This window comes from Aeromonas sp. Y289-2, from assembly GCF_027705925.1.
In the GTDB taxonomy this organism is placed as follows: domain Bacteria; phylum Pseudomonadota; class Gammaproteobacteria; order Enterobacterales; family Aeromonadaceae; genus Aeromonas; species Aeromonas veronii.
In genome coordinates this window covers 1-56417 of sequence record NZ_JAPDCH010000004.1, presented here as the reverse complement: position 1 = coordinate 56417, position 56417 = coordinate 1, and the positions used below count along the sequence as shown (strand labels likewise).

Sequence of the window (56417 nt, the reverse complement as noted above, 5' to 3'; positions counted from 1 at the left end):
GGGAATACCGAAAATGCTCTGACTCTCTTTATATTCCGCGAAAATACGGGTCAGCAGGTTCTTGAACGGAACGGGTCGCATAATATCGCCCATGGTTATCTCCTTGCAGCTGTTCTGCCCATTGGCAGCATGAATAAATGGGATATCCCGCACGGGCATTATCCCTTTGCAAGGAGAAGAGCAACAATCAGGCCACTACAGTTACAAAACTATTTTTTAGGGTGAAAGCGTGAGACAGCTCCAATTAATGATGAGAATTTACGATGCCACCATTATGGGTATTGCGAGTAGTTATCAATTACTCTGGAATTTACTTAATGAGCAATTCAAAAAGAACTCACTCTATCAGATCAAGTGCGAGAAATATCACTTTGATACGCCATTTATCTCCCCATTATCTTTTTAAAACAGGGTTATTTCGTGGGCTAACTCTCATTTTCAAGAATGCCATCCAGCAGCGCCTGATAGCGCTCCGGGGTATCCACATCAAACAGGATAGCGGGGCTGTCAACTGGCACCATACGGTGCGGATGCCCTTGCAACCAGCGCCGTACCGACGACTGCACCGGGGCCGCTGCCAACTCGCGGGCAAGGGATTTTGGCAGCAACACCGGATGGCCCGCCTCCCCCTGCCAGGTAGGGAAAAGAGCCTCACAGCCCCGTGCCTGCCAGAGCTGTTGATAGACCTCGCGCGGGATACAGGGGAGATCCCCGTGGCTGATAAAGAGGTAGTCAGCGTCACTGGCCGCCAGGGCGCAGCGGATGGAGCTACCCAGTCCCTGCCGATAGTCTGGGTTGTGGACGACAACAATATCCGGCCGTGATCCGTAGCGGGCTTCAAGCTCCTCGCCACGATGGCCCACCACCAGAATAACCCGCTGACAAAAGGCCAAGGCATTTTTGAGACTTGCATCAAGCATTGTCCCCTGGCAATAAGGTAGCATCATTTTCCAGGTACCCATTCGGGAAGATAAACCCGCCGCCGTTATTATACAGTCACACTGCACTTGTTCCTGGTAACGTTGTTTTCCACTCCCTTCGATATTTATTTTGGTCGTCATTATGTCGCTACCACACGTTGTTGCTGTCGCATTTCCAGATATAGATCCACTATTAAACCCGTTCACCCAAAATATTGATAGCCATACCACCTTAATTAGCCTCTGCGGCGCCGGTGGAAAAACCAGCACCCTGTTCTGGCTGGCGGAATATTTTTATCAACAGGGTAAAAGGGTGCTAATTACCACCACCACCAGGATGTTTCTGCCTGCCCCGTCACACTATCGGGAATTGATTATCGAGACGGATCCCGTTCGTCAACTTACCCGCTGTCAGGCGCTCCCGGATGGCCCGGCGCTGGTTGCCCTGTTCAACCATCTCGACGAGCGCACCGGAAAGGTGGCGGGCCCCACGCCCCAGCAGATTGATCTTATCAAGGGGCAGCAGCGCTTCGATCTGATCCTGGTCGAAGCGGATGGCGCACATCACAAGTTATTGAAAGTGCCCGCTTTGCACGAACCTTGCATTCCTCAGCACAGTGATTGGGTGATCGCCCTGACGGGCGGCGCCATGGTGGGGGCCAAGGCCGACCCGCAGCAGATCCACCGCTGGGCAGAGCTTCAGGCCCTGTGCGGGATAGAGGCCGGTGACCCCCTCGACTGGGCGCTGTTTCACCAGCTGCTCTCCCACCCCGAGGGGCTGTTCAAGGGCACCCCGGCCAGGGCGCGCCGGATCTGGTTTATCAATGGGGATTATCAAAATGAGGCGTCGTGGCTCGATGAATTGATAAAGCTGCATAGCCGCCACCCCGAGATCTATGCCATCTGGCAGGGGGCGGTTCGCGAGCCACAGCCCATTCGCCACGCACTCGGTTACTTCGCTCAGGATGAGGCTCAGCCGCCTCGCCCATGATGGTTTAAGGATAAGAAGAGGTACCTTATGAATCTGTTTGCACACGCAGCCCGACTGGAACAGGAGAACATTCCCTTTGCCATGGCCCAGATCATCGAGAGCCGTGGCTCCACCCCCCGCCATCAGGCCCAGATGCTGGTAATGGCCGATGGCCAGATCCTCGGCACCATCGGCGGCGGCATGATCGAGCGGCTGGTGATCGAGGAAGCGATGGCCGCCATTGCCGAGCGCAAGCCGCGTATCTTCCACGGCCGGATGGCCCGCAACGGCGAACATGCGGTCGGGTCGGATTGTGGCGGCGCCATGTCGGTCTATATCGATGTCTATGGTCTGCGACCACGGCTGGTACTGATCGGTGCCGGCCACGTCAACCGGGCGCTGGCCCATGCTGCGGCGCCACTGGGTTTTGATATCCATGTGGGCGACTGTTTTGAAGGGAGCCTCAATCCCGATCACTTCCCCGTCGGCACCCATCTCAAACAGGCCGATACCATCAGCGCGGTGATCGAAGCACTGGCCATCGAGCCCGCCAACTTCGTTATCATCGCCACCAATCATCAGGACAAGGAGGCGCTGGATCGGCTCATCAGCCGTCCCCTCGCCTATCTGGGGCTGCTCGCCAGCAAGCGCAAGGCGCAGACCTTCACCCAGGCGCTGCGCCAGCAAGGGGTGGGTAAGGAGCAGTTGCAGCGGCTGCACGCCCCCATCGGCTACAACATAGGTGCCGAGACCCCCGAGGAGATCGCCATCAGCATCCTCGCCGAGCTACTGCAGGTGAAAAACGGCAAATCGGGTGGGCTGATGCAGGATGACGTGCGCCTCAAGCGGGATCAACTGGTGGTGATGCGCGGCTCCGGCGATATCGCCACCGGAGTGGCGTTGCGCCTGCACAATGCCGGCTTCAAGGTGGTGATGCTGGATCTCGACAAGCCCACGGTGATCCGTCGCACCGTCGCCTTCGCGCAAGGGATGTTTGACGGCGAAACCAGTGTCGAGGGTGTGCGCGCCAAGCGGGTCGAGAGCGTTGAGCAAGCGTTCGAGCAGCTGGAGCGGGGCGTCATTCCGCTGCTGGTCGACCCCGACTGTGCCACCCTCGCCGAGCTCAAGCCCCGCTATCTGGTGGATGCCATCCTCGCCAAGCAGAACCTCGGCACCCACAAGGAGATGGCCCCCATTACGGTCGCCCTTGGCCCGGGCTTTGAGGCGGGGCGCGACTGCGATGCGGTGATCGAGACCAACCGTGGCCACCATCTGGGCCGGGTCATCTATCAGGGCCCCGCCCAGCCCAATACCGGCATTCCCGGGGTGATCGAGGGGCACTCCGCCCGCCGGGTGGTGCGCGCCCCCGCCCCCGGGGTGATGAAGAGCCTGATCAAGCTCGGCGATCTGGTGCAGGAGGGAGATGTGATCGCCCATGTAGGTGATACCCCCATTATCGCGCCCCTCTCCGGCATGGTGCGGGGGCTGCTCAGCGATGGCATCGAAGTGCCGGTCGGCTTCAAGATTGGCGATATCGACCCGCGCGGCGAGCGCGCCGATGCCACCACCGTCTCTGACAAGGCTCGCGCCATCGGCGGCGCCGTGCTGGAAGCCATGATGCATCTGGCCAAGCGCAGATAAGAGAGTGTTCTTAAAACCAGAAGGGCCCGCCATGATGGCGGGCCCTTTTTATCTCTTCGCTGGCAATCGGCTCAGCCGTGCTTGATACGGGTCTCCCCCGCCACCGATACCACGGAGCGCTTGCCCTTGCGGCTAATCACCAACAACGCCAGTACGATAAGGGCGATGCCGCTCCCCTCCACCGGCCCCGGATTTTCCCCAAGCAGCCACCAGGAGAGCAGCACGCCGGTTACCGGCACCGCCAGGGTGCTGAGGCTGGCAATACCCGCCGGCAGCTTTTTCAGCACAAACAGCCAGAGACTCCAGGCGATGGCGGTGGCGAAGATGGCGCTATAGGCCAGCGCGCCCATCACGTAGGGCTGCCAGTCGATGGGGCGCTCCGGCACCAGCGCCGCCACCAGCGTCATCACCAGGGTGGCGTAGATCATCTGCCAGGTGGTGAGGGACATCAGATCCACCCCGGGATGGCGGGCATACATCCGCTTGGCGATGATGGCGCTGATCCCCCAGCAGATGCCGGAGAGTATCGCCAAGAGCGCACTCTTGAGAGATTCAAGATGCAGCAGCCAGGGCTGGATCACCAACAGCAACCCGCAGGCCGCCACCCCGACCGCCAGATAGTGCAGCTTGCGCATCCGCTCGCCGAGAAAGAGCGCCGCGAAGATCACCACCCAGAACGGCATGGTGTAACTCAAAATGGCCACCTTGCCCGCCCCGCCGCTGATAAGGGCCCATTGTGCCAACCCCACCATGCCGCAGGTCTGGAACAGGGCGATGGCTAATGTATAGCGAAACGGGGTGGGTTTGAGGTAACGGCGGCCACGCAGGGCCAGCACCAGCAACAACACCAATGAACCGCACAAGCAGCGCAGGGCGGTGAACTCGAACGCCCCCGCGTAGAGCATTACCTGCTTCATCACGATCCAGCTGTAACTCCAGATTGCGGTGAGCAGGACCAGTCCCCCCAACGCCGCCATATTGATCTTTGTGCTCATTACTCTGCCTTTTTGGCGCCTGTACGCCTGCATGCCGGGCTAACCAGCCCCTAAAAGGACCATCTTACTCTTGTGGGGGCCGACAGCCCAAACGTGCACGCCCCCTGAAGAGGGGCGTTGACGAAGAACCTTGCCAAGGTGGGCCTCGAACGACCAACACGCTATATACCTCCCTTATGTGACCCCTGGTAAAATCGATTGCCATCATCAAACGCAAATGCTAATACTTCTCACCCCAAAATCCGTTCAAGGTTTTCACAAGATGTTTCGTCACCCCCTGGCAAAGTTGCTGCTGCTCGGTCAGCTCGCCCTGATGAGCTGGATGGCGCAGGCAAATCCCATGGTTGAAGTAGAAGATGTGATGGGCCGCAAGGTCTCCCTCAGCCTGCCGGCCAGCCGTATCGTGCTCGGTTTCTATCCCGAGGATTATCTGGCCGTGGCCGGTGAAGGCGGCGCCGATCGGCTGGTGGGCATGTCCCGTGGCTGGTTCGTCAAGTCCCGCCCCGCCATCTGGTCGCTGTATGTGGCCAGCCTGCCGCAACTGGCCAAGGTGCCTGACCTTGGCAATGTGCAGGATCAGAGCTTCTCCATCGAGAAGACCCTGGCGGTCAAGCCCGATTTGCTGATCCTGGCGAAGTGGCAATATGAGGCTCTCGGCCCGGATCTGCCACGCTTCGAACAGGCTGGGATCCCGGTGGTGGTCATCGACTACAACGCCCAGACCCTGGAGCGCCACATGGCGAGCACCTTGCTGCTGGGCAAGGTGACAGGTCAGGAAGCTCGTGCCCAACAGATGGCCGACGAATACAAGACCAAGATTGACATCATCACCTCCCGCGTTGCCAACGCGAAGCGCCAGCCCCCTCGGGTCTATATCGAGCTGGGCGACAAGGGACCTGCCGAATACAGCTACACCTATGGCAAGGACATGTGGGGCGCGATGGCCCTGCTGGCCGGGGGTGACAACGTCGCGGCTCCCTTCGTCGAGCGCTGGGGTCCCATCCATCCTGAGCAACTGCTGGCGAGCAAACCCGAGGTCATCCTGATGGCGGGCTACGAGAGCGTGAGCAGCGCAGAGGCGATGCAGGTCGGCCAGGATGTGTCGGCCGAGACGGTGCGCCAGCGCCTGCAGGGCTTTGCCGCCCGCCCGGGCTGGAGCGAGTTGCCCGCCGTACAGCAGGGGCGCCTCTATGCGGTCTATCACGGCGCAACCCGCAGCATCATGGATGCCGCGCTCATCGAGTTCATGGCCAAGGCCCTCTACCCGGATCTGTTCCAGGATCTCGATCCACTGGCCACCTATCAGGGCTTCTACCAGCGCTATCTGCCCATCCGCCCCCAGGGCACCTTTATGCTGGGCATCAAGCAGGGTGACGCAAACTGAATCCGGTCGTTCGGGCTTTGCCTATCTAGGCAAAGCCCTCTTCATCCCTCTTTCACCCTTGTGGGCGCCTCTCATGGCGCCCGTTTCAGGATTGTCATCATGAATGATTTGGCTGCTCTGCAGCAGACCCTCGCCCGCCAGCGGCAACGGGAGCGCCGTCGCGGGCACTGGCTCCTGCTGCTCACCCTGGTACTGTGCATTAGCCTGGTGCTCGACATCGCCACCGGCCCCTCTCTGCTGCCACTTGGCGAAGTGGTCGATGCCCTGCTCGCCCCCGCCCAGGCCGATCCCATGACCCGCACCATAGTCCATGACATGCGCCTGCCCATCGCCCTGATGGCGCTGGTAGTCGGTGCTGCGCTGGGTCTTGGCGGCGTCCAGATGCAGACTCTGCTGGATAACCCGCTGGCCAGCCCCTACACCCTGGGGCTCGCTGCCGCAGCGGGGCTCGGTGCCGCACTGGCGCTCTATACCGGCGGTCTTGGGCTCCCTCCCCTGATTGCCATTCCGGCTGGCGCCTTCATCCTCTGCATGTTTGCCGCGAGCCTTTTATTTGGCCTGGCCATGATGCGCCATGTCAACAGCCAGACCCTGATCCTGGCGGGCATCGCCCTGCTGTTCCTGTTCCAGTCCCTGCTCTCCCTGCTGCAGTTTCTCTCCTCCCCCGAGCTCAACCAGCAGATCCTGTTCTGGCTGTTTGGCAGCCTGATGCGCACTACCTGGGACTCCCTGATCATCACCGCCGCCGTCACCCTGATCTGCACCCTGCTCATCTACCGGGATGCCTGGGCCCTCACCAGCCTGCGCTTGGGGGAAGCCCGTGCCCGCAGCCTCGGGGTCAACGTGGACAGGTTGCGCATGAAGACTCTGGTGCTGGTCGCCCTGCTCACCGCCACTGCCACCAGTTTCGTCGGTGTCATCGGCTTCGTTGGACTGGTGGCGCCCCATATCGCTCGCATGTTGGTGGGGGAGGATCAGCGTTTTCTTATCCCGCTCTCGGCCCTGTGCGGCGCCTGCATGCTCTCGGCGGCCTCGGTGCTCTCCAAGTCCATCATTCCGGGGGCCCTCTTTCCCATCGGCATCGTCACCGCTTTGATTGGCGTGCCCTTCTTCATCTGGTTGATCCTCGGCAGGGGGCGTAAACGTGCTTGAAATATCCCGACTCACCCTCTCCCTCGGCCAGCAGACCCTGCTGCGAGATCTCAGCCTCACCCTGCATCCGGGTCAGGTCCACGTGATCATCGGTCCGAACGGTACCGGCAAGACCTCCTTGATGCGCACCCTGTTTGGTGAACTGACCCCGGATGGCGGCGATATCCGCCTGGGGGGCCAGAGTGTCCGCCAGATGACGCAGGCCAAGTGGCGCCAGCAGTTTGGCTACATGCCCCAGAACATCCAGCTGGAGCTGGACTTGAGCGTCATCGAAGTGGTGGTACTCGGTCGCCTCGACAGCCTCTCCATGCGTCTGGCTGACGAGGACATTCTGGCGGCGGGCCGCGCCCTGCAAGCGCTCGGCATCGCCCATCTGGCGGATCGCCCCCTCTACTCCTTGAGCGGCGGCCAGCGGCAGATGGTGCTGTTTGCCCAAGTGCTGCTACGCGATCCCCGCATCATGATGCTGGATGAGCCGGTCAGCGCCCTGGATCTTCACCACCAGATGCAACTGATGGAGCACCTGTGTCAGCAGACCCGCGAGCAGCAGTGGATCACCCTGGTGGTGCTGCACGATCTCAACCTCGCAGCCCAGTTTGCCGATCAGCTGATCGTGCTGGCAGGGGGCGATCTGCAGGCCTTCGGCCCCCCCGCCCGGGTGCTCGACGCGGCCCTTATCGAGCGCCTCTACCATGTGCCGGTGGAGATAAGCCACGATCAGAGCGGCATCCCCTTCCTCAGAACCGTGCGAAAGGCCTCATGACAGAGCGCAGCACAACCCCTGCGGCCCCATCCCGACATACAAACGGGAGGCGAAGATGAACAGCGCCTCCTACTGGCGGGACTGGCAGGGCATGAGCCCGGCAGCCCGCCTGCTTATCACCAACGGGCTGGCCTTCAACCTCGGCTTCTACATGATGATGCCCTTCCTCGCCCAGCACATGGGTAGCGGGCTGGGTCTCGCCGGTTGGGCCTGTGGCCTGGTCATGGGGATGCGGGTCTTCAGCCAGCAGGGGCTCTTTCTCTTGGGGGGCACCCTTGGGGATCGCATCGGCTATCACCCCGCCATCGTCTGGGGCTGCCTGGTGCGCTCCATAGGCTTCGTGTTGCTCGGCTGGGCCGAGTCCCTGCCCATCCTGCTGCTGGCCGCCGCCCTCACCGGCTTTGCGGGGGCCCTGTTCACCCCTTGCGCCCAGGCGTATCTTGCCAGCGAATGCCACAACCCGAGCCAGCGTCAGCGCGCCTTTGCCCTGCACAATCTCGCCAGCGAGGCGGGCATGCTGCTCGGGCCCCTGGTCGGACTGACACTGACCCAGCAGAGCTATACCCTGACCGGCTTGTTGGCGGCGAGTCTGTTCGCCCTGCTCGGGGTGCTGCAATACCGGGTGCTGCCCAAACGCCCGGTGAGCCACCAGAGTCCGCGTGGCGCCATTTTGCGCCAATGGAGAGAGATAGTGCGCCAGCGCCCATTTATCGTGTTTACCCTGCTGGCGGGCAGCTACCAGATCCTGTTCCACCAACTCTATCTCGCCCTGCCCGCCCATATCCAGAGTCTGCCGGACGCCACCCACCTGCTCGGCGGCGTCTTTACCCTCTCGGCGGTGATCGGCGTCCTGCTCCAGCTGCCAGCCTCCCGTCTGGTAGAGAGGCGCCTGGGAGTGCCGCTCGCCATGGGGTTGGGTATCGGGATGATGGGCTTGAGCTACCTGGCTCTACCGCTGCTGGCACCTTGGCCGACGGCAGGCGTGTTGACGCAGGTAGCCCTGCTATCGCTCGGATCCATTCTCTGCTTCCCGCTCTTTGCTGCCCAACTACCCCGCTACGCCCCTCCCGAGCAGCTCGGCAGCTACTACGGCTTCTATGCCAGCGCTGGCGGCTGCATGGCGCTCTTTGGCAACCTGTTCATCGGTTTTATGTTGGGGGATGCGGGCAGCCGCCCCGCCACAGTCATCTGGCTGCTGCTGGCGATGATTGGTTTGCTCGCCGGTATCGGCCTCTACAAGTTTCTGCCATCCATAAAACCCGGCTGCCACTCCAACTAGTCCTATTGCCACTCCCACAGAGCGGTTCATCTGGCCTGCAGAACACGACCGACAGTGATGATCCGTCACCGCCATCCCAATAAAACAGAGTGTGGAGCCAAGGCTCCACACTCTGTCAGGGGCCGGATGCCCCTGTGGATCAGTACGCATGATTACAGGCTGATCACGGTCCCGGTCTTGCCAGCGATCCCCTCGGCTGCCTTTTCCAGCAGGGTGATGAGGGATTTTCGCCTCGGCAAGGATGTGGCAAACGAGAGCGCCGCCTCCACCTTGGGCAGCATGGAGCCCTTGGCAAACTGCCCTTGTGCAATAAAGCTGTTGGCATCGGCAACGCTCAGCTGATCGAGCCACTGCACATCGGGCTTGCCGAAGTTGATGGCGACCTTCTCCACTGCGGTGAGGATGATCAGCATGTCGGCGTCAATCAGTTCCGCCAGCTTGGCACTGGCCCAATCCTTGTCGATCACCGCGCTGGCGCCGCGCAGGTGATTGCCCTCACGCAGCACCGGAATGCCACCGCCACCGACGGTGATCACCACCTGACCGGCGGCCAGCATGGCAGAGACGGTCTCTTTCTCGATGATATCGATGGGTTTGGGAGATGCGACCACCCGGCGATAGCCACGGCCGGCATCCTCTTTGAGCCGCTCGCCCTTGGCCATCAGCGCCTCGGCCTCCTCCTTGCTGAAGAAACCGCCGATGGGCTTGCTGGGGTCGAGGAAGGCGGGATCATTTTTATCCACCTCCACTTGCGTCACCAGCGTGGCGACCGGCTTGTGGATGCCGCGTTCCAGCAGGGCTTCACGCAGGGCATTTTGCAGGTCATAACCGATATAACCCTGACTCAGGGCCACGCAGACCGACATCGGCAGATGGGGGGACTTGGGCTCGTGGCGGGCCGCCACTTCGAACGCCTGCTGGATCATACCCACCTGCGGGCCGTTGCCGTGGGTCACCACCACCTCATGCCCCTGAGCGATCAGGTCGGCAATGGTGCCTGCCGTGCTCTGCACCGCCTTCATCTGCTCGGGCAGGTTGTTGCCCAGAGCGTTGCCCCCCAGGGCTAGTACGATACGCTGTTTCATCTTGTGCTCTCCGATGATAAGGGTGGGCCGGTGTCATACCGACTCTGTTGTTCTGTCTATTGCTGTGCTGATTGCTGTTCTCTGACCGCTTCGCCCAGCAGTGGATCAAAGGGTGCTCTGGCCAAAAACCGGCCATGCCCCCGTTGTCCGGTAAACTCGCCGTCGCGAGCGACTATCTCGCCGCGACTGAGGGTCATCCTGATCTGGCCGGGGCAGCGCATCCCCTCGTAGGGGCTGTAGTCACCGTTGTCATGCAGGGCGGCGTGACGGATCAGGGTCTCGCCACGGGGATCCATCAGCACCAGATCGGCATCAGACCCCGCTTGCAAGTTGCCCTTACGCGGCCAGAGGCCAAACAGGTGCGCCGAATTGGCGCTGGTGAGGGCCACGAAGCGCGACGGCGAGATGCGCCCGCCCAATACACCGTGGGCAAACAGCAGCAGCATCCGGTTCTCGACACCCGGCAAGCCGTTGGGGCAGCGGCTGAAATCGCCGCCTGACAGGGTCATGCGCTGGGCGTGGGAGAAGTTGCAGTGATCGGTCGCCACCGTATCGATATCGCCCGCAGCGATGCCGACCCACAGCTTGTCCTGCTCGCGGCGCGAGCGCAGCGGCGGGCTGAGCAGATAGTCGACTCCGTTCTCCCGGTAGTAGCAGGAATCATCCAAAAGCAGATATTGCGGGCAGGTCTCCACCCAGACCGGTTGGCCCTGACGGCGCGCCAGTTTCAGATACTCCAGCCCCAGTCCGTTTGAAAGGTGGACGATATAGAGCGGGGCATTGCCCGCGAGCCCCGCCAGGTTGATCATCCGGGCGATCGCCTCCGCCTCGCACTCCAGCGGGCGACTTTGCGGGTGATACCAAGGCTCATGGTGACCGGCGGCCAATAGGGCCGCCCGGCGCGCCGCGATGGCGGCATCGTTCTCGGGATGGACGGTGGCAAGCGCCCCCACCTCTTTGAGGCGGGCCAAGGCACGCAGCACGTCATGGTCCCCCAGCTTGTACTGGTAGGTGAGATAGAGCTTGAAGCTGCTGATCCCCTCCTCCTGCACCATGGCGGCCATCTCATTAAGGATGGCGTCATCCACATGCTGGATCACGCCATGAAAGCTATAGTCGATCACCGCCTGATCGGCGGCGTAGTCGTGATAACGGGCCAGCTGGTGATGCAGATTGCACCCCGCCGGGCCAAATCCCATGTGGTCGACGATGGTGGTGGTGCCACCACAGGCGGCGGCACGGGTACCGCTGAAAAAGTCATCGCAGCTGCGGGCAATGCCCACATCGATGTTGAAGTGGGTATGGACGTCGATGCCACCCGGCATCACATAACAGCCGCTAGCATCGAGCACTTCGGTCTCGCCATCGGGCTGGATAGCGGCGGCGCGGGCGCGGATCACCCCGTTTTCGATCAGCAGATCCTGACGATATTCACCCTGCGCATCGACCAGCACACCGTTTCTGATCAGCCGTTTCATCCCCACCACCTCGAACATCACTTCAAACAGCAAGGCCCCGCCTCAACACAGACGGGGCACTTGCCACACTTGCGACAGCCGGGCGGTGATGAGAGTCACCGCCCGGCAGCCCCCTTACTTGTCCAGCTCGGCCAGATAGAGCATGGGGATCACGGCGTACATGGCGGCGCACTTGACCAGATGCTCTTTCCAGGTCTTCTCATTCGGTGCGTGGGCCTCCGGCTCTTTACCCGGGCCAAAACCGATGACCGGAATACCGTGGCGACCCATGATGGAGACCCCGTTGGTCGAGAAGGTCCACTTGTCCACCACAGGCTCCTTGTTGAACAGCTCGCGATAAGCCTTGGAGAGGGTTTTGACGGTGATGTGATCCTCCTCCACCTTCCAGGTCGGGAAGTAGCACTCGGTCGGGTAGACCAGACCGGTATAGGCCGGACGATCGTACTGATACATGGAGACTTCAGCACCGGCGGCTTGCACCGCAGGCAGGGCGCGGATCTCGTCGAGCGCCCCTTGCCAAGTCTCGCCCCAGGTCAGGCGACGGTCGATGGACACGGCGCAGCTATCCGCCACGGCGCAGCGGCTCGGAGAGGTGAAGAAGATCTCGGAGACGGTCAGGGTACCCTTGCCGAGGAAGTCGTCATGACCGAGGTTGTGGCTGAGCTCCTGCAATTCGCCGAGGATCGGGCCCATCTTGAAGATGGCGTTGTCACCGCGCTCCGGCGCAGAGCCGTGGCAGCTGACCCCCTGCACCTCGATGCGGATCTCCATGCGGCCACGCTGGCCACGGTAGATCTGGCAGTCGGTGGGTTCGGTACTGACCACGAACTCGGGGCGGATCTTGCTCTGCTCGATGATGTACTGCCAGCAGAGGCCGTCGCAATCCTCCTCCTGCACGGTACCGGTCACCAACAGGGTGTACTGATCTTCCAGCCCCAGATCCTTGATGATCTTGCCCGCATAGACCATGGAGGCCATGCCCCCTTCCTGATCGGAGGCGCCGCGACCACCGATGATCTCGTGATCTTCCATCCCCTCATAGGGGTCGAACTTCCAGTTGGCCATGTTGCCGACGCCCACGGTATCGATGTGGGCATCCATGGCGATCAGGTGCGGGCCGTGGCCGATATAGCCCAACACGTTGCCCATGGGGTCGATCTCGACCTTATCAAAGCCAACCTTCTCCATCTCCTGCTTGATGCGCAGCACGACGCGCTCTTCATCGCAGCTCTCGCTCGGGATGGCGATCATGTCGCGCAGGAACTGACTCATCTCGGCCTTGTACTGGTAGGCCTTCTCCAACACCATTTCAAACGGAATTTGCTTGCTCATTGTGATTCTCCATAACAACTGAGAGTGCGCGGCCTGTTCGTCGGCAGCGCCCTGTGCCCGTTACCGCGCCCCGTTGGCGAGGCGCGATCAATGCTTCAATTCGAGTCTCTGCTCTCGCAGGGATTACTCACAGCCGGGGTTAATCGCAGGCAGGATGTTTGCCTTCCCACACCACTTCCCGGTAGTGCTTCACATCGGTGTCCCCTTCGGTGTTGATGATGAGTACGACCGAGTTGCTATCCAGCCCGAGGCGCGCCATCAGCGCCGCGCGATCCGGGTGGTGACGCACCGCCGCCAACACGCCGGTGCCGACCGAGCCGGATTCGCCGGAGATAATGCGGGGATCATTGCCAAGGGGGTTGCCGAGCACTCTCATCCCCAGCGCCGACACCTTGTCGTGGCAGGAGATAAACTGGGTCGTGCAGCTTCTGAGCAGTGGCCAGCCGAGGGGGTTGGGTTCGCCACAGGCGAGACCGGCCATGATGGTGCGCATATCGCCACCCACGTTGACCATCTCCCCCGCCACGCCGGAGCGGTAGATACAATCGGCCTGATCCGGCTCGACCACGATACTGTGCAGGTTTTTCGCCCCGAAGCAGTCCACCAGATAACCGAGCACACCGCCCGCCAGCGCTCCGACCCCAGCCTGCAGCAGCACATGGGTCGGCTGCTTGATGCCCATATCCTGCATCTGCTCGACCGCTTCGTCGGCCAGGGTGGAGTAACCCTGCATGATCCAGGTCGGGATCTTGGTGTAACCCTCCCAGGCTGTGTCCTGCACTATGTGCCAGCCGCGCTCTTCGGCCATCTTCATGGTCAGGCGCACGGTGTCGTCGTAGTTCATGTCGGTGACGATGCACTCGGCACCGAGGTTGAGGATGTGGTCAACCCGCTCCTGAGCCGAGCCCTTGGGCATGTAGACCACCGCATGCTGGCCCACCTGCTTGGCGGCCCAGGCAACGCCGCGACCGTGATTGCCATCTGTGGTGGTGGCGAAAGTCATCGGCTCCTTGATGGTGCGTTTGATGAGATCGAAGGAGAAATCCTCGATGGCCACCCCATATTTTTCACAGAGCAGGTTGGCGATGGCATAAACGCCACCCAGCATCTTGAAGGCATTGAGGCCAAAGCGCTTTGACTCGTCCTTGACCAATATATTTTTCACCCCGATATAGGCAGCCAGATCTTTCAGGTCGCACAATGGGGTCGGTTCATAACCGGCCAGTTTTTTATGAAAAGCGCGAGCCTTTTGTGCTTCGGCGCGAGAAAACAGCGGAGATGGCTCGGCGGTAAAAAAGCGGTTATCGGCAATATCCATCTTCAAAGAAAATTGGGACATGCTTACCTCACTAGGCGTTACCTGACAAAGAGCTGCCTCGCCGGGAGATCCGTTATTCAGATACCACGGAGAGAAAACTCAAAATAATGGGTTCGACAGTGTGGGCAGGATGAATCTTCACCCTGCCCTGCCGTTATTTATTTCACCCGCTTTTGCGCCTCTTTAATCAGATTTTCCAGGGTTTCTGCCGGGGCGGAGAATTTACGGGCCATGATCATGGCGGCGATAATATAGGGCTTCCAACTCGCCTCTTTGTAAGTGGCGATACGGTATTTCTCGAATACACCTTCGGTTACTTCGCCCTCTTTGCAGGAGACTCCGGAAATATCGGCCGGCAGGCAGTGCATATAGAGCGCCTCGCCCCCCTTGGTGAGCTTCATCATCTCCTCGGTGCAGTGCCAATCCTTGTGCTTGGCGTTCTGCTCAAGGCAATGTTTCTCCAGTTCCTTGAGGCCGGCGTGGTCATTGGCACGCAGCAACTCGGTGCGCTGCTCCATCACCTTGTAGGGGGCCCAAGACTTGGGATAGACGATATCGGCGTCCTTGAACGCCTCTTCCATGGAGGTGACCTGGCGGAAGCTGCCGCCGGAGGCCTTGGCATTCTCTTTGGCCACTTCGATCACGTCCGGGATCAGGTCATAGCCTTCCGGATGGGCCAGGGTCACGTCCATACCGAAACGGGTCATCAAGCCGATGATGCCCTGCGGCACGGAGAGCGGCTTGCCGTAGCTCGGGGAGTAAGCCCAGGTCATCGCAATCTTCTTGCCCTTGAGGCTATCCAGGCTGCCGAAGTGCTCCTGCAACCAGGCCAGATCAGCCATCGACTGGGTCGGGTGATCAATGTCGCACTGCAGGTTGACCAAGGCCGGACGCTGGGGCAGCACTCCCTTCTCGAACCCTTCATCCAGTGCGGCGCCTACTTCGCGCATATAGGCGTTACCGGCACCGAGGAACATGTCGTCACGGATCCCGATGGCATCGGCGCAAAACGAGATCATGTTGGCGGTTTCACGGACGGTTTCGCCATGGGCGATCTGGGATTTACCCTCATCCAGATCCTGCTGGGCCAGACCGAGCAGGTTCAAGGCGGAGGCGTAAGAGAAGCGGGTTCGGGTGGAGTTATCGCGGAAAACCGAGATACCGAGCCCGCTGTTAAACAATTTGGTGCAGATATTTTCGGAGCGCAGGGTCTTGAGGGATTCGGCCAGTTTCAATACCAGCTCCAGCTCCTGAGGTGTTTGCTCCCAGGTCAGCAGAAAATCTTTTTCATGCAGGTTGGATTTGAGTGCTCTGATCTCTTTGATTAATTCGTTAACTGCTTTCATCGTTCGCCCCAATCATTGGATGAGATATGGATAGCTCCCCTTTCACTCACGATGTCACCAGCATCCCGGTTGTGGGTGAGCGCGTCGGTTAGCGTCGATATGAGGCAATCAATAACCATGCCAAACCAATAAAATGCAGGCAGATATTAATAAATGGAAAAAGTGTGTGATGCCACCCACAAAATCAGCGGCTATTTCTGCGGTTTATTCCATAAAAGGATGGATGGGGTAGCCAAGCGATAAAAAAGCCGGGTGATAATAATCGAATGAGATATCCCTGCACCGGTGAGAATTATCATCAAAGGTCAGTTTCAAGGGCTGAAATGATATCGGCGGGGCGACCGTTATCATTATGATAATGCCGTGCAGCGACTTGCTCTTTTGTTACGACCTCTTCTGCAGAAATCTCTCGGCCATCTCGCCTCCCCTGCACTCCCGTATCACCTCTCGTCTTATCTTCCGGCCACATCGCTGGGCGCAGTTGGCCCAAGGTGCTAACGTGAATACGCCAGCTGCGCATCTGTCTCGGATGCTCAGGAGAGGCCGACGTTCACGACCGCAACTGCGCGGATGAACCTGCATGACTTACATCTTTGAGGGATTATCTATGTCCAGGAATGCTGCACTGCTCATCACCCTGACCCTGCTCGGTATCACCCCTGCCCACGCCATCAGTGCCAAATATGCCGAGCAGCTGGAGCGATCCGGTTGTACCCAGATCACCGAGGCGCAAGGCTGTGACATTCACAAAACCAAAGCGGAAAATGCCAAGGCGGGATTTGGCACGGCCGCCCCTGCGGCGGAGGGCGGTCTGAATCTGAGCTATGAGCAGAAGCTGGAGCGCTCGGGCTGCACTCAGGTGAGCGAGCTCAATGGCTGCGATATCAACAAAACCAAGGCTGAGAACGCGGCTGCCAGTGTTGGCAATGCTCCGGCCGCGGCAACCAGCGCCAGCCCCTATGCGGGCAACTGGATCGCCACCTTCCCCCAAACCGGCGCCACCGTGGCCAATATCCGCATCGATGGCAAAGATCAGGTGTGGGTCAACGACAAGAAGGTCAATGCCAAGAAATCCGATGGCGCGCTGGTGTTCAAGGATGGCATGGTCATCTACACCATTCAGGGTGATCGCCGCATCAAGGGTGAAGACGGCTGGGTCGATAATGATACCGGCACCAAGGGGCCCATCAACGCCAAGTAAGCAGCTGACCACGAAATGACGGGGAGCGCGGGCACCCCGTTTCACACCTGATTGCCCATCTCTTCCAATGACCAGCTCCGCCAATGAGGGGCCAGAATCAATACCTCCTGCTCCAGCCAAGTCCCGTCTGTGATCAGTTTATCGAGCCAGGGAACGCCTACCGGCGTGCCATGACCATCAACCTGATCAGCCTGCGTCGTCACACGCCAGGGCACCTTGCCACTGTCCGTCGCAAAGGTGCGCACCGGACGGGCATAGTGCTCCAGATAAGGCCGCAGCTCACAGGGAAGCCAGAGCATGGCAGGACGCTGTAGCTCACGCGCCAGCTCGATGGCAATATCGATACCCCGTTGATCGAGATCGCCAAAATGGGCCCACTGCACGCCCGCAGGCAGCAGCGGGATCAGCTGTTTGGCCAGGGTGGTATTGCGACCGGGAGCAAAGAGCAGCAGTTGCCCGGGTTGCAGCGGGTAGTCGACAAAAGCCCCCTTGTTCTCCACCGTAATGACCCGCTCCCCCTGCCAGCCGATGGCCGCCAGCGTGCCCAGAGTCCGCTCCGGCAACGCCAACTCCCCCAGCAGTGCCATCATTGCCGTCATATCGTGCTGCTGACCCTGCCGATCGACCAGCGAGAGCGGTTCGAGGGTGCGGATGCGGATCACCTCATCTTGCGTGAGCGTCAAGTCCGCAAGCTGTGGCGCGGCAAGGGATGCTGACCGCGGATGCTTGCTGTCCCCATGCCAGAGGGCATAAAAGCAGGCCTGATTGAGCCGTGCAGGCAAACTCACTCCCAGACGTCGCAGCTGCTTACGCTTGTCCGGTTCGGGGGGCGCTGCCCGTGCCAGTTGTCCGGTCAGATAAGTCCACCCCGCGTCGGTCAACACATAATGAGCACCTCGGCCAACCGGCTTGATCCCGGCTACTGCCTGCAACAGATCCTTCAACTCGCGGCCATGCCGACTCTCAAGGGAGCAGCCCTTTCCGTTCTGGCTATCGAACAACCGTGCACACAAATCCTGTACCCGCACCTCATCAAACAGCGACATCATCACCTCTCCATGTGGCTTCAAATGACGAAGTAGAGGTGATTTTCCCTGTCATTACCGTGACCGGCTTCGCAAGCGGTTCTTATCAGCCCCGCCATGCATGGCCCGTTACTGGTAAACCCGCCACCAAGGGCGCAAGCTGGTTTGATATAGAGATACGCTGCGCTCTTCGCGGCACGACAACGCGATACCCGCTTTTACAAGGGCTTGCCATGACCGACGCCACAGACCCCTCGCCATCCTCTTCTTGGCATCTTTCGGATATCCGCGAGCTGGCGCACCTGCTGACTCTGGCGCTGCCCGCCGCGGTAGAGATCACCGAAGCGGTACATCAGGCGGTACTGAGCGGTATGGGGCTCAAGGGACGAGATGAGGGAAAAACAGCCGGGATCACCGGGCTGGTCTACAAGGGGGTACATGGCGCCGCCAACACCCTGGGCAGCGGTATCAACCAACTGCTCAGCCGGCTGCCAGCCACACCGCCGCCCCACCAGATCCCCGAAACCCCGAAACGTGCGGCCCTGATCGCCACGCTCAACGGCGTGTTGGGGGACAAGCTGGTCGAACACCACAATGCCCTCGCCACCCCCATGACCCTGCGCTATCAGGGCAAGCCCCTCGATTGGCAGGCGATGCCAAAGGATCTACCCCGCGAGGGACGGGTGCTGCTGATGATCCATGGCCTCTGCATGAACGATCTGCAGTGGCAGACCGAGCACCAAGGCAAGCCGGTCAATCACGGAGAGCAACTTGCCAACGCGCTTGGCTATCAGCCTCTTTACCTGCGCTACAACTCGGGCCTGCCCATCGCACAGAACGGGCAGGCGCTGGCCCTGTTGCTGGAACAGCTGTTCGCCCACTGGCCGGGAGAGCTCAAAGAGATAACGATAATGGGCTATAGCATGGGGGGACTGGTTGCACGCAGCGCCTGCCACCATGCCGGCGTGGCCGGGCTCACCTGGCCTGCGCACCTTGCCAACCTGATATTTCTCGGCACACCACACCACGGCGCGCCGCTCGAACATGCCGGTCACTGGCTGGAGCAGTTGTTGCCCGCTACCGCCTACAGCGAACCCTTCGTCAGACTGGCGCGGCTGCGCAGTGCTGGCATCAAGGATCTGCGCCACGGCAAGGTGAGCGATACCGTTGCACGGCCGGATCCCGCCGTCCCCTCACAGGATCCTCGCTCGCCACTCCCCTTGCCCTGTGGCGTCAACTGCTATGCCATTGCCGCGACCACTGCCGCCAAGCGCAGCCTGCTGGCCGACCGGCTGATTGGCGATGGACTGGTGCCGCTACGCAGCGCCCTCGGTCAGCACAACGAAGCGCGCCATCAGCTGGCTTTTCTTCCTGCCCATACCCTGATTGTCTATCGCACCAGCCATATGGCCCTGCTGGCCAGCCCGCAGGTTGGCCAGCAACTGCTGCGCTGGCTCAGCCCCTTGCAGTTATAGCGAGTGGCTATTAAAGCAACAGAGTGCTGGTTCACAAGGTATCCCTGTGGCACTCTGGGACGTCAAAGGGAAGACCCACACTGACACCTGATGTGTCCCCACCGCAAAGGAGCGCCACCTATGGCCAAAGTATGCAAGAAAGAGATCAAGAAGAAGATCGCCGCTCGTCTTGAGAAAATTGCCAAGCATGAAGGCAAGCTCAAGAAGCTGAAGAAGGCCCTGAAGTAGGACCCACAGCATAAGAGAAACCGCCAGCTGGCGGTTTTTTCATCCCCTTTTCGCCCCTTTACCATCGTCTTGATACCGATGGCCTTAATGTAAACGCCTCAAGCACACCTCAGCAAAACAGCCCGACTGAAACCACGCGCTTTCCCATCTCAGCTATTTGGTCTAACAGCGCCAATCGGGCGCCGCGCGTGCCCATGCCAGCAACTACCTTCAACGGAGTGTTTGATATGAGCCAGCAGTGGAGCGCCATATGTTCTCTTACACCCTCACCTTCAAGGATGATGTCGATCGCCTGACCGCCCCCGAGCAGGAGATCACCTTGCAAAGCCCCGCTCAGGCGGGGGATTTTATTATCCTCTCCGACGGCAGCCGCCATCAGGTGATGTTTGTCACCCACCGAGCCCACTTCAGCAGCCTCTATCTCGATAAAGGGGTCAGGGTGCCGCAGAGTTAGTGGCTATCGCCTTCAATTGATGGGGCTGAGTGAAATATTCACGCCGGAGACATAATGATCATCGCATCATGTCAATGATCCTTTATCTCTATCACGATATATCTGAGGAAGCGCGATGAAAAAAATACAACATTGTCTTATATCAAATTCAATTTATTTAGCCACGGAAAAGCAAATCATACCTCACAAAAACGAACCACCATCACTCAATATCATTGACCACATCCTTGGTGCGTTATAACAATTACTTTGCTGAACATATTATTCGCAAGTCATTATTAGTGATGGAGTTATCACAATGAATAAAGTTATCTTACCCATAGCATTAATTACCTGTGCCACGCTCGCTCACGCAGAGTCCAGCACTATTATCAACGGTCTGGATTTTGGTCCATTGGCTCAGTTGGCTGGCACATGGAAAAGCACCGATGCTGGTGGTGTAGATGTAGCACCCGGCCAGGAGGGTAGCAAAGTTGGCAAAGGGGGGCCGGCAGTGGAACCCTTTTACGAAGTCATTACTTTTGAACCGGCTGCCGATGCTAAAAATGCCAGCGAACAATATCTGGTAGCCATGTATTACAAGCAGGAAGTATTCAGAAAAAGTGATAATGGGAAATTTCATGACCAACGCGGTTATCTGATTTATGACAAGACCAATCAGCTTGTTTACAACTCATACTGTATACCTCGTGCAGTCTGTGTGGTCACTGAAGGCAAAGCGGGTAACAAAATCGAGTTCAAGACGGGCAAGCGCGGTATTGCGGAAAGCAATTATATGACCATTAATGATTCCACCACGGATTTCTCGATGACTCTGGACTTCTCAGAGAAAGATCTCCTCAAATACAGTCAAACCACCAACCTGATGGTGTATGGCAAGCCATTCGCACACTCCGATAGTGCATCCCTGACCAAAACCAATTGATGTTTCATGGCCAAGGTATTTATTACCTTGGCTTTTTTATATTCGTCGATAATCTATCCTGATGGCATCCCTATCCCACTCGGGATTGAGCACACCGGCATACCAGAGTGTCAGAATGACATCCATCTGATTGTTATGCTTCACAAGCTTGCCGCTCTTACAGGCCGAGATCACCTCCAGCCATAACTGCTCGGGATTGATCGGCTTGGTAATATCCTTGTGTGACAATAAATCAATGGCAGCCAACACATATGCTCTGGTTTTGGTCGCAGCTACATAATGAACTGGCATGATACAACTGATACAACCAAGACTGCAAAGAGTCAAAAAAGTTACCTTTGGATTATTTTTGAATTTTCCTGTAATGATATCACCACCAAATGCTTCAGCAATAGCCAGATCCCAGGCGGTGGCATGCCCATAATTATTCTGCACCATCAGATGAACAGCTCTCAGCGCTGCACCACCATATTTACCATAGATAATCATCACTAATCCCTCCGTTTGCCCCATAGTAAGGCCGAACAGGCGAGATAAGCTAAAATAAATATCAATCACGATCATCGATTTTTTCCATTGATAACAAATTCATTTTTAGCTGAATTAAATATTGATCCATATCAATGTTATATCTTTATCTACCGAAAGGCTTACTGGTCGATGTCAGCCTTCCAATATCATTCATCAACATCCATTTTCGTGTATAAACGGGTTCACCCAGCCTAGAGCACCTCTATTTTTACTTTGATAATCCCGTCGCGAATATTGCCGATGGTGCTAAAAGCCGATTTGGAGAGATCGATAATACGCCCCCTTTTAAAGGCACCGCGGTCATTGACCTTGACCACTACGCTCTTGCCGTTGGCGAGGTTGGTGACCCGTACCATGGAGCCAAAGGGCAATTCCATATGGGCGGCGCTATTGAGGTTGTTGCGATAGATCTCGCCGCTGGCGGTCTTTTTGCCATGATAACGGTCGGCATAATAGCTGGCGTAACCGGTCTCGCTATAGCCGCGCCAGCTACCGCCGTGACTCTCGTCATAACGGCTGCTACAGGCCGCCAGCAGCAGGCAAAGAGATAACAGCAGCCCTTTCTGGATATGTTGCACCTTTCCCCCTCTCCTCTCTTCTTTTCGCTCTGCGTTATTTTTACTCTTCGATGCGGCCGGTGACACTGGCGGCATGTTCGCAAACAACTTCTCGCCTTATTGTCAGGCCGCAGCGATGGTGCGGCTACTTTGCCATATCTTCCATGTGAAAAGGGAGGCAAATGCCTCCCTTTCAACTAGTTACCGGTCATCCCGTGTCGGATGGGCCAGAGACTTCTCAGGCAATCAGCTTGTCGTCGGCGAAGCCGAAGCCCCGCAGACCCACCACATGCACGTGTTCGTGCTTGCCCTGCACCTTGCGGATGAGCTTGTAGGTGGTGCCCTTCTCCGGGCTGATGTTCTCGGGCGCCGCGATAAGCAGCTGCATATCCTGACGCTCGCACAGTTCGAACAGGGTGGCGATGGATTTGCCATCCAGACGGGCCGCTTCGTCGAGGAACAACAGACGGCAGGGGGCGATATCCTTGCCGCGCAGACGGCGGGACTCCTCCTCCCAGCTGATCAGCACCATCAGCAGGATGGCCTGACCGGTACCGATCGCCTCACCGGTAGAGAGCGCACCGCTCTCGGCACGCAGCCAGCCGTCGGCACCGCGCTGCACCTCGATCTCCAGCTCCAGATAGTTGCGATAGTCGAGCAGCACGTCGCCCATCACCTGATAGCTGCGATCCCCCTGCTCGATCTGCGGGTTCAGGCGCTGGAACAGCTTGGCCATCGCCTCGGAGAAGCTGAGCTCCTTGTCGGCGAACAGATCGTTGTGCATGGCGGTTTGATCGGCCAGCGCCGTCAGCAGACGGGTGTGGGCCTCGCGGATATTGACGTTGAGGCGCACCCCGCGCACCAGACCGAAGGCGATGTTCTGCAAGCCCTGGTTGAGCACCCGGATGCGGTTCTGCTCGCGGCGGATGATGTTGGTGATCTTGGCCGCCACCTCGTGAGAGGAGAGCGACAGGTGGGTTTCCCGCTGCTTGAGCTCGTCAGCCAGACGGGCCAGCTCGATCTCCATCTCCTCGATCGCCTCAACCGGATCATCGGAGCGGATGATGTCGTTGCGGATGCGATCCTTGAGGTAACGGTAGACCTGCACGTAGAAGGCGACTTTCTGCTCGGTGCTGCGGTTGCCCTCGGAGAGACGCAGCGCATCGCGCAGGGCCTCATCGTGCGCCACCGCCACCCGCAGGGCGCCGAGGGCCTTGTCCGACATGGAGCGCAGCTCGTCGCCGTCGAGGTACGCCAGCTCGCGCTTGTTGAGGCGCTTCTCGACGTCGGTCTCCCGCGCCAGCCGCACCACCCGCGACCAGCTCGCCTTGTGGCCCACCAGAGATTTACGGGCGCTGTAGTAATCCTTGCCTTCCAGCTTGAGACGACCGCCAAGGGATTCGATCTCGCGCTTGGTCACCTGCAACTGGGCCTCGGCGCTGGTGCGACGGGAACGGGTGCGGATCAGCAGCTCTTCGATCTCTTTCTTGTGGGCGCGCGCCTTCTCTTCCATATCGTCAGAGAGGGTCAGCCCCATGGCCGCCAGCTCCTGCTCGAACTCGGTCAGGGTCTGGCGCTTGGCCTCGACGCTGGAGTTGAGCGCGGTGCGCAGCTGCAACGCCTCGGTGTGGCGCTGGGCAATCTGCTTGTGCTGCTCGCCAGCGGTGCGGGCCGCCAGCTCGGCCGCTTTCAGCTTCTCTTTGAGTCGCTCGCTCATCTCGGAGGCCTTGCCCAGCAGGTCTTGTGCATCCTGATAGGCAAAGTGCGGCAGACGGGCCACCAGCTGCTCGAGGGCGTAGCAACGGCGCTTCTGCTCGGCCAGCAGGTCGCTCACCTCATCATAGGCAGCCTGCAACGCAGCCAGATCCTGCGGATCCTGACGCAGCACCTGCACCATGGTTTCCAGTTTTTCCAGCGACTTGCCGTGTTTGGCGATAAAGGCTTCGGCCTGTTTCAGCGCTTCCACATCGGCGTGAGCCGCCTCGAGGCGAGCCGCCAGCTCTGTCTCGGCAAAGAGGTGGGCAAACGGCAGCATCCCCTGCACCAGCTGGATATGACGGGTCAGCTGGGCGCCGGCCGCTTTGGCCTCGGCCAGCTGCTTGTCGCACTCACCGATGGTCCCTTGCAGCGCGCGCAGTTCGGCCTGTTTGGCCTGCACTTCGGCTTCCGGGTCGGGGCGGAAGGCGATATCCAGATGCTGGCCAATAAAGTCGCGGAAGTGACCGTAGAGACGGTGGTACTTCTGCTGCTCGAAGGCGGCCTTGGCGTAACCCTCGATCAGCCCTTCACGTTCAAGGTCGAGCTGCTCAATGCGTTTTTCACGGGCGGCACGGCCAAACAGCGGCAGCTCGGGATAGCGGGAGAAGCGCACCTGACGCTTGCTGGTACGCACCAGCACGGCGTCCCCCAGCTCATCAGCTTCCACCAGATCCTCGTCAAAGGAGTCGGGGTTGCCCTGAATCAGGTAGATATCTTCCGGGCAATCTTCCAGCTTTTTCAGCCGCTCGATGGCGCCTTCAAGGTCGAGCACCACCAGGGCGCTGCGAGCCGGGCCGTAGAGCGCGGAGTAGTAAGGGGCATCGTCGATGGAGATGTCGTCGTAGACGTCGGAGAGCAGCACGCCCCCCACCTGCTCAGCAATGCGGGCAAGACGGGGATCCGCCTCGCCTGCCCCCAGCTGCAGGTTGCGAATTTGCAGCTCCAGCGCTTGTTTCTGCGCCGCGATGCGGTTGCTCTCCTGCTCGAACTCGCGCTCCTTGTCGAGCACGCTCTGCATGCCGGAAGAAAGTTCTTCGGCGGTGGCGAGCGGCAGCCCACTCTGCTCGCGCAGCTGCTCGAGTTTTTCAAAGGATTTCAGCCAGCGCGGCGCCAGCTTGGTGAGCTCAGCAATATCGCGGCCGAGCTGAGTGCCCTGATGCTCGAGGCTGGCGCGGCGCTGGTTCACCTCCACCTGATGTTCGGAGAGCTCCTCCTGACGAGTGCGTTGGGCTTCGAGGAAGATCTCCAGCTCATCGCTGCTGGCAATCAGCTGGCCAGAGGCCTGCTGCAGCTCATCGCGCAGCTTGAAGAGACTCTTCTGGCTTTCGCTCTCTTTCTCGAGGCGAGCCAGCGCGGCGCGCAGCCCCTGCCCCTGGGCAATACGGGCCTTGTCTTCGATGTGACGCTTGAGCAGCGCCTGCGCGGTGGGCCAGGCGGCCTCGCGCACTGTTTCGGGGGCGATGCTCAAAAGCAGCGCCAGCGCTGCTTCATGCTCGGCCACTGCCGCCTTGGCCAGCGCCAGCTGTTGCTCGGCCCCCAGCACCCGGCTGGTGAGGCTCTGCTCGGCGCTACGGAACTGGTGCAGGGTGTCGCTCGCCTGTTCGGCGGTCAGCCCCGGCAGCTCGCACTGCTCGCGGGCAGCATCGAGGGCCTGCACCGCCTGACGGTACTGGATGGCGCGGGTCTGCTGGATATCCAGCGCCTGCTGGTAGTCGGCCAGCTGGGTCTTGAGGCTGTCGACTTCTGCCTGTGCCAGCTCCTTGCGCTCTTCCACTTCCAGCAGTTGGCCGTGGATCTCCTCCACCACCGCCTGCTGCTGCTCGAGTTTGTCAGAGAGATCCGCCAGATCGGCGCGATACATCTCGATCTTCTTCTGCAAGCTGACAGCCGCCATCACCTTGGCCAGATGCTCGGAGGCAGACTCCAGCTCGTCGGTCAGCAGTTTCTCGCGGTTGGTGAGCTGCTCCACCTCGTCGGCCAGATAGATGGCGCGCTGTTTCTCTTCGGCCAGAATGCGGCGCTTGTCGGCCAGCTCCTGGCGCGCCTTGAGGGCCAGCTCGGAGAGGCGGCTCTTCTCGGCGGCATTGCGCACATAGTCGGCGGCCACATAGTGGGTGGTCTCGGTGATCAGGTTCTTGAACAGATCCCGCTGACCTTGCGTCTCCTTGATCGCCTCCAGTGTGCGGCGGTTTTCATAGATAGCCGCCTCCATGTCTGCAAACGCCTTGCGCACCCCGGAGTTCTCCGGCAGCAGGTATTCGCGCAGGGAACGGCTGATGGACGAGGAGATGCCGCCGTAGAGGGAGGCTTCGATCAGGCGATAGAACTTGCCGCGATCTTTTTGATCACGCAGCTTCTTCGGGGTGATGCCGAACTCGAACATAAAGTTGTGATAGTCGGTCACCGTATTGAATTTGGCGACTTTCAGCGCCCCCAGCTCGGCGGCCGCCCCTTTCAGATCGGTAAAGGCGCGCACCCGCCCCTTGCCGCCATCAAGCTTCTCCAGCAGCAGATCGGTCGGTGCCAGATTCTCCGGCACATCCACCAGCGCAAACGGGGTGATGTTGACCTTGTTGTCACGGTTGGCCACCTGTTCAAGGTGCACGCCGACCCAGATCCGCTGCTCGCGGCTATTCATCACTTCCAAAAGTGAATAGCAGTGGCCGCGCTGCAGCTTGCCGTAGAGCCCTTTGTCACGGGAGGCGCTGCTCGATCCCGCTTCCGTGGTATTGCGGAAGTGAAGCAGTGACTGATCGGGGATGAGCGCTGCGATAAAGGCCGCCATGGTGGTGGACTTGCCCGCACCGTTGCCGCCGGAAAGAGTGGTGACCAGCTGGTCGAGATCGAAGGTCCGGGCAAAGAAGCCGTTCCAGTTGACCATGGTCAGGGATTTGAACTTGCCTCGCACCGGTTATACCTCCAGATCCAGTTGTTCTTCATCGAGATCCGCCTCGATGTCATCAAAGAGCGAGTCGCTGCTCGGCATTTCGTCGTCGTGGAAGATGGCTTCACCCTCCTGGATCATCCGCAGCTGAACGGCGCGCGGATCTTCATCGGAGCGCACGTCAGCGGCGAAACGGAACACCGATTCGTTGACCCGGAATTTATCCCCGTTACCAAGGGCGGTGATCATGCCAAGACGGCGCAAACGGCGCATGGAGGTACGGATCTTTTCGAGCAACTTCTTCTTGTCGAGATCGGTACCGCCGGAGCGGCTGTTGACCATCCGCAGCAGCTGCTTCTCGTCGGCGAGGCTCAGCACCTCCTCCTGCAGCTCGGCCATGGCAAATACCCCTTCCGAGGCCAGACGGTCCGGGCTCAGATAGAGGTAGCAGAGCACCTTGCCCACCAGCATATCGAGCTCGGAGAGCACAGTGGTGCCGATGTCGGAGCTCGGGCGCGGGCGCAGGTAAAAGAAGCCTTCCGGCGCCTTGATCAGCTCCACCTGATAGCGGCCGTAGAAGATCTCCAGCTCGCCGTGATATTCGACCAGCGCCGAGTGCTGCTCGAACTCGTCGGCACTGATGTGGCGGCCGGAGCGCAAGGCGGTGTCGATGCGCGGAAACAAGGGGTTGGCAATCGCCTCTGCGAGGCGCAGCGGCAAGGGAAACTCAGAATTGATCAATGACATAGGCCTGAACCTTGGATCCAGCTTGGTTAATGGGTTTCCATGCGGGTTGGCGATGCAGTTCGCGCTCGCCGCTGGCATGGCCCAGGCGCACGGCCTGGTCGATCAGAAGACGCGCCACATCGAAGTGGGCATGAGCCGGGTAGTCCAGCAGGTATTCCCGCAGCACATCGGCCAGATCCAGCTGCTGGCCCTGCTCGGGATAGCGGGCCAGATAGCGCTCGATGCGCTCGGCCAGCTCCTGATTGATATCCACCATCTCGACGTACTCCATCTCGAGTGGCACCTCACCGGTCACCTCCTCGTCGTGGATGGCGATGGTTTCGTCGCGCAGCTCCAGCAGACGGGGCTCTTCGGCCACCCGCAGCTGCCAGTTGTGCTGCTCGAAATTGCGGATGGACTCGCGCAGCCGCTGGCTGAAGGCGCGGTTCTTGTCCATGTCGATGGCATTGCGGATAAATTTGTGGACGTGCCTGTCGTAGCGGGACCAGAGCTCGATGCACTGCTGACCCCAGCTGGTGATGACGTCAAGGCGCCCCTGCAAGGCGTGAGTCAGCTCCTCGACGTGGAACAGATCGTCGCGCCCCTGCGCTGCTTCCTGAATATTGAGCAGCCCCGCCTGCAGGCGGTGGCCGGCAGCGTCCAGGGTATCCTGCAGCTCGCGCAGGGTCTGGCCTGTCTCGTGCAGCAGCTTTTCGCAGCTGTGAATGGCATCGACCCAGTTCTGGGTCAGCAGGGCCGCGATTTCGCTCTTGACCTGATTCTGCTGCTCATCCATGGCGCGCTGGGTGAGATCAATTCGCCCCAAGGTCTCTTCCAGCGAGAAGGTGAGGCGCGGCAGCACCTCGGCATCCCACTGCTCGCGGGTGTTGGTCTCGAGCGCCGCCTTGCGGGCGGTGTCGAGCTCGGAAGCCAGGTGTTCGAGCAGAATGGAGAGCTTGATGGAGTCAACCTGACGCTGATCCATAAAGAAGTCGACGATGCTCACACCTAGGCGTGACAGGCGGTAGAGGCTCTCCCCCGCCACCATGTCGGTATTGAAGCGCGACAGCAGCTGCTGGCGAATGAGATCGTTGATGGCGTTGTTGGCGCGACCGGTGAGGGTCTCGTCCATCTGGCCGAAGGCACTGCTGACATAGCCGAAGGCATCGTGCAGCGCCGCTTCCGACAGGTCCGACTCATCTTCGGACAAGGTCTTGATTGCAATCAGAAAGGCCAGCCGGTCGGTCGGCAGGCTCAACGCCAACCCCTCCAGCCTGACCCACCCTACTAGCTCCGGCAAAGAACGCTCTGGCAGGGTACGGGATGTACTCATCATGATGTTGTCATCTCGTTGTTGTATTGGGCGCAAAATCGTGCGCGCGGCTACATCCGGTAGCATCGAAAACATGGTTCACATTTAAGTGAACCGCGAGCAATCAGCTGGCCGGCTTCTGGGCCATCACATGGATATAGCGACCGAGGGCGACAAAAGGCTCCTGACGGCAATATTGCTGCTCCATGGCCAGCAGATCGTCGAACTTCTCCACCTGATCCTGCTTGTGACGCATATAGTCGTGGATCACCCGCACCCCGGTCTTGCCGATGATGCGCAGTCCCCCGCGACCAATCCAGTCATAGACCTGCTCCGGCAATTGGGGATTGGTGGGTGTAAGCGCAGTCTGGCGCTTCTTGCGAAGGCCAAGGCGCACATAGTCAAAATTGCCCACCACCAGGCTCTGGAACAGCAAACCATGACGGTTGTAGAAAAGCAGCGACAGTATGCCCCCGGCATTGACGAAAGGGAACAGACCCAGCAAGGTCTGGCGCGGCTCGGCGAGCCACTCCAGCACCGCATGGCAGAGCACCAGATCAAAGGTCCCGGTCACGTGTTGCTTCAGATCCTGAATGGGGCAATGGATGAGACGGATTTTGTCTTCCAGCCCCTTCTCGGCGATCTGGCTGCGGGCCAGTTCCAGCATTTCTGCTGACAGATCGCACAGCTCCACCTGATGGCCCATGGCCGCCAGCTTCTGGGCAAAATAGCCAAAACCGCCCCCCGCATCGAGGATGCGCAGCGGTCGGTTGCCAAGGCGGGCCAGGCAGGCTTCGATGTCGCTCCAGACAATGGTGGTGCGGATGCGCCCCTTGGTGGAGTCGTAAATGTTGCGGGCGAACTTGTCGGCGCGCCCGTCAAAACTCTGATCGTGCTTCAAGGAGAAACTCAACATTAGCGCCACAGGGTTGTGGCCATCCCAAAAAAGAGAGGTATTCTGTCACATCCCGAATTTGCTGAAAACTCAAGGAAGTGTCTGCCGTGTTTGTGATTAAAAAGTGGCTGGGTCAGCTGTTAATGCCGCTCCCCTTCTCCCTCTCCCTGCTGCTGGTCGCCCTGCTGCTGCTCTGGTTCACCCGTTTTCAGAAAACCGGCAAACTGCTGGCCACTCTCTCGCTGCTCATTGTGGCCCTGATGGGGATGCGGCCGGTGAGCTATGAACTGGCCCGCGGGCTGGAGCAGACCTACCCGCCGTTCGAGGTGAGCCAGCATCCCAACATCGATGCCATCGTGGTGCTCGGCAACGGTCATGTCAGCGATCCGGCGGTACCGATGCGCAGTTGGCAGAACAATATCTCGCTGGCACGGACTCTCGAAGGGGTTCGCCTCGCCCAGGCCTATCCCGAAGCCGAGCTGATTTTCTCCGGCTATGTATCGGGGGATACCCTCTCCAATGCCGAGGTCAATGCCCGGATGGCCGAGAGCCTCGGCATATCCCGTTCGCGGATGACGTTGTTTGAAAACAACAAAGACACTCATGATGAGGCGGTCAGTATCAGTCGTCACCTCAAGGGAAAAGAGGTGGCGCTGGTCAGTTCGGCCACTCATTTGCCACGTGCCATGGCCCTCTATCAGGGCCAGGGGCTAAACGCCGTGCCGGCCCCCACCGACTACACCGCCAAGCAGAGCCAGGTACCCCAGCCGCTCTACAGTTATTTACCCAAAGGGCGTTATCTGATGTATTCCGAAGCTGCCATCCACGAATGGATTGGGGTATGGTGGGCTCGCTTGCGGGGGCAGGTTAACGAATGAGCGATCAAGCGTTTCATTCCTGATTTGGATCAGGAAAGCGAAAAAAAATTACGTCATTTGCCGCCGGGTCAGCTATCTTGGGCTCGGTTCAATTCATATAATGTCGCGCAATCAAATGCCTAGGAGATATACAAGATGAGACAGCACCTGGTAATGGGTAACTGGAAACTGAACGGCACCAAAGCTTCTGTAGAAGCTCTGATCAAAGGACTGACCCCGGCTGCTGCCGCTCATCCTTCTGTGCAAGTCGCCGTCTGCCCGCCGGTTATCTTTTTGGGTCTGGTTGAGCAGCTGACCGCTGGCAGCAAAATCGCCTACGGTGCCCAGAACGCCGACGTACACGAGTCTGGCGCCTTCACCGGTGAAAACGCCCCCTCCATGCTGAAAGCCTTCGGTTGCACCTACTCTCTGGTCGGCCACAGCGAGCGTCGTACTCTGCATGCAGAGAGTGACGACGTGGTTGCTGCCAAGTACGAAGCGATCCAGAAAGGCGGCCTGATCCCGGTTCTGTGCATCGGTGAAACTCTGGAGCAGTTCGAAGCCGGCGTGACCAAGAACGTGGTTGAGACCCAGCTGAAAGCTGTTATCGACCGTTGCGGCATCGCCTCCTTCAACAACGCCGTTATCGCTTACGAGCCGGTATGGGCCATCGGTACTGGCAAGACTGCCACTCCGGAGATCGCTCAGTCCGTTCACGCTCACATCCGTCAGTACCTGGCCGGTTTTGATGCCGCCGTTGCTGCCAAAGTACAGATCCTGTACGGCGGTTCCGTCACTGGCGCCACTGCAGCCGACCTGTTCGGTCAGCCGGACATCGACGGTGGCCTGGTCGGTGGTGCGTCCCTGAAAGTGGACGACTTCTCCCAGATCATCGCTGGCGCTGCCAAGTAATCGCTGATTACGGCAAAGAGAGGGGCTCGTCCCCTCTCTTGTATCGCTTTTCCTATGGTGGCCCCGCATCCCATATGAAAGCCGATATAGTAAAAGTGGCTTGTCTATTTAAACATTCGTATTTGACAACTCAGATCCAGAGGCACTCATGACCAAACAAATCAAACGTATTGGTGTTTTGACCAGTGGTGGCGACGCACCGGGTATGAACGCAGCCATTCGCGCCGTGGTTCGCGCCGGTTTGCATCATGGCCTGGAAGTTTACGGTATTTATGATGGCTACCTCGGTCTGCACCAGGATCGTATCGTCAAGCTGGAGCGTCACAGCGTCTCCGACGTGGTGAACCGTGGTGGTACTTTCCTCGGCTCCGCCCGTTTCCCTGCCTTCAAAGACCCCGCAGTGCGCGCCGAAGCGATCGAAAACCTGAAAAAGCACGGTATCGATGCGCTGGTCGTCATCGGTGGTGACGGCTCCTACATGGGTGCCAAGAAGCTGACCGAAGAGGGTTTCCCCTGCATCGGCCTGCCGGGCACCATCGACAACGATATCGCCGGTACCGACTTCACCATCGGCTTTGATACCGCTCTGAACGTGGTGGTTGACGCCATCGACCGCCTGCGCGACACCTGCAGCTCCCACCACCGTATCTCCGTGGTCGAGATCATGGGCCGCCACTGTGGCGATCTGGCCATGTCTGCCGCCGTTGCCGGTGGTGCCGAGTATGTGATCGTGCCGGAAGTGGCTTTCGACAAAGAGAAACTGCTCAAGCAGATCAAGGAAGGCGAAGCCAAGGGCAAGAAGCACGCCATCATCACCATCTGCGAGCACGTTACCGACGTGAACGCGCTGGCCAAGGACATCGAAGCCCTGACCGGTCGTGAAACCCGCGCTACCATCCTGGGCCATATCCAGCGTGGCGGTGCCCCGACTGCCCGTGACCGCATCATGTCCAGCCGTATGGGTGCTTACGCCGTTGAGCAGCTGCTGGCTGGTCACGGTGGTCGCTGCGTCGGTATCCAGCGCAACGAGCTGGTACACCACGACATCATCGACTGCATCGAGAACATGAAGCGTCCGTTCGATCAGGAGCTGTACAACCTCTCCACCACCCTGTTCTAAGCCTCGCGGCTTTTTACCGGCTGTTGATGACAAAAACCCTCCATCGGAGGGTTTTTTAATATCTTACAAAAATGGGTGCATCGGCACGCTGTGTGGCCCTCACCATATGGGTTGCCTGATTCCCAACCCTTGCGCCATCTGACTGATCGTTAACGTCCACCTCCTCGCACCAACCGATATCAGCCAAAGATACCGTTCCGATATTGCCGTGGATGTTTTATCACTGCGAACCGGATTGTGTTGAACTGTGCTCTGTCGCCCCTGAAACGAGCTTGTTCAGCCTCCTCGTCATACGCCGCTTTTTATATCTCAATCTTGTAGAAGGGATTCAGATATCTTCCCCAACCATGCTCCGGCGCAGTGCTCGTATTGCACTCACATGACTCACGCAGATGCACCGGCTACGCAAATCGCTACTCGCGCCCAGCCCAGCCCAGCCCAGCCCAGCCCAGCCCAGCCCAGCCAGAGAATACGCCTCTGGCCTATTGCGCACCTCACTCTTGCTGCGGCCATGTCTATTCCGAGGCCAACGGGGAAATTGGCGGTGATAAAACAGCCAGCTGCTACTCTGTATCCCCCCGATGCACGGCTCTCCTCCCTATGAACCCAGTGTATTGCTGTAAAAATGCGGAGACTCCGGACTGATAAAGTGATTGTGTGACAAGGGTTGGCAACCAGACTCTCTCCATAGACTTCTTTTGGATGGGCTATCTACGTCAGGTATCGTCAAATCATTGCCTCGCACACTTTTCATGGCCTTAATGACGCCATTATGAGGGTGAAAACTTATAAAACCCCATTGAAGCCCCATGCAAAACCCATTACCAAGCCAACCAGCAGCTCACCAACCAATTGAATTTAAATGAAATAATCATAAGGACAGAGTCTTGAATGCCTCCCCTGCCAGATAAGGTGATAAAATCAGCTCAATATGACAAAAATAGCCATCTCAACCAACCACGCACACAAAGAAGCTATTTTATCAATTTACACCTTGTTTTACCCCCTTGTTATGGTATCTTGACTACATCAACCAACAACTTAGGGAGAGAAAAATGAAAGAGTTTGTCGTTACTGCCGTTTTCACGGTGTTTTTCACCCTGGTTGCTGTCTCTCTGCCCTCACTGTCACAGTTCTGAGCCGGATAGAGAGGCATCAATCCGGACCGACCCTCTTTGCCATGTCTGTTTAATCGCCACCAACTGGCGCTTTTCAGCAATAATGCCGAGATGGTCAACATAGATATGATTTCATCACGTTGACGCTGTTTCTTTCGCCACAAGGGTGTAACCAGGATGGTTTAGCCATATGGCCTGATGGAGTAGAACCAGCAGCAGATCATATCCGAGGGGAGCGAGGCTCCCCTTTTTGTTACCTGTCATTTGACAACCCCATTGCCCCGGCGGCCACACAGGCAGCCATCCGTCACAAGGCCCATGCCCACAACTGTTGTTTTCCCCTCCTGTACTCTCCATTCAACACAACTACATCCGTCAGCAATCTCTTGTGCACACCTTTGCTCTGATACTTGTCCGGCAGATATAAAAAAGCCCCCGCCATCATGGCAGGGGCTCGCGTTACGCAGTGTCAGCTTAGGGCTGTTATATCTCAGTCCAGCTCAAAGCAATTATGCCTTGTTCCAGCGCTCTGGGTCATATTCCGGGCTGAAGCGGTCAACAATGACAGCACAGGCCGCATCGCCGGTGATATTGAGGGAGGTGCGGATCATGTCGAACAGACGATCCAGCGCGAACAGCAGCGGCAACCCTTCAATGGGGATCCCGGCCGCCAGCAGCACGGCAACCACCAGGAAGCTTGGGCCCGGCACACCGGCCTGACCGATCGCGCCCAGAGTGGAGGTCACAATGATGGCTGCCCAGGCACCGACACTCAGATCGATGTTGTAAACCTGCGCGAAGAAGATGGCGACCAGACCGTAATAGATGGCGTTGCCGCTCATGTTGATGGTGGCACCCAGCGGCAACACGAAGGAGGCGGTCGCGTTGGTCACTTTCAGATCATGCTCGCAGGTCTCCATATTGACCGGCAGGGTCGCCATGGAAGAGGCGGTGGAGAAGGCCACGATCTGCGGCTTCTTCATGGCAGAGAGGTACTTCATTACCGGCGTGTTGGAGAACATCATCACCAGCAGCGGATAGACCACAAAGCCGAAGATAAGGATGGCAGCCACATAAACCACGAACAGCTTGAGCACCAGGGTCAGCACGTCGAAGCCATAGGTACCGATGGCTTCCGCCATCAGACCGAACACCCCGAGCGGCGCGATGATCATCACCTTGTTGATCATCCAGACGAAGGCATCCACCAGGGTATTGAGCCCATCGACCAGCGGCTTGGCCCGCTCGCGCGGCTGTTTGGCCAGCGCAATGCCGAGGAACATGCAGAACACCAGGATCTGCAGGATGTTCGCTTCGTTGAGGGAGTTGAAGACGTTGGTGGGGATCATGCCAAGCAAGGTGGCGACTGCATCCGGCAACGCCCCTTTATCGGCATAGTCACCGCCAAACATGGAGGCAACGGAAGCGAAATCGACCCCGACACCCGGTTTGAAGATCTGCCCCATCACCAGTGCCAGCAACACGGCTAATGCTGAGGTCACGAGGAAGAAAGCCAGCGTCGCTGCACCGATCTTGCCCGCAGCCGGACTTGCGCCCAGATTGGCGGCGCCGGAGAGGATGGCTACCGCCACCAGCGGGATCACCAGCATCTTGATCAGCTGGATAAACAGGGTACCGAGCGGTGCAAACACGGTGGCTTGTTCACCCATGAACGCGCCGACCACTGCGCCCAGTACCATGGCGACCACAACCTGGAAGCCGATGTTTTTAATGAGTCCTTTAGTTAACACAATATGTTCCTTTATGTAGCAAAATTCACACTTTTCCCAGTGCAATTAACCAAACAGGGGAATGAGCGGCTGCCCATTCCCCTGTTTGCGCGTGTTATCTCACATTTAATTGCTGTTTTAAATCAGCAAATCATTAACCTTGGCTATTAATAAGTTTGCGAAAAAGTAAAGATTCAAAGCGGTCTCGGCGATTTTTACCTCATCCCCCATGACAACTGGCAAAAGATTGTGCTAGTTTGGCTGCACAAACGTACACACAGGGATGTAAAGATGCTGAAAGTTAACGAGTATTTCGACGGAAATGTAAAATCCATCGGTTTCGAACAAAAAGGGGAGAAATCAACCGTCGGGGTGATGAACGCCGGTGACTACCTGTTCAACACCGCCGCCCCCGAACGGATGACAGTGATCAAGGGCGCCCTCACCATCCAGCTGGCTGATGAAGATGAGTGGCACACCTACAGCCAGGGGGAATCCTTCCTGGTGGCCGGTCACTCCTCCTTCAAACTGGAAGTGAAAACCCCCACTGCCTATCTGTGCGAATTTCTCGACTGATCAGGCCGGTTGAAGGGGATCCGCCCCTTCAACCTTCTTGGTTCCCCCCAGCCCCATTATCTGTGTCCATGTCACAGCACCGCACATCCCCGCTTTCCATCCACGGCAAAAATCCTAGAATAAACAGACATAAACCATCACCGGATTGATGTCATGATCAGCGTGTTTGACCTGTTTTCCATCGGAATTGGCCCCTCCTCTTCCCATACCGTTGGCCCCATGCGTGCCTCTTATGCCTTCGTCCAGCAGCTCAAGCTGCAAGGCCATCTGCCACTTGTCACGCGGGTCGAAGTGGAGTGTTACGGCTCGCTGGGCCAGACCGGCAAAGGGCACGGTACCGGCAAGGCAATCATTCTGGGGCTATCGGGCTTTGAACCGGAATCGGTCGATATCGATGCCATCCCCGCCATTCTGGCTCGAGTGGAAAAGGAACAGAACCTGCAGCTGGCAGGCGAACAACCAAGCCATTTTCCCCGCACCGGTGCCATCATCTTCAACCGCCGCAAAACCCTGCCGGCCCACACCAATGGCATGACTCTGCGAGCCTTTGATAAAGAGGAAAACCTGCGCTTCAGCCAGACCTACTACTCCATCGGGGGCGGCTTCATCATTGAAGAGAGCCACTTTGCCACCGCCAAGGAAGAGGCCGCCAAGTCCGATGCCGAGCACCCTGTCCCCTACCCGTTCGACAGCGGCGCCCAACTGCTGGCCCACTGTCAGGAGAGCGGCCTCTCCATCTCGGGGCTGATCCTGGCCAACGAGCGGGTCTTTCGCAGCGATGAGCAGATAAAAGCGGGGCTGCGCAAGATCTGGCAGGCGATGCAGGGCTGCGTCGAGCGAGGCTGCAAAAGCGAAGGGGTGCTGCCGGGCGGCCTCAAGGTTCGGCGCCGCGCCCCGGGGCTGTTCCGCCAGCTAAGCTGCGAGACCAACTTCAACAAGGACCCGCTGATGGTGATGGAGTGGGTCGACCTGTTTGCGCTGGCCGTCAATGAAGAGAACGCCGCCGGTGGCCGGGTGGTGACCGCCCCCACCAATGGCGCTGCGGGCATCATCCCCGCCGTGCTGCACTACTACGATCGCTTCGTGCACAAGGTGGATGACGAGACGCTGATCCGCTACTTCCTCACCGCGGCTGCCATCGGCATCTTATATAAGAAGAACGCCTCCCTCTCCGGCGCCGAAGTGGGCTGTCAGGGGGAAGTGGGTGTCGCCTGCTCCATGGCGGCCGGCGCGCTGACCGAACTGCTGGGGGGCAGCCCGGCCATGGTGGAGAACGCCGCCGAAATAGGCATGGAGCACAATCTCGGCCTCACCTGCGATCCCATCGGCGGACTGGTGCAGGTGCCCTGCATCGAGCGCAACGCCATGGGGGCGGTCAAGGCGATCAATGCCGCCCGCCTCGCCCTGCGCGGCACCGGTGAGCACAAGGTGTCGCTCGACAAAGTGATCAAGACCATGTGGGAGACCGGCAACGACATGAAGACCAAATACAAGGAGACGGCCCGTGGCGGCCTCGCCGTTAACATTACCGAATGTTAAAAAACGGCAAATGACTCCATTTGGTTCCTAAATGCCCGGCATCGCCGGGTATTTTTATGGGCAAACGCTTAACAAAATGGATAAGCACAAAAATAAATTTTATACTCGCGCCTCAGATTCAACAAAAATAGATCTATTTCAACTTTTTTTAGGTCTGGAGCCGTTACACTACGGTTATCTGGTTCTGTGACCTGCGCTGACAAGCGCGTTCCATGGATCTCCCAAATTTCTGTGAGTGGGCATGCCGCCCCCTTCTACCCTGAGGTAATAGTGACATGATCAGCGTTTTTGATATCTTCAAAATCGGTGTAGGCCCCTCTTCTTCCCACACTGTTGGCCCGATGAAAGCGGCCAAACAGTTTGTTGACGAGCTGCGCGCGGGCGGCAAGATCCGCGATGTAACCCGGATCAATGTCGACGTCTACGGCTCCCTCTCCTGGACTGGCAAAGGCCACCATACCGACACCGCCATCATCATGGGCCTGGCTGGCAACCTGCCGGAAAATGTCGATATCGATGCCATCCCCGAGTTTATCTCCCGTGTTGAGCAGACCGAGCGCCTGCCGATCGGCCTGCACTGCCACACCGTCAGCTTCCCGCGTGACGCCATGGTATTCCACGACGAAGCCCTGCCGCTGCACGAAAACGGCATGAAGCTGACCGCCCTGATTGAAGATGAAGTGGTTTACAGCAAGACCTACTACTCCATCGGTGGTGGTTTCATCGTTGACGAAGAGAACTTCGGCAAGGCTGACAGCGGCGACATGTCCGTACGCTATCCGTTCAAGAGCGCCGCCGAGCTGGTTGCCCATTGCAGCCAGACCGGTCTCTCCATCTCTGCTCTGATGATGGAAAACGAGAAGTGCTTCAACACTCCGGAAGAGATCTACAAGAAGTTCGGCAAGATCTGGAACACCATGCGCGAAGGTATCGAGCGCGGCTGCCGTACCGAAGGCGTTCTCTCCGGCCCGCTGCGCGTACCCCGTCGTGCCGCACCGCTCTACCGTCAGCTCAACACCAACGAGAACCTCTCGAGCGACCCGATGAACATCGTTGACTGGGTCAACATGTTCGCTCTGGCCGTGAGTGAAGAGAACGCTGCCGGTGGCCGCGTGGTCACTGCCCCGACCAACGGCGCTGCCGGTATCATCCCGGCCGTACTGGCTTACTACGACAAGTTCATCCAGCCGGTTGGCCGCGACGAATACACCCGCTTCTATCTGGCTGCCGGTGCCGTCGGCATCCTCTACAAGATGAACGCCTCCATCTCCGGCGCCGAAGTGGGCTGTCAGGGTGAAGTGGGTGTCTCCTGCTCCATGGCCGCTGCCGGTCTGACCGAGCTGATGGGCGGTAGCCCAGAGCACGTCTGCGAAGCTGCCGAGATCGGCATGGAACACAACCTGGGTCTGACCTGTGATCCGGTTGCCGGTCAGGTACAGGTGCCTTGCATCGAGCGTAACGCCATCGCAGCCATGAAAGCGGTCAACGCCTCCCGTATGGCCCTGCGTCGTACCTCCAAGCCGCGCGTCTCCTTGGACAAGGTGATCGAGACCATGTACATCACCGGCAAGGACATGGACTCCAAGTACCGTGAAACCTCCCGTGGTGGTCTGGCCATCAAGGTGATGCAGGTTGCTTGCGAATAAATAAGGGTTGCGACCCTCATCTGAACAAAGGCGGGATATCCCGCCTTTTTTATTGTCCGAATGGGATGCCGGGCACTTATACCGGCATACCGACCATTTCACTGTAGGGCGTCGCTGATATACCCCTGCTACGCCACCGCAATGCGGATTGCCTTGTCTAAATGCCTCTCTAATTACATACCTTGATTCACTCTTCTCAATGCATTGAGAAGGACATTACGCCCCGACATGAAACCTGTACCTGCTATCTTGCCCCGGTCACGATTCCACAACTAATCGATATCGAGATGCCCCCTCAGCTCAATATCCCCCCTTTGGTCATAAACTTGTTGGGCAAGACGCGGTTACCGCTCACCCTGCGGATTATCACGCCGCCACATTGATTGCCTCCTATGTGGCACTTTCGTGATCAGGGCAAACAATCAAGTACACAAACAGGGGGTTAGCTCAACATTTTGGCCACAGCGCATCGCGCAAACTGGTTTTAGCACCGTTATCACCGCCCTCTTTACGCGCCCTTTGATGGACAACTCATCACGCAGTGGAGGCCAAAAAAGCGCCCAAGGAAGAGGCTGAAAATAATCGATGAATGAGCCAATAGCCGTTGAAATGGAGGATATGAGTACGCGCCACTCGCTATTTTTGTGAGCGCCAGCAAAGGTTGAGGATATGGTGTTGGGAGCAGATTGACTTTCTATTTAAACAACGAAAAGTGAATATCACCAAAGGGAGGGTTTAATTTGGCCAGATCCTGTCACGGGATTATCGCAGGCCACCTCTCCGGAGCCGGAATGCGTCATGCAGAGTCACAAAGAATTAGCCCCGCTGGGCAGAACGCACCACGGGGCTGGATATTCAGGATGGTTTTTTCAGGCTGGCCTTGTGCTGCTCCAGCAAATTCTCAGGGGGCGGTGGCACCTGCAGGTAGAAGCCCTGGTTGGTCAGCGCGGCCATCACCTTGCCGACATCAGCCAGCCCCAAGGGCTTGGCCGGATCCAGCTTGGTCATCAGCACCAGCTCGGGACGCCCGAATGCGCTCAGCAATGGCTCGGGAACGCGGGAGAAATCCTCTCTTTTTTCAACAAAAAGGTAGGTCTCGGCTTTTTTGCGACTTTTATAGACTGCACACAACATGGAAATTGATATAATCCGACGAGTTTATTGCCTCTGATGGGGGCAAACTATAACATCAGGAATTGAATAACAATAACGGATTAGCATCTCTGCCTCGGGGAAGATTCATGGTTGAGCGCGATAACGAATTGAAAGGGACCACCTTCACTATTTCTGTGTTGCATATCAGCGATGGCGAGCCTGAGCGGATACGTCAGTTGTTGGCCGAAAAAGTGGCCCAGGCACCCTACTTTTTTAATTGTGCGCCGCTGGTGATCAATGTTTCCCGACTGGAACATATTCCCGATTTCGAACAGCTCAAGGAGCTGGTGGAGTCCGAAGAGTTTGTGCTGGTCGGCATCACGGGGGCGCGCAGTGAAGAGATGAAGACAGCCGCCAAGGCGGTGGGACTGGCAGTGATGGCCTCGGGCAAGAGTCGCAAGAGCGAACCGGAACCCGAGCCTGCCCCCGCGCCAGCCGCGCCTGTGGTGGTTCCCGAGCCAGAACCCGCCCCCTTGATCCCGAGCAAGGTACATGTGGGACCGGTTCGTTCCGGCCAGCAAATTTACGCCGCCGGCACCTCGCTGGTGGTGCTGGGGTCCGTCAGTCCGGGAGCCGAAGTGCTCGCCGACGACAGCATTCATATTTATGGCACCCTGCGTGGCAGAGCCATTGCCGGTGCCCGGGGAAACACCCAGGCCCGGATCTATTGCCAGCAATTACAGGCCGAGCTGCTCTCCATCGCGGGCACATTCCAGCTGAGCGATGCATTGCCGGCAGGCCTGATCCAGCAACCGGTACACGTCCGGCTGGACAACGAACAACTCCGAATAGACCGTATCAAATAGAGTTACAAGGAAGCGAGAATGGCGCGAATCATAGTCGTTACATCGGGTAAAGGTGGCGTTGGCAAGACCACAACCAGTGCGGCCCTGAGCACCGGCTTAGCCCAGCGTGGTCACAAGACAGTGGTCATTGACTTTGACATCGGTCTAAGAAACCTGGATCTCATCATGGGCTGCGAGCGGCGCGTGGTGTATGACTTCGTCAACGTCATCAACGGGGAAGCAAACCTCAATCAGGCGCTGATCAAAGACAAACGCTCTGAAAATCTGTTTATCCTGCCCGCCTCCCAGACCCGGGACAAAGATGCCCTCACCCGTGAGGGGGTCGAGAAGATCCTGGATCAGCTGGCAGAGATGAAGTTCGATTACATCGTCTGCGACTCCCCGGCGGGGATCGAGGCGGGCGCACTGATGGCACTCTATTTTGCCGACGAAGCGATCGTCACCACCAACCCGGAAGTCTCTTCCGTGCGTGACTCCGACCGCATCCTTGGCATCCTGGCCTCCAAGTCCCGCCGCGCCGAGCGTGGCGAAGACCCCATCAAGGAGCACCTGCTGCTGACCCGCTACTGCCCGACCCGCGTCAACCGCGGCGACATGCTGAGCGTGCAGGATGTACAGGAGATCCTGGCCATCCCGCTGCTCGGGGTGATCCCGGAGTCCCAGGCGGTGCTGCGCGCCTCCAACTCCGGCGAACCGGTCATTCTGGACAAGGAGTCCGATGCCGGTCAGGCCTACGAAGATGCGGTGTCCCGCCTGCTGGGCGATGCCAAGGAATTTCGTTTTCTGGAAGAAGAGAAGAAGGGCTTCTTTAGCCGACTGTTCGGGAGTTAAACATGTCATTATTGGATTATTTTCGTTCCAACAAGAAACAGAACACCGCACAACTGGCCAAAGAGCGGTTGCAGATCATTGTTGCTCACGAGCGTTCATCCAGAGGGGGGCCGGATTACCTGCCCCAGCTCAAGCAGGATATCCTCGATGTGATCCGCAAATACGTCAACATTGATCCGGAGAAGATAACCGTCCAACTGGATCAGAAGAGTGATGAGCTGTCGGTACTGGAGCTCAACATCACCTTCGCCGATGACAAGAAGGGATGAGCTGACGCCATATGCGTGACCCCTTCCCCCAATGAAGACCGGATCCTGTCACTGGATCCGGTTTTTTATTGGCACAAAAACAGGCCACAGCGGCTCGCCTCATCTCGCCAAGGGGTCTGCCGACCGCTAGAATAGCGCCGCCCCGCAGGCTGTGATCTGCGCCGGCACCTTTTTCTCTTTTCTGGAACAGACCGCTTATGTCTATGAATGACGAAATGCACAGCGTCGAGGAACTGCTCGATACCGCCCTCGAACTCTTTATGGAGCTGGCCTCTGACAACCTGCCGGAGCAGGAGATCGCCCGTTTCAATCAGGAGTTCAACGACCGCGGCCTGCTGGCCGAAACCGACCCGGCCGATGACTGGGAGGCGGACGTGGGTTTTGCCGTGAGCGACACCGACTATGCCGAGATCTGGGTTGGCCTTGGCAATGAAGAACAAGAGTATGAGCATCTGTTTGCCCGCATGCTGCTCTCCCGCCGTGTTGACGAGAAGTTCTGCCACATCGAATGGCTGCCCCAATAATTCCGGATCCCGATGATCCCAGCCACTATCAGTGGGAGTCTGACCCTGCTGCCGTGGCTCCCGTGCGCCCATCTGCATCCCTTGGGCGCCGGGTGTTGAGGTGGGCAGGCAAGATCGGGCTGGCCGGGCTGCTCTGCTCGGTCGGCTCGGTCGCCTTGCTGCGTTTTATCGATCCGCCGATGTGGAGCTGGCGTATCGAGCGGGCCCTCTTTCCGCCCGCCAAGATCACCCAGGTACGCCATGAGTGGGTGGATCTGGAGTCCATCTCCAAGGAGCTGCAACTGGCGGTGATCGCCGCCGAGGATCAGCGCTTTGCCGAGCACAACGGCTTTGACATGGATGCCATCAACGCCGCACTCAAGCACAACCAGCACAGCGAACGGGTGCGCGGCGCCAGCACCCTCAGCCAGCAGACCGCCAAGAACCTCTTTATGTGGAGTGATCGCAGCTTCCTGCGCAAGGGGCTGGAGGCCTGGTTTACCCTACTGATGGAGCTGGGTTGGGACAAGGCCCGCATTCTCGAGGTCTATCTCAATATCGTGGAGTTCGGCCCCGGCATCTATGGCGCCGAAGCCGCGGCCCGTACCTACTTTGGCAAACCGGCCAGCCGCTTGACCCGCTACGAGTCATCCCTGCTGGCCGCCGCCCTGCCCAATCCGTGGCGTTATCGGGTCAAGCCCCCTTCACCCTATGTGCAGAAGCGCTCGGTCTGGATCCGCCGCCAAATGGGTCAACTGGGCCAGCTCACCCTCAATCGGGTGCATCAGGCAGACTGATCCTCAGGGCTCATCGGGTTTCTCCGGTGGGCCCAGATGACCGCCCACCGTCTCGCGGTGAAGCGGCAGATAGTGCCACCACCAGGCCTCGCGCCGTCGCTTGATCTGTTGCCGCCGTCCCCGCTGCTTCATCCCCTTACTCCCTGCCAGATGATCCGCGCCTTAACCATACTCCCCCAACGGCAACTTGGACAGGTCAGGCACGCCCGGCGCACTGGTCTGGCCGCCACAGCCAATAATTGTTACAGTATCGAACCTCGATGTATCTGGAGTGATTTCATGGAACAGCGTACCCCGGATCAGCTGGTCGAATGGGCCTATGATCAGTTTCTTGAGCAGGCCGCCGATATGCTGGCCCCCGAACAAATAGTCGACATCACCCTGGAGTTTGAGCAGCGTGGCGCCGTGGAGGCGACTCTGCCCAATGCCGACTGGTCGACCGAGCTGGGTGAGCCGGTCGATATGGAGCGCTGGGTCGAAGTGTGGGTCGGTTTGCTGGATCATCAGGATGAGTTTGAGGTGATCTTCGCCACCTTCCTGCTGCCCCGCCTGCTGACCGAAGATCAAGTGCATGTGCGCTGGCATCGCCAGCAGCAGGCATAAAAAAGGCGCCATCGGCGCCTTTCTTGTTTCTATTTTCACTTAATTCAGTTCTCTGCTAATCCTGCGCCGCGATGGCCTTGGCCAGACAGCGGCGGCACCAGCAAGCGCTGGCCTCCTGCATCGGCAATACCGGCAACTGGCTGCACCAGCACTGGGCGATGGTCTGACCGGCAGAGACGGCGCAATAGGCCGGTTCGCCACAACCCGGACAGCGGTGGGTGCTTTTCGAGCCATTCAGCTCGGCCATCACCGCCAACTGGGCCTTGCTATCCATCGCCGACCAGTGGCCGATCTCGGTCAGGGTGCGGCCACAACCCAGGCAAAGCCCATCTTTCGCCTTGCAGAGGCCAACACAGGGACTCGGCATCTTATTCGCTATCCACGGCCGAGTCAGTCTCTGTGGCCACCAGAGTGATGGCGTTATCTTCGATGACGATCTTGCCCTGCTTGTAGAGGCCGCCGATCGCCTTCTTGAAGGTGCCCTTGCTCATGCTGAACAGCTTGTAGATGAGCTCGGGTTCGCTCTTGTCACCCACCGCCAGACTGCCGCCCTGTTTTTTCATCCGGCTCAGAATCCGTTCACCGGCATCATCAACCCGCGCCAGACCCGGCTTTTGCAGGGTCAGATCGAGCTTGCCATCTTCGCGCACCTGCTTGACCCAGGCGGTTTGCGGCCGACCGGTCATCACCCGGCCAAACACCTCGTTCTTGAACAGCATGCCGGGATACTGACCGTTGACGATCACCTTGATGCCAAGGGGCGAGTGCTCCCCCGGCAGCGCGGTCACTTCGTCACCGACCTTGAAGTTGCTGCCGGCCGGGGTCAGGAAACGCTCGATGCGGCTGGTGCCGACCATGCGCCCTTCGTTATCCAGTTGCAGACGCACCAGATAAACGTGGCCCACCTGCATCGGCTTGTTCTGCTCGCGGCTCGGCACAAACAGATCCTTTTTCATGCCCCAGTCGAGGAAGGCACCAATCTTGTTGGCATTGACCACTTTCAGACCGGCAAATTCGTCCACCATGGCAAATGGCTTGTCGGTGGTGATCACCGGCTCGCAATCGGCATCCAGATAGAGGAAGACCTGCACGCTATCCCCCTCTTTCACCCCTTCCGGCAGTTGACGTTTGGGCAGCAGCAGTTCACCGTACTCATCGGCCGCAAGCCAGGCGCCACGGTCTTCGAGTTCAACAACGGTGAGGGTGTTCATCTTGCCAATCTGTATCATGGTGCTCTCTTTTTTCATTACCCGGATGGGCCAACTGAACATGGCCCCTATGGGCGCGCATGTTACCTCAAGAGCGGTGATCCGGCCTAGTCCCCAAGCCACCACGAGCCGCCCTTTCGCCCCTATCTTATCCGCCAATGGTGATTAAATCGCCAAACAGGCGGCCATTTGCTGCAAATAACCCCACTTTTAGGTAGACTTCGCGGCTGTTCAAATCCAGAGGAACTGTCGATGAACCCATCCACTCGTACCCGCCATCTTAATCAATGGATCCAGAGCCACAGCGATCAGGACATGACCTACCCGGCCCTGCACGGTTTTCTCTGTGCTCGTCTGGTGGGGCCGGAAAGCCCTGACTGGCAACGCCCGCTGGCTGGTTTGCTGGAACAGGATGCCGAGTTGGATGAAAAAAGCGCAGAAGCCCTCAACCACCTGATCGCCGAGCTGGAATCCCAAGCCGACGACGCCCAGCTGGCCCTACCCAGCCAGTGTCGCCTGCCCAGCGATAACCCCGAGCAGGTGTTCGAACAGAGCCACCCCCTCGGTCAATGGTGTTATGGCTTCAGCATGGGTTTTGCCACCTGGCCCAAGCCGAAGGATTTGAACGACCCGACCACCCAGTACCGCTTCAGTCTGGCCGCCGAGCTGAGCCTGTTTCGCGACAAGCAGATGGCCCAGATGCTCTATAGCGCAGCCGCCAGCGAACTCCCCTTTGTCGAGTTCTGCAAACGACAGCGCCAGAATATGAAAACCGCCCTCAACCAGTTGCTCAACCTCGACCAGTATCAGGCCGCCCCCAGCGCTGATGTGGCACTCAATGGCGAGCAGGCCCAACAGTGGCAGACCTGGTTCGAGCTGGCCGACAGCTGCCGCGATCATCAGGCCCGCCTCGGCTGGTTCGAGAAGATCATCGCCGATGCCACTCCGCTCTTTGATGAAGCCTTCTGGCAGCAAATCGCCGGTCACGGCTGGAGTGCCCCCGAGCTGCGTCCTCTGCTGGCCGCCAGAGCCGGCCGCGCCGACTGCCTGCTGCGCCTTGGCAAACTGGGCGAGGCCAAAGCGGAGTATCTGGCGCTGCTGACAATCTGCATGGCCGATGAGCTGGGTTGCCGCTACAACCTCTCCACTCTCTATGCACTGCAAGGGGATTGGCAGGCGTTGGCCGCCCTGCTGGTGCGCTTCGATGAAGCCTCAAGCTGGTTGCTCTATAACAAGGCGCTGATGGTCTTTGCTACCGAGGGTGCCGAGGCAGCCAAGCCCCATCTGCTGGTCGCCATCGAGGCCAACCCGCACATTCCGGCCTGCCTGCTGGGTCAGCGCAAGCTGCCCAAACAGGAGCCGCAAAGCTGGCAAGCAGGCAGCCGCGACGAGGCCGCACTCTACGCCATCCACACTCGCGAGGCCTGGCTCAAGCAGAACGCCCTCATCTGGTTGCGTAAAGGCTGAACAGCGTTGGCTTAAAATCCCGTCGGTCAGACCCGGTTTTTCCTTGAGGGCGTGCGCCACCGCACATTTCATCGCAACCGGGTCAGACAAATCAGCTTGAGTTTCGTATCATCAATGTCAAAGTATCAAAAGAAACTGCATCTGATGCAGCCGTCACAGCAGGGTGTAATATGTCAAAAATCATAGCGTTACTCGCTCACTACCCGCCCTATCAGTTGGTACATGCCGCCGAGATGCTACGGGATACCTTCGAACAGTTTTATGAACAGCGCTACCAGCTGACCGTGCCGCAATGGCGCCTGATGATGGTGCTCGGCCCCAACTACCCCATCAGCCAGAAAGAGCTGGTCGAGGCGAGCGGCATGGACAAGGTGCGCATCTCCCGCGAGATCCGCCGTCTGGTCGAAAAAGGGATCATCTTTACCGAGAGCAGCGAGCAGGATAAACGCATCAGCCTGGTCTCCCTCACCAATGCCGGGCTCGCCCTCTTCCTGCAGCTCAAGAGTGAAGCTGGCAGCTGGCAACATACCCTGACCGACTATCTGCCGAGCGAATCCCGCGAGGCGATCCGCCAGCATCTGCACAGCGTCAGCGCCGCCATCGAGCAGTTGCAATCACTGGATCGGGAGAAATAATCATGGATTTGAAAAAGTTCGCCACCATGGACATCAACATGCTGCTGAGCGTCGTCAATATGCAGCTGCGTGATCGCTATGACGATCTGGATGATCTCTGCAAGACGCAGGAGATCGATCAGGCAGCACTGGAAGCGCGGCTCGCCAGCGGCGATTTTCACTACCAGCCAGCGCAGAAACAGTTCAGATAAAGAGAGCTAGCGGGATCGGGATCACAGCGCCAGTGATGGCGCTGGCTCTGCGGTAAAAACCTGATATGGTCTGAAGAGCCCCAACAGGGTGATGCACGGATACATCACCCTGTCACAAGAGGGCATTAAAATCGTTTCAGGTGAGCAAACCAAGGATGACCCCATGATATTGATGACCCGACAGAGCCTGTTGATCACGCTCTGTACCCTGTTGATGACCAGCCTCTTCACGCCCCACTTGCCGCAAAGTACCGAACAGTGGCTGACCACCCTCTTGCTTGGCCTGCTGGTCGCGGTGGCATTGCTGCTGGTGCGCGGTTGTCGCCGCTTTATGATGGAGTAGTGACTCCGCCGGAACGTCTATACCAACCACTTGCCGCGATACTCTCTGTAGCAGCAACGTCTGTCGCAATCGTATCGAGCCCAAAAACAAACGCAGCCTGATGGCTGCGTTCTTGTATCTGGCCTTGAAGAGATAACCCCTGACGGGATAGAGAGCCCTTATAGAGAGAGCCCTTAGATAGCCAGAGCCTCAAGCTGCGCTTTGGCCGCTTCCATCCCCTTGCTCTGGGCATCCGGGCCCATCCCCATCCCCTCTGCGTAGATGAAATCCACCTCTTTGATACCGATGAAACCGAGCACGGTACGCATGTAGGGAGTGACCAGATCGGTAGCGCTGCCGACGTGCATGCCGCCGCGAGGGCTGATCACCAGCGCACGGGTATTTTCAACCATACCCACCGGACCGGTCTCGGTGTAGCGGAAGGTGACGCCAGCACGAGCCACCAGATCGATCCAGTTTTTCAGCTGGGTCGGGATGTTGAAGTTGTACATGGGGGCCGCAATCACCACCAAGTCGCTTGCTTTGAGCTCGGCGATCAGCTCGTCGGACTGGGCGATCACCGCCAGTTGACGTTCATTGAGGTTGTCACCACCGCGCAGGCCGGAGGCCAGCTCGCCATCCAGCACCGGCAGGTTGAGGGCAGCCAGATCACGCACAGTGACGGCATCATCCTGATGATCAGCCAGGAAACCGTCGATCAGGGCGTTGGATTGGGAATATTGACCCAGGATGCTGGATTTGAGTACGAGGATATTGGCCATGGTGAAACTCCATTTGGTTGTCGGTTGAACAGCTTGGCTGTCGATGGAGGTCACTCTAAACATTGTGCTTATTTGCTGATAGCGAAAATAGATGCTCAACTTATTCAAAATTTTTGATGCAAGGCCACTTCCTCGCCAGCCAGCCCCGCGACCGCGCTTCAACCCTTGGCAGAACAAACGATTGCCGTTATGATCCGCCGCACTTTTTTCCAGCGACCCGGATCCCATGATACCCTCGCGCAGGCACTCTCCTTTGGCCGGTGCAGTCTGGATGATGGTGGCAGGACTCTGCTTCGCCGCCGTCAACAGCCTGAGCCAGTATGTCAGCTTCAAACTCGGCCTTGCCTCTACCCAGGTCGCCTTCCATCAATACCTGATCGCCCTGATCTGCCTGTTGCCCTGGCTGGTTCGTCATGGCTTGCGCCAATCCCTGATGACCAATCAGTTCCGGCTGCACCTGTTGCGGGTATTGCTGGCGGTGATCGGCATCCAGCTCTGGCTCTGGGCGCTGGCGTACCCCGTCCCCATCTGGCAGGGGATCGCCCTGCTGATGACCTCGCCGCTGTTTGCCACCCTGGGTTCCGCCCTGCTGCTCAAGGAGCAGGTGAGCCGCGCCCGCATTCTGGCCACCCTGGCGGGCTTTGCCGGCGCCATGCAGATCCTCGCCCCCTGGACTGACGAATTCAACTGGGCCTCCCTGCTGCCGGTGGCAGCGGCGCTGTTCTGGGCCGGCTACTCCCTGATGGTGCGCTATCAGGCAGCCAACGAATCATCCCACACCATAGTGGTGTATCTGCTTATCTTCAGTACCCCGTTCAACGTCATGCTGGCCCTGCCGGAGTGGCAGTGGCCAAATGAGAACCAGTGGCTGCTGGTAGCCGCTTCCGGCGTGCTGACGGCACTGGCCCAGATGTCCATTGCTCGCGCTTACAGCGTGGCGGAGGCCTCCTTCGTACAACCTTTCGATTTTGCCAAGCTGCCGATGAACGTGCTGGCGGGCTGGCTGGTATTTGGCTGGGCGCCCCCCGGCCGTCTGTGGCTTGGCGCCGCCATCATCATTGGCGCCATTACCTTGCTGACCCATCTGGAGCAGCGCGCTCACAAACCCGTTTCCTGAGGTACGCCATGCGTGCCTCTTTTTTTGTCCGCTATTTGTGTAATAGCGATCATCAACAATGACCATCGACATCAGGAGAGATCGTATGTTTGGAACCGCAACCCGCCCCGGCGCCACCCGTGCCCTGCTGCTGGGCTCCGGCGAACTTGGCAAGGAGGTCGCCATCGAGTTGCAACGGTTCGGGATCGAAGTGATCGCCGCCGACCGCTACCCCAATGCCCCCGCCATGCAGGTGGCCCACGCAGCCCACGTGCTGGACATGCTCGATGGCAACGCCCTGCGTGCCCTGGTCGCCGAGGTTAAACCCGACCTCATCATCCCCGAGATTGAAGCGATTGCCACCGATACCCTTGCTGCCCTTGAGCAAGAAGGGGTCAAGGTAGTGCCCAACGCCCGCGCTACCCAGCTCACCATGAACCGGGAAGGGATCCGCCGCCTCGCCGCCGAGACCCTGGGTCTGCCCACCTCACCCTACCGCTTTGCCCAGAGCAAGGAGGAGTTTGTCGCCGCAGTTGAAGCCATCGGCCTGCCCTGCGTGGTGAAACCTGTGATGAGTTCGTCCGGCAAGGGGCAGAGCGTACTGCGCGATCTCGCCAAGCTAGATGAGAGCTGGACCTACGCCCAGGAGGGTGGCCGCGCCGGTCGTGGCAAGGTGATCGTCGAGGGCTTCGTTCCCTTTGAGTACGAGATCACCCTGCTCACGGTACGCGCCGTCGATGGCATTCACTTCTGCGAGCCGATCGGCCACCGTCAGGAAGATGGCGACTACCGCGAATCCTGGCAGCCGCAGGTGATGAGCGAGCTGGCGCTGGCCCGCTCCAAAGAGGTAGCGGCCAAGGTAGTCGAGGCCCTCGGTGGTTACGGCCTGTTCGGAGTCGAGCTCTTTATAAAAGGCGATGAAGTGTGGTTCAGCGAAGTCTCACCGCGTCCCCACGATACCGGCATGGTGACCCTGATCTCGCAGGATCTCTCCGAGTTCGCCCTGCATGTGCGCGCCATTCTGGGGCTGCCGGTCGGCACCATCACCCAGTACGGGCCGAGTGCCTCTGCCGTGGTACTGCGCGAAGGGCACAGCCAGGATATTCGCTATCAGGGAATTGGTGAGGCATTGGCTCTGGTGCCGGGCGCCCAGCTGCGGCTGTTTGGCAAGCCGGAGATCGCCGGTCGCCGCCGTCTTGGCGTGGCGCTGGCCCGCGCAGCGGATTGCCAGGATGCGGTGGAAAAAGCCAAAGCCGTGGCCGCCAAGGTCGAGGTGCTGTTCTAAGGGCTTTTTTGCCACAGCAAAACAAACGTTTGCCGATGTGATCGGGCGCAAGGGGCATGGCAATGCCCCTTTTGCATTTCCCCGTCAGGCTTATAATCCCCTCTTCAAATTTGTCAGGAGTACAAGATGTTAGCTGCCGTGATCTTCGATATGGATGGTGTTCTGATCGACTCGGAACCCTTTTGGCAACGGGCCCAAATCGCCGTTTTCTCCGAACTGGGTCACCCCCACACCGTCGAGGATTGTGAGTCGACCATCGGCGTGCGCATCGATCAGCTGGTCGCCCACTGGTATCGCCTGCGCCCGTGGAGCGGCCCGAGCCAGGACGAGGTGGTGCAGCGCATTCTGGATCAGGTCAACGCCCTGATCCTCTCCGAAGGTCAGGCCAAAGCCGGTGTGATGGAGGCGCTCGACCTTATCGAGGCCCGCGGCATGAAAGTGGGTCTGGCCACCTCCTCCCCCTTTACGATGGTAGAAGCTGTGCTCGGCAAACTCGGCATTCGCGATCGCTTTATCGCGGTTCACTCGGCCGAGGTGGAGCGTTTCGGCAAACCGCACCCGGATGTCTATATCCACGCCGCCGAGAAACTGGGGGTTGAGCCGGTGCACTGCCTTGCCATCGAAGACAGCTTCACCGGTCTGCTGGCGGCCAAGGCGGCCTCCATGACTGCGCTGATCGTGCCGGATCCCGCTTTAGTGGGTGACCCACGTTTGGCCATCGCCAACTACCAGCTAAGCTCGCTGGCCGAGCTGAATGCCGACATGTTGGCCAGCTGGGTCGCGTAACGCCTAGTTACGCACCCCATCTCCTACTCGCAGGGGGCAGCTGGCCCCCTGTTATTGCCAAACAACTATTGGCAATCCCCTCCTTTTCACTCGTCATTCACAACCAGATTGTTCTTCTCGCACACGACCACTCCAGCCGGTTGCACCTTGCCATCGCTCAGGCTTGATCTCTGTCATAAACGTGCGTTTGCTCGCGGTTAACCCCCTGCAGCCCGACTAGAATCAGGGTAGATAGGCGGCCCCAGGGCCCGAGGAGGTTATCATGATCGAGTACACCAGCAAGCGCATCGTCTGCCCTCACTGTGGCCACCATACCCGGGTCGAGCTGGATGCCAGTCAGGGTGATCAGGAGTTTTACGAAGATTGCATGGCCTGTTGCAATCCGATCCACCTGCGGCTTCACCGCGACGAAGCCCGCGACTGTTTGCAGTTGTTTGTGGATGCAGACGACGAGCAACTGTTTTGATTACGAGTCACAAAAGGCCGAACAGCTGTTTTGCCTGCAAGTCGCAAAGAGCTGAGCAGATGTTGTGACTGCGAGTCATAAAAAGTTGAGTAGATATTTTCACCATGTAAATAACAAGGGCCTGCACACTACAGGCCCTTGCTTATGAGGCGATTAACACCGAGCCGTTTCCTTTCAGTGACCCCCGCGTGACGCCAGTACCCGCTCCACCGTATCGACGATGGCCTGGGTCTGGGGATCGATCTCGATATTGGTCTGCCAGCCAGCCTTGACCCAACCCAGGTTGGTGCGAGCCAGGGTCTCGGGGATCAGGTGAACGCAGAACTCCCGCTCGCGCACCTCGCCGATGGTCAGGCTGATGCCGTCGATGCCGATATACCCCTTGGTCAGCACATATTTCATCAGCTCGGGGGCGAGGCGATACCACACCTGACGGTTGTTGGGTGTGTCGATCACCGAGGTAACCTCTGCCATGCCGATGATATGGCCAGACATGGCATGACCGCCGATCTCGTCGCCAAAGCGGGCAGCCCGCTCCACATTGACCTTGTCCCCCACCTTTAACAGGCCGAGGTTGGTGAGACGCAGGGTCTCCTGCATCAGATCGAAGCTGACCAGATCCCCCTCGACCCGGGTGACGGTCAAGCAGCAGCCGTTGTGGGCGACCGAGGCGCCGAGGGCCAGCCCTTCCCCCCACGCCGAGCTTGGCATGCGGATCACGTGGGTACGAAATGAAGCTCTCTCTTCGATGGCGACCAGCTCGGCCACACCTTGCACAATTCCGGTAAACATCATCACCTCTTTGTTTCTGGTAACACGCTCTGTTTTTTATCGCGGCCTGTGGCCGCTTCTTTTACATAATCCGTTTTTACACAATTCGTTTCGTACAAACTGTCACACCTGCTCCGCCGCCTCAGACCGCGCCAGCACTCGAGCCCGGCGCTGGGAATGGATGACCACTATGCCAGCCAGCACGATGAGTAGACACCCCGCCATACTACTGAGGGTCGGCATTTCACCAAACATCAGATAGCCGCAGAGGGTAGAAAAAAAGATCTGGAAGTAGAAGAAGGGTGCCAGAGTAGAGGCCTGCGCATACTGCATCGCCTTGATAAGGCAATATTGGGAGAGCAGGGTCACCACCGGTAGCGCCAGCAGATAGGGCAAGTCGGCAAGCCCAGGGTTGCGCCACAGTGCAGGCTGCCAGCAGAGTGCGACCATTGCCACCATCCCCAGCATGAAGCAGGTGACGATCAGGATATCGAGGGGGGTCAGACGTGGATCCACCAGCTTGGTGATGAGGTTGTAGCCGGTGTTGGCCAGTACAATGACCAGTGGCAGCAGATAGTAGAGGTTTGCGTCGCCCCCGTCAGGATGGGTCACCACCAGCACGCCAAACAACCCCAACAGCACGGCCGCCACCTTGGCCCGGGTCAGACGCTCCCTGAAAAAGATCACGCCCGCCACCACGAAAGCCAGCGAACCAAGCTGGCAAATGATGGTGTAGACGTTGAGCGGTACATGGGCCAGCGCAATCACCGAGACCAGCGCACAGACCAGAAACAGCAGCGAGCGCAACAATAGCCAGCGATCCACCGCCAGCAGCGCCGACATGGTGCGCCTTGGCAACAACAGCAGCAGACCGAGGAAAGGAACAAAGAAGCGAAACCAGACCATCTCCATCACGGAGTAGCCATGGAGTACCAGATATTTGTCTGCGCCATCCTTAAGCGTCAGGGCGAGAAGTGCAAACAGCGTCAGAAAGATCGCCAGTGAGTTGCGCGAAGAGAACAGCATCAAAGAGGCCGAAACAGGAAAAGGGGGTAACCAAACTAACGGGCTTGCCGTAAATTACAACCGCGAGACTGACAAAATGGGAGCAAAACCGCTATATTTGCTCGCCTTTTTACTTTCAAGGAAGCAAATCATGATGGTTTATGAGTGCTGTGAAGCGATCCGTATCGCCTATAACCAGATTGGCTCCGGCGAGCAGGGCTATGTGCCAAACGCCATCGCCGCCACCATCCGAGCCCTCAACGCGGTCGCCGCCGATGAGCGGGTACCCGCCGAGCTGCGCGAACAGGCAGCCTATGCCGCTGCCAACCTGCTGATCAGCGATCACGAAGACGCCTGATCCTGCCCCTCGGGGTGGCAACTATTTCGTCTTGGCTGAATTTCAGGCTAGAATGCCTCCCCCACCCTTTGCACTTTCGTCCGAAAGTGCAAAGGCTCTTCCCGATTTCCGCTCTTTTTTACTCTTATCTGATCCACTCGGAGGTGTCAGTGCAACGTTATTGGTCCGAGGCGAAGCAGCTCGTCCGTCTAGCCAGCCCCATACTGGTCGCCCAGGTCGCCCAGGTCGCCATGAACTTCGTCGATACCGTGATGGCGGGACAGGTGAGTGCAGTCGATCTGGCAGCCGTGTCGGTGGCGTCCAGCTTCTGGCTACCGGTGATCCTGCTGGTGCAGGGGATCATCATGGCGCTCACCCCAATCGTCTCACAGCTCAATGGCGCCCGTAAACGGGAGGCAATCCGTCCGGCCGTTCATCAGGGCTTCTGGCTGGCACTGATCGTCACCCCGCTGGCGATGATTGCGCTTTATTACAGCCCGCTGGCGTTGCAGTTCATGGATGTGGAGCCGGTGATGGCCGCCAAGACCACTGGTTACCTGCACGCCATCCTGTGGGGTCTGCCCGCGTTCGTGCTGTTCCAGGTGCTGCGCAACTTCAGTGAGGGGCTCTCCCACACCATGCCTACCATGGTGATCGGCTTTGTCGGGCTGGCGGTCAATATTCCCGCCAACTACATCTTCATTCACGGCCACTTCGGCATGCCCAAGCTCGGCGGTGTCGGCTGTGGCGTCGCTACCGCCATCGTGCTGTGGGCCATGCTGCTGGCGATGATCCTCTATGTGAAGCTCTCCCGTCACTTCACCGAGATCCGCCTCTTCTCCCAGCTGGCTCGCCCCAACGGCAGCCGGATCTGGCGCTTGTTCCGCTTAGGGTTCCCCATCGCCATGGCGATCTTCTGCGAGGTGACCCTGTTTACCGTGGTGGCCCTGATGCTGGCCCCATTCGGCGCCGAGACGGTGGCGAGCCACCAGATTGCGCTGAACTTCTCCAGCCTGGTCTTTATGCTGCCCCTCTCCATCGGGGTGGGTGTCACCATCCGGGTCGGTCACAGCATCGGCGAAGGGCAACCCCATCACGCCCGGGTGGCGGCTCGCACCGGCTTGATGCTGGGGATGGCCATCGCTGCTGCCACTGCCGCCATGACGGTACTGCTGCGCGAGCAGATCGCCTCCATCTATACCGATGATCAGCAGGTGATCGTCCTGGCGGCCATTTTGCTGTTCTTCGCCGCCATCTATCAAATCTCCGACTCGGTGCAGGTGGTCGCGGCCGCCGCACTACGCGGTTACAAGGATACCCAGGCGATCTTCTACGTCACCATCGTCGCCTACTGGGGACTGGGGCTGCCCACCGGCATGATCCTGGGTCTGACCGACTGGCTGGTGCCGCGGATGGGGCCGCAGGGCTTCTGGATCGGCTTTATCGTCGGCCTCACCAGTGCGGCCCTGATGCTGGGGGCGAGATTGCGCTACATCTACGGCCGTTTTGCCACTCCGGAAGCCTGCACTACCCTGTCGCGATCTCAGTAACAGGGCTTGGCGAGCGACAACTCGCCTGCAAAATCAACAGGCTGCGCAAGAACTGGGCAAACAGTCTCCTTTGTGCATATGGCCTGTTGACAGCCTTGGGGGGCATGGGTAGTATGCCGACCACGTCAGCAGCGCTGGCGTAGTGAAGCAAGAGAAAGTGGGTTTATAGCTCAGTTGGTTAGAGCACTACCTTGACATGGTAGGGGTCGTTGGTTCGAATCCAATTAAACCCACCACTTTTTCTGTGATGCGTCCTTAGCTCAGCTGGTTAGAGCACCACCTTGACATGGTGGGGGTCGGTGGTTCGAATCCACTAGGACGCACCATTACAGAACACTGATTATGCGTCCTTAGCTCAGCTGGTTAGAGCATCACCTTGACATGGTGGGGGTCGGTGGTTCGAATCCACTAGGACGCACC

The 56417-nt window shown here is 58.7% G+C and carries 55 protein-coding genes and 3 tRNA genes (1 of these 58 running past the window's edge); 35 read left to right on the top strand and 23 right to left on the bottom strand.

Features of this window, described 5'->3' with window-relative positions:
• Window positions 1-93, bottom strand: the 5' portion of a protein-coding gene (gene ygfK, locus OKC43_RS08270) for a putative selenate reductase subunit YgfK (RefSeq protein WP_270658567.1). 3018 nt of this gene lie to the left of the window's left edge; the window shows 93 of its 3111 coding nt (coding positions 1-93); the start codon lies at window positions 91-93; its stop codon lies off the left edge, out of view.
• Window positions 94-425: 332 nt separating this feature from the next.
• On the bottom strand, window positions 426-1061 hold the full coding sequence (mocA, locus tag OKC43_RS08265) for a molybdenum cofactor cytidylyltransferase (RefSeq protein WP_257687544.1): 636 nt from the start codon (window positions 1059-1061) through the stop codon (window positions 426-428).
• 1 nt (window position 1062) lies between these two features.
• Here mocA and yqeC point away from each other — a divergent pair, with 1 nt between their 5' ends.
• Window positions 1063-1911, top strand: coding sequence for a selenium cofactor biosynthesis protein YqeC (gene yqeC / locus OKC43_RS08260; RefSeq protein ID WP_236271389.1), 849 nt, complete (start codon window positions 1063-1065; stop codon window positions 1909-1911).
• 27 nt (window positions 1912-1938) lie between these two features.
• Window positions 1939-3531, top strand: a complete 1593-nt coding sequence (yqeB, locus tag OKC43_RS08255; protein ID WP_236271388.1) for a selenium-dependent molybdenum cofactor biosynthesis protein YqeB — start codon at window positions 1939-1941, stop codon at window positions 3529-3531.
• Window positions 3532-3602: 71 nt separating this feature from the next.
• Here the strand turns inward: yqeB and OKC43_RS08250 are convergent, their stop codons facing one another.
• Window positions 3603-4526: a DMT family transporter gene (locus tag OKC43_RS08250; RefSeq protein WP_047440047.1), complete on the bottom strand. Its 924-nt coding sequence runs from the start codon at window positions 4524-4526 to the stop codon at window positions 3603-3605.
• A 262-nt stretch (window positions 4527-4788) separates the two neighbouring features.
• Between OKC43_RS08250 and OKC43_RS08245 the strand changes: the two genes are divergently transcribed.
• From OKC43_RS08245 to OKC43_RS08230, 4 genes are all read left to right on the top strand, one after another.
• A complete protein-coding gene (locus tag OKC43_RS08245; protein WP_150389051.1) occupies window positions 4789-5910 on the top strand; it encodes an ABC transporter substrate-binding protein in 1122 nt (373 codons plus the stop codon).
• Between the two features lie 99 nt (window positions 5911-6009).
• Entirely contained in the window at window positions 6010-7062 is a 1053-nt protein-coding gene (locus OKC43_RS08240) for a FecCD family ABC transporter permease (protein ID WP_150389050.1), read from the top strand.
• Entirely contained in the window at window positions 7055-7825 is a 771-nt protein-coding gene (locus OKC43_RS08235; RefSeq protein ID WP_157160730.1) for an ABC transporter ATP-binding protein, read from the top strand. The genes OKC43_RS08240 and OKC43_RS08235 overlap by 8 nt, the downstream gene beginning before the upstream one ends.
• Before the next feature lie 55 nt (window positions 7826-7880).
• Window positions 7881-9104 (top strand): MFS transporter, encoded by a 1224-nt coding sequence (locus OKC43_RS08230; protein WP_236271387.1) that lies wholly within the window; start codon window positions 7881-7883, stop codon window positions 9102-9104.
• Window positions 9105-9256: 152 nt separating this feature from the next.
• Here the strand turns inward: OKC43_RS08230 and arcC are convergent, their stop codons facing one another.
• The 5 genes from arcC to ygeW all read right to left on the bottom strand — a co-directional run bounded on the left by arcC (window position 9257) and on the right by ygeW (window position 15663).
• Window positions 9257-10189 (bottom strand): carbamate kinase, encoded by a 933-nt coding sequence (gene arcC / locus OKC43_RS08225; RefSeq protein WP_236271386.1) that lies wholly within the window; start codon window positions 10187-10189, stop codon window positions 9257-9259.
• A 56-nt stretch (window positions 10190-10245) separates the two neighbouring features.
• The gene (gene hydA / locus OKC43_RS08220) at window positions 10246-11667 is read right to left on the bottom strand and encodes a dihydropyrimidinase (protein ID WP_236271504.1); all 1422 of its coding nucleotides are present in this window, start codon (window positions 11665-11667) and stop codon (window positions 10246-10248) included.
• 114 nt (window positions 11668-11781) lie between these two features.
• Entirely contained in the window at window positions 11782-12999 is a 1218-nt protein-coding gene (locus OKC43_RS08215) for a YgeY family selenium metabolism-linked hydrolase (protein ID WP_236271385.1), read from the bottom strand.
• A gap of 139 nt (window positions 13000-13138) precedes the next feature.
• Window positions 13139-14338, bottom strand: a complete 1200-nt coding sequence (gene dpaL, locus OKC43_RS08210) for a diaminopropionate ammonia-lyase (RefSeq protein WP_158110803.1) — start codon at window positions 14336-14338, stop codon at window positions 13139-13141.
• A 137-nt stretch (window positions 14339-14475) separates the two neighbouring features.
• A complete protein-coding gene (gene ygeW, locus OKC43_RS08205) occupies window positions 14476-15663 on the bottom strand; it encodes a knotted carbamoyltransferase YgeW (RefSeq protein WP_201992144.1) in 1188 nt (395 codons plus the stop codon).
• A 607-nt stretch (window positions 15664-16270) separates the two neighbouring features.
• Between ygeW and OKC43_RS08200 the strand changes: the two genes are divergently transcribed.
• Window positions 16271-16864 carry a hypothetical protein gene (locus OKC43_RS08200; RefSeq protein WP_270658558.1) on the top strand — a complete coding sequence of 198 codons (594 nt, stop codon included), beginning with the start codon at window positions 16271-16273 and terminating at the stop codon, window positions 16862-16864.
• A gap of 41 nt (window positions 16865-16905) precedes the next feature.
• Here OKC43_RS08200 and OKC43_RS08195 read toward each other — a convergent pair whose 3' ends face one another.
• Window positions 16906-17910: a Wadjet anti-phage system protein JetD domain-containing protein gene (locus OKC43_RS08195; protein ID WP_236271503.1), complete on the bottom strand. Its 1005-nt coding sequence runs from the start codon at window positions 17908-17910 to the stop codon at window positions 16906-16908.
• Between the two features lie 212 nt (window positions 17911-18122).
• Between OKC43_RS08195 and OKC43_RS08190 the strand changes: the two genes are divergently transcribed.
• The 3 genes from OKC43_RS08190 (at window position 18123) to OKC43_RS08180 (ending at window position 20971) form a co-directional block, all read left to right on the top strand.
• Window positions 18123-19364, top strand: coding sequence for a lipase family alpha/beta hydrolase (locus OKC43_RS08190; RefSeq protein WP_236271383.1), 1242 nt, complete (start codon window positions 18123-18125; stop codon window positions 19362-19364).
• A gap of 478 nt (window positions 19365-19842) precedes the next feature.
• Complete coding sequence (locus OKC43_RS08185; protein WP_236271382.1) at window positions 19843-20046, top strand: hypothetical protein; 204 nt, start codon at window positions 19843-19845, stop codon at window positions 20044-20046.
• Between the two features lie 298 nt (window positions 20047-20344).
• Complete coding sequence (locus tag OKC43_RS08180) at window positions 20345-20971, top strand: heme-binding beta-barrel domain-containing protein (protein WP_043820266.1); 627 nt, start codon at window positions 20345-20347, stop codon at window positions 20969-20971.
• A gap of 36 nt (window positions 20972-21007) precedes the next feature.
• Here OKC43_RS08180 and OKC43_RS08175 read toward each other — a convergent pair whose 3' ends face one another.
• The 6 genes from OKC43_RS08175 to cmoM form a co-directional block, all read right to left on the bottom strand.
• Entirely contained in the window at window positions 21008-21535 is a 528-nt protein-coding gene (locus OKC43_RS08175) for a DUF6979 family protein (RefSeq protein WP_236271381.1), read from the bottom strand.
• A gap of 158 nt (window positions 21536-21693) precedes the next feature.
• Window positions 21694-22080: a septal ring lytic transglycosylase RlpA family protein gene (locus OKC43_RS08170; RefSeq protein WP_168769932.1), complete on the bottom strand. Its 387-nt coding sequence runs from the start codon at window positions 22078-22080 to the stop codon at window positions 21694-21696.
• Window positions 22081-22297: 217 nt separating this feature from the next.
• A complete protein-coding gene (gene mukB / locus OKC43_RS08165; protein WP_236271380.1) occupies window positions 22298-26725 on the bottom strand; it encodes a chromosome partition protein MukB in 4428 nt (1475 codons plus the stop codon).
• 3 nt (window positions 26726-26728) lie between these two features.
• Window positions 26729-27448, bottom strand: coding sequence for a chromosome partition protein MukE (gene mukE, locus OKC43_RS08160; RefSeq protein ID WP_236271379.1), 720 nt, complete (start codon window positions 27446-27448; stop codon window positions 26729-26731).
• Window positions 27429-28763 carry a chromosome partition protein MukF gene (gene mukF / locus OKC43_RS08155; RefSeq protein ID WP_236271378.1) on the bottom strand — a complete coding sequence of 445 codons (1335 nt, stop codon included), beginning with the start codon at window positions 28761-28763 and terminating at the stop codon, window positions 27429-27431. Before mukF ends, mukE begins: the two co-directional genes overlap by 20 nt.
• A 100-nt stretch (window positions 28764-28863) precedes the next feature.
• Complete coding sequence (cmoM, locus tag OKC43_RS08150; protein WP_031227571.1) at window positions 28864-29640, bottom strand: tRNA uridine 5-oxyacetic acid(34) methyltransferase CmoM; 777 nt, start codon at window positions 29638-29640, stop codon at window positions 28864-28866.
• 101 nt (window positions 29641-29741) lie between these two features.
• Here cmoM and elyC point away from each other — a divergent pair, with 101 nt between their 5' ends.
• The 3 genes from elyC to pfkA all read left to right on the top strand — a co-directional run bounded on the left by elyC (window position 29742) and on the right by pfkA (window position 32523).
• Window positions 29742-30512, top strand: a complete 771-nt coding sequence (gene elyC, locus OKC43_RS08145; RefSeq protein WP_021230007.1) for an envelope biogenesis factor ElyC — start codon at window positions 29742-29744, stop codon at window positions 30510-30512.
• Window positions 30513-30647: 135 nt separating this feature from the next.
• Window positions 30648-31403, top strand: coding sequence for a triose-phosphate isomerase (tpiA, locus tag OKC43_RS08140; RefSeq protein ID WP_120414341.1), 756 nt, complete (start codon window positions 30648-30650; stop codon window positions 31401-31403).
• 148 nt (window positions 31404-31551) lie between these two features.
• Window positions 31552-32523, top strand: coding sequence for a 6-phosphofructokinase (gene pfkA, locus OKC43_RS08135; RefSeq protein WP_005336840.1), 972 nt, complete (start codon window positions 31552-31554; stop codon window positions 32521-32523).
• A 1627-nt stretch (window positions 32524-34150) separates the two neighbouring features.
• On the opposite strand, the gene OKC43_RS08130 is transcribed toward pfkA, so the two are convergent.
• Window positions 34151-35392: a dicarboxylate/amino acid:cation symporter gene (locus tag OKC43_RS08130; RefSeq protein WP_005360943.1), complete on the bottom strand. Its 1242-nt coding sequence runs from the start codon at window positions 35390-35392 to the stop codon at window positions 34151-34153.
• 270 nt (window positions 35393-35662) lie between these two features.
• Between OKC43_RS08130 and ppnP the strand changes: the two genes are divergently transcribed.
• The 3 genes from ppnP (at window position 35663) to OKC43_RS08115 (ending at window position 39132) form a co-directional block, all read left to right on the top strand.
• Window positions 35663-35947 (top strand): pyrimidine/purine nucleoside phosphorylase, encoded by a 285-nt coding sequence (gene ppnP, locus OKC43_RS08125; protein WP_005336842.1) that lies wholly within the window; start codon window positions 35663-35665, stop codon window positions 35945-35947.
• A 153-nt stretch (window positions 35948-36100) separates the two neighbouring features.
• Window positions 36101-37486 carry an L-serine ammonia-lyase gene (locus tag OKC43_RS08120; protein WP_042080845.1) on the top strand — a complete coding sequence of 462 codons (1386 nt, stop codon included), beginning with the start codon at window positions 36101-36103 and terminating at the stop codon, window positions 37484-37486.
• 275 nt (window positions 37487-37761) lie between these two features.
• Window positions 37762-39132, top strand: a complete 1371-nt coding sequence (locus OKC43_RS08115) for an L-serine ammonia-lyase (RefSeq protein WP_005336844.1) — start codon at window positions 37762-37764, stop codon at window positions 39130-39132.
• An 855-nt stretch (window positions 39133-39987) separates the two neighbouring features.
• On the opposite strand, the gene OKC43_RS08110 is transcribed toward OKC43_RS08115, so the two are convergent.
• Window positions 39988-40266 (bottom strand): YcgL domain-containing protein, encoded by a 279-nt coding sequence (locus tag OKC43_RS08110; RefSeq protein ID WP_005360946.1) that lies wholly within the window; start codon window positions 40264-40266, stop codon window positions 39988-39990.
• Window positions 40267-40373: 107 nt separating this feature from the next.
• On the opposite strand from OKC43_RS08110, the gene minC reads away from it, so the two are divergent.
• The 5 genes from minC (at window position 40374) to mtgA (ending at window position 43493) form a co-directional block, all read left to right on the top strand.
• A complete protein-coding gene (gene minC, locus OKC43_RS08105) occupies window positions 40374-41093 on the top strand; it encodes a septum site-determining protein MinC (protein WP_058056865.1) in 720 nt (239 codons plus the stop codon).
• Window positions 41094-41111: 18 nt separating this feature from the next.
• Window positions 41112-41924 (top strand): septum site-determining protein MinD, encoded by an 813-nt coding sequence (minD, locus tag OKC43_RS08100; protein WP_005336847.1) that lies wholly within the window; start codon window positions 41112-41114, stop codon window positions 41922-41924.
• 2 nt (window positions 41925-41926) lie between these two features.
• On the top strand, window positions 41927-42193 hold the full coding sequence (gene minE / locus OKC43_RS08095) for a cell division topological specificity factor MinE (protein WP_005336848.1): 267 nt from the start codon (window positions 41927-41929) through the stop codon (window positions 42191-42193).
• Window positions 42194-42390: 197 nt separating this feature from the next.
• Entirely contained in the window at window positions 42391-42717 is a 327-nt protein-coding gene (locus OKC43_RS08090) for an HI1450 family dsDNA-mimic protein (protein WP_005352317.1), read from the top strand.
• Window positions 42702-43493, top strand: a complete 792-nt coding sequence (gene mtgA / locus OKC43_RS08085) for a monofunctional biosynthetic peptidoglycan transglycosylase (protein WP_265344083.1) — start codon at window positions 42702-42704, stop codon at window positions 43491-43493. The genes OKC43_RS08090 and mtgA overlap by 16 nt, the downstream gene beginning before the upstream one ends.
• A gap of 3 nt (window positions 43494-43496) precedes the next feature.
• Here mtgA and OKC43_RS08080 read toward each other — a convergent pair whose 3' ends face one another.
• Complete coding sequence (locus tag OKC43_RS08080; RefSeq protein WP_019445852.1) at window positions 43497-43625, bottom strand: hypothetical protein; 129 nt, start codon at window positions 43623-43625, stop codon at window positions 43497-43499.
• 147 nt (window positions 43626-43772) lie between these two features.
• Between OKC43_RS08080 and OKC43_RS08075 the strand changes: the two genes are divergently transcribed.
• Complete coding sequence (locus tag OKC43_RS08075; RefSeq protein WP_005336851.1) at window positions 43773-44096, top strand: HI1450 family dsDNA-mimic protein; 324 nt, start codon at window positions 43773-43775, stop codon at window positions 44094-44096.
• 55 nt (window positions 44097-44151) lie between these two features.
• On the opposite strand, the gene OKC43_RS08070 is transcribed toward OKC43_RS08075, so the two are convergent.
• Together OKC43_RS08070 and OKC43_RS08065 are read right to left on the bottom strand one after the other, a co-directional pair.
• The gene (locus tag OKC43_RS08070; protein ID WP_005360950.1) at window positions 44152-44463 is read right to left on the bottom strand and encodes a DUF1289 domain-containing protein; all 312 of its coding nucleotides are present in this window, start codon (window positions 44461-44463) and stop codon (window positions 44152-44154) included.
• Window position 44464: 1 nt separating this feature from the next.
• Window positions 44465-45325: a CvfB family protein gene (locus OKC43_RS08065; RefSeq protein ID WP_005336853.1), complete on the bottom strand. Its 861-nt coding sequence runs from the start codon at window positions 45323-45325 to the stop codon at window positions 44465-44467.
• Between the two features lie 231 nt (window positions 45326-45556).
• Here OKC43_RS08065 and OKC43_RS08060 point away from each other — a divergent pair, with 231 nt between their 5' ends.
• The 4 genes from OKC43_RS08060 to OKC43_RS08045 all read left to right on the top strand — a co-directional run bounded on the left by OKC43_RS08060 (window position 45557) and on the right by OKC43_RS08045 (window position 47940).
• Entirely contained in the window at window positions 45557-46771 is a 1215-nt protein-coding gene (locus tag OKC43_RS08060) for a UPF0149 family protein (protein ID WP_167556510.1), read from the top strand.
• A gap of 170 nt (window positions 46772-46941) precedes the next feature.
• Window positions 46942-47406, top strand: a complete 465-nt coding sequence (locus OKC43_RS08055; protein ID WP_005336856.1) for a MarR family winged helix-turn-helix transcriptional regulator — start codon at window positions 46942-46944, stop codon at window positions 47404-47406.
• Between the two features lie 2 nt (window positions 47407-47408).
• Window positions 47409-47597, top strand: coding sequence for a DUF4250 domain-containing protein (locus OKC43_RS08050; RefSeq protein WP_236271377.1), 189 nt, complete (start codon window positions 47409-47411; stop codon window positions 47595-47597).
• Between the two features lie 163 nt (window positions 47598-47760).
• Window positions 47761-47940, top strand: coding sequence for a hypothetical protein (locus OKC43_RS08045; protein WP_236271376.1), 180 nt, complete (start codon window positions 47761-47763; stop codon window positions 47938-47940).
• 173 nt (window positions 47941-48113) lie between these two features.
• Here the strand turns inward: OKC43_RS08045 and OKC43_RS08040 are convergent, their stop codons facing one another.
• Window positions 48114-48701 (bottom strand): FMN-dependent NADH-azoreductase, encoded by a 588-nt coding sequence (locus OKC43_RS08040; protein WP_005352326.1) that lies wholly within the window; start codon window positions 48699-48701, stop codon window positions 48114-48116.
• Window positions 48702-48975: 274 nt separating this feature from the next.
• Between OKC43_RS08040 and OKC43_RS08035 the strand changes: the two genes are divergently transcribed.
• The 4 genes from OKC43_RS08035 (at window position 48976) to OKC43_RS08020 (ending at window position 52334) form a co-directional block, all read left to right on the top strand.
• Window positions 48976-49818, top strand: a complete 843-nt coding sequence (locus OKC43_RS08035) for a DMT family transporter (protein ID WP_236271501.1) — start codon at window positions 48976-48978, stop codon at window positions 49816-49818.
• A gap of 85 nt (window positions 49819-49903) precedes the next feature.
• Entirely contained in the window at window positions 49904-51082 is a 1179-nt protein-coding gene (purT, locus tag OKC43_RS08030) for a formate-dependent phosphoribosylglycinamide formyltransferase (RefSeq protein WP_158111163.1), read from the top strand.
• Between the two features lie 126 nt (window positions 51083-51208).
• The gene (gene hxpB / locus OKC43_RS08025; protein ID WP_236271375.1) at window positions 51209-51868 is read left to right on the top strand and encodes a hexitol phosphatase HxpB; all 660 of its coding nucleotides are present in this window, start codon (window positions 51209-51211) and stop codon (window positions 51866-51868) included.
• Window positions 51869-52130: 262 nt separating this feature from the next.
• A complete protein-coding gene (locus OKC43_RS08020; protein ID WP_005336871.1) occupies window positions 52131-52334 on the top strand; it encodes a CPXCG motif-containing cysteine-rich protein in 204 nt (67 codons plus the stop codon).
• A gap of 174 nt (window positions 52335-52508) precedes the next feature.
• On the opposite strand, the gene OKC43_RS08015 is transcribed toward OKC43_RS08020, so the two are convergent.
• Window positions 52509-53126, bottom strand: coding sequence for a riboflavin synthase subunit alpha (locus OKC43_RS08015; RefSeq protein ID WP_158111166.1), 618 nt, complete (start codon window positions 53124-53126; stop codon window positions 52509-52511).
• Between the two features lie 102 nt (window positions 53127-53228).
• Window positions 53229-54131, bottom strand: a complete 903-nt coding sequence (locus OKC43_RS08010; protein WP_100653662.1) for a DMT family transporter — start codon at window positions 54129-54131, stop codon at window positions 53229-53231.
• Window positions 54132-54261: 130 nt separating this feature from the next.
• Between OKC43_RS08010 and OKC43_RS08005 the strand changes: the two genes are divergently transcribed.
• From OKC43_RS08005 to OKC43_RS07985, 5 genes are all read left to right on the top strand, one after another.
• Window positions 54262-54468: a YaeP family protein gene (locus OKC43_RS08005; RefSeq protein WP_005336882.1), complete on the top strand. Its 207-nt coding sequence runs from the start codon at window positions 54262-54264 to the stop codon at window positions 54466-54468.
• Between the two features lie 149 nt (window positions 54469-54617).
• The gene (locus tag OKC43_RS08000) at window positions 54618-55997 is read left to right on the top strand and encodes an MATE family efflux transporter (RefSeq protein ID WP_005360967.1); all 1380 of its coding nucleotides are present in this window, start codon (window positions 54618-54620) and stop codon (window positions 55995-55997) included.
• Window positions 55998-56156: 159 nt separating this feature from the next.
• Window positions 56157-56233 (top strand) — tRNA-Val (locus OKC43_RS07995).
• Window positions 56234-56246: 13 nt separating this feature from the next.
• Window positions 56247-56323, top strand: a tRNA-Val gene (locus OKC43_RS07990).
• A gap of 18 nt (window positions 56324-56341) precedes the next feature.
• Window positions 56342-56415 (top strand) — tRNA-Val (locus OKC43_RS07985).
• Window positions 56416-56417: the final 2 nt, after the last annotated feature.

Bases quoted from the DNA above. Each gene is read 5' to 3' on its own strand.
- OKC43_RS08050 (WP_236271377.1), top strand. From the start codon at position 47,409: ATGGATTTGAAAAAGTTCGCCACCATGGACATCAACATGCTGCTGAGC.
- OKC43_RS08040 (WP_005352326.1), bottom strand. From the start codon at position 48,701: ATGGCCAATATCCTCGTACTCAAATCCAGCATCCTGGGTCAATATTCC.
- OKC43_RS08075 (WP_005336851.1), top strand. From the start codon at position 43,773: ATGGAACAGCGTACCCCGGATCAGCTGGTCGAATGGGCCTATGATCAG.
- OKC43_RS08070 (WP_005360950.1), bottom strand. From the start codon at position 44,463: ATGCCGAGTCCCTGTGTTGGCCTCTGCAAGGCGAAAGATGGGCTTTGC.
- OKC43_RS08240 (WP_150389050.1), top strand. From the start codon at position 6,010: ATGAATGATTTGGCTGCTCTGCAGCAGACCCTCGCCCGCCAGCGGCAA.
- ygeW (WP_201992144.1), bottom strand. From the start codon at position 15,663: ATGAAAGCAGTTAACGAATTAATCAAAGAGATCAGAGCACTCAAATCC.
- yqeC (WP_236271389.1), top strand. From the start codon at position 1,063: ATGTCGCTACCACACGTTGTTGCTGTCGCATTTCCAGATATAGATCCA.
- OKC43_RS08120 (WP_042080845.1), top strand. From the start codon at position 36,101: ATGATCAGCGTGTTTGACCTGTTTTCCATCGGAATTGGCCCCTCCTCT.
- OKC43_RS08045 (WP_236271376.1), top strand. From the start codon at position 47,761: ATGATATTGATGACCCGACAGAGCCTGTTGATCACGCTCTGTACCCTG.
- mtgA (WP_265344083.1), top strand. From the start codon at position 42,702: ATGGCTGCCCCAATAATTCCGGATCCCGATGATCCCAGCCACTATCAG.
- pfkA (WP_005336840.1), top strand. From the start codon at position 31,552: ATGACCAAACAAATCAAACGTATTGGTGTTTTGACCAGTGGTGGCGAC.
- mukF (WP_236271378.1), bottom strand. From the start codon at position 28,763: ATGATGAGTACATCCCGTACCCTGCCAGAGCGTTCTTTGCCGGAGCTA.
- OKC43_RS08065 (WP_005336853.1), bottom strand. From the start codon at position 45,325: ATGATACAGATTGGCAAGATGAACACCCTCACCGTTGTTGAACTCGAA.
- purT (WP_158111163.1), top strand. From the start codon at position 49,904: ATGTTTGGAACCGCAACCCGCCCCGGCGCCACCCGTGCCCTGCTGCTG.
- mukE (WP_236271379.1), bottom strand. From the start codon at position 27,448: ATGTCATTGATCAATTCTGAGTTTCCCTTGCCGCTGCGCCTCGCAGAG.
- OKC43_RS08195 (WP_236271503.1), bottom strand. From the start codon at position 17,910: ATGTCGCTGTTTGATGAGGTGCGGGTACAGGATTTGTGTGCACGGTTG.
- arcC (WP_236271386.1), bottom strand. From the start codon at position 10,189: ATGAAACAGCGTATCGTACTAGCCCTGGGGGGCAACGCTCTGGGCAAC.
- OKC43_RS08010 (WP_100653662.1), bottom strand. From the start codon at position 54,131: ATGCTGTTCTCTTCGCGCAACTCACTGGCGATCTTTCTGACGCTGTTT.
- OKC43_RS08245 (WP_150389051.1), top strand. From the start codon at position 4,789: ATGTTTCGTCACCCCCTGGCAAAGTTGCTGCTGCTCGGTCAGCTCGCC.
- minE (WP_005336848.1), top strand. From the start codon at position 41,927: ATGTCATTATTGGATTATTTTCGTTCCAACAAGAAACAGAACACCGCA.
- OKC43_RS08110 (WP_005360946.1), bottom strand. From the start codon at position 40,266: ATGTTGTGTGCAGTCTATAAAAGTCGCAAAAAAGCCGAGACCTACCTT.
- dpaL (WP_158110803.1), bottom strand. From the start codon at position 14,338: ATGTCCCAATTTTCTTTGAAGATGGATATTGCCGATAACCGCTTTTTT.
- OKC43_RS08115 (WP_005336844.1), top strand. From the start codon at position 37,762: ATGATCAGCGTTTTTGATATCTTCAAAATCGGTGTAGGCCCCTCTTCT.
- OKC43_RS08185 (WP_236271382.1), top strand. From the start codon at position 19,843: ATGTTCTCTTACACCCTCACCTTCAAGGATGATGTCGATCGCCTGACC.
- OKC43_RS08015 (WP_158111166.1), bottom strand. From the start codon at position 53,126: ATGTTTACCGGAATTGTGCAAGGTGTGGCCGAGCTGGTCGCCATCGAA.
- OKC43_RS08055 (WP_005336856.1), top strand. From the start codon at position 46,942: ATGTCAAAAATCATAGCGTTACTCGCTCACTACCCGCCCTATCAGTTG.
- OKC43_RS08180 (WP_043820266.1), top strand. From the start codon at position 20,345: ATGAATAAAGTTATCTTACCCATAGCATTAATTACCTGTGCCACGCTC.
- ppnP (WP_005336842.1), top strand. From the start codon at position 35,663: ATGCTGAAAGTTAACGAGTATTTCGACGGAAATGTAAAATCCATCGGT.
- minC (WP_058056865.1), top strand. From the start codon at position 40,374: ATGGTTGAGCGCGATAACGAATTGAAAGGGACCACCTTCACTATTTCT.
- hxpB (WP_236271375.1), top strand. From the start codon at position 51,209: ATGTTAGCTGCCGTGATCTTCGATATGGATGGTGTTCTGATCGACTCG.
- OKC43_RS08175 (WP_236271381.1), bottom strand. From the start codon at position 21,535: ATGATCGTGATTGATATTTATTTTAGCTTATCTCGCCTGTTCGGCCTT.
- hydA (WP_236271504.1), bottom strand. From the start codon at position 11,667: ATGAAACGGCTGATCAGAAACGGTGTGCTGGTCGATGCGCAGGGTGAA.
- OKC43_RS08080 (WP_019445852.1), bottom strand. From the start codon at position 43,625: ATGAAGCAGCGGGGACGGCGGCAACAGATCAAGCGACGGCGCGAGGCC.
- OKC43_RS08005 (WP_005336882.1), top strand. From the start codon at position 54,262: ATGATGGTTTATGAGTGCTGTGAAGCGATCCGTATCGCCTATAACCAG.
- mocA (WP_257687544.1), bottom strand. From the start codon at position 1,061: ATGACGACCAAAATAAATATCGAAGGGAGTGGAAAACAACGTTACCAG.
- yqeB (WP_236271388.1), top strand. From the start codon at position 1,939: ATGAATCTGTTTGCACACGCAGCCCGACTGGAACAGGAGAACATTCCC.
- OKC43_RS08020 (WP_005336871.1), top strand. From the start codon at position 52,131: ATGATCGAGTACACCAGCAAGCGCATCGTCTGCCCTCACTGTGGCCAC.
- OKC43_RS08215 (WP_236271385.1), bottom strand. From the start codon at position 12,999: ATGAGCAAGCAAATTCCGTTTGAAATGGTGTTGGAGAAGGCCTACCAG.
- OKC43_RS08035 (WP_236271501.1), top strand. From the start codon at position 48,976: ATGGTGGCAGGACTCTGCTTCGCCGCCGTCAACAGCCTGAGCCAGTAT.
- OKC43_RS08060 (WP_167556510.1), top strand. From the start codon at position 45,557: ATGAACCCATCCACTCGTACCCGCCATCTTAATCAATGGATCCAGAGC.
- OKC43_RS08230 (WP_236271387.1), top strand. From the start codon at position 7,881: ATGAACAGCGCCTCCTACTGGCGGGACTGGCAGGGCATGAGCCCGGCA.
- OKC43_RS08190 (WP_236271383.1), top strand. From the start codon at position 18,123: ATGACCGACGCCACAGACCCCTCGCCATCCTCTTCTTGGCATCTTTCG.
- OKC43_RS08200 (WP_270658558.1), top strand. From the start codon at position 16,271: ATGTCCAGGAATGCTGCACTGCTCATCACCCTGACCCTGCTCGGTATC.
- OKC43_RS08250 (WP_047440047.1), bottom strand. From the start codon at position 4,526: ATGAGCACAAAGATCAATATGGCGGCGTTGGGGGGACTGGTCCTGCTC.
- OKC43_RS08090 (WP_005352317.1), top strand. From the start codon at position 42,391: ATGTCTATGAATGACGAAATGCACAGCGTCGAGGAACTGCTCGATACC.
- tpiA (WP_120414341.1), top strand. From the start codon at position 30,648: ATGAGACAGCACCTGGTAATGGGTAACTGGAAACTGAACGGCACCAAA.
- minD (WP_005336847.1), top strand. From the start codon at position 41,112: ATGGCGCGAATCATAGTCGTTACATCGGGTAAAGGTGGCGTTGGCAAG.